We start from the raw sequence: 53,610 nt of genomic DNA, 5'->3' as shown, positions 1-53,610 counted from the left end.
GGCGGCCGCCCGGCCCGCCCCGCGGGGGGGGGGCGGGGGGGCGGGCCGGGGGGGGGGGGGGGGGCCGCCCCCCCCCCCCCCCCCCCCCCGGGGCGGGGGGGGGGGGGGCGCCCCCCCCCCCCCCCCACGCCGCATCATGATCAGGCCGGGCTGCCGGTGATCGAGCTGCCGGACTTCGTCAGGCGGTACGTGATCTGCGTACCGCTCCAGAAGTGGAAGGTGAGCGTGACGGTGCCGTCGTTGACCTCGGCGAAGAACTCCGGCGTCAGGAGGATCGTGTTGGCGCTGTAGTCGGGCCGGAAGCTGCTCCAGAACTCCTTGTACGTGGTCCAGTTGGCCGGTCCGGCCGGGCTGCCGTCGGCGTACTCGGCTTCCATGGTGGCGAGCTGGTCACCGCGGAACTGGGTGGGAATGGTGAATCCGCTGGTCGTGCCGGTGGCTGCGGTCTGTGTGGGCGGGTCGTAACTGATGATGCTGATCCGCCACGGCACGCCCTGGGAGAAGCGGGCCTCGATGGTGGCGTTGACACCGGTGGCCCGGTTGCCGGCCAACCGGGTGACGGCCGTTCGGGTCAGCGTGAGTGTGCTGCCGGAGACGGTGTAGTCGGTGCCGTTGGTCAGTCGGGTGCTGCCGTGCCAGAGACTCTGGAACGAGGCGCCGTTCAGGTTGAGGGTCAGGGACCTGCTGGTGATGCCACCGGTGCGGGGTACGTAGATCTGATCGGTGGACGCGGTGGCGGAGCGGTTCGTCAGGCTCGCCATCATCAGCTCATGGATGCCCTGGTCCCGCCAGCGCAGCTCGGGCCGGTGCAGGAACGAACCCGCGTCCCACAGCATCGTGGTGAGCTTCCGGGTGCGGGCGTGGTGGCCGACGGCCTCGAAGAACTTCAGCAGTTCACCCCGTTGGATGATGCCGGGCCGGGTGTAGTCGTAGCTGAGCAGGGCCCACTCACCGATGATCACCGGGATGTCGCGGGACACGAACGTGTTGTACGCCCGGTCGAAGGTGCCGATGATGTCCTGCTCGACGTTGCTGTCGTAGCGGGTGCCGCCGGCGATATTCACGCTGAACGGCCACCAGCCGTAGAAGTGAATGGTGGCGACGAGGTGGGGGTCGTCAAGCTCGTCGAACGTGGCCAGCAACGCGTCCATCCGGGCCTGCTCCCCGCTGGTGTGCAGGGTGGGCAGCACCAGCAGGCGGGTGGCGTTGTTTCCACCGGACCGGCGTACCAGGCGGACGAAGGCCAGATTCAGTTCGTGCAGGACCTGGTCGCTCTCGGCGTCGCCAGCGGTGCCGGCGAACTGGGGCTCGTTGATGCTCTCGAACACCAGCTTCGACGAGTGGTTGCGGAACGTGTCGGCGAGCTGACTCCACAGTGCCTGGTAACGACTCATCACGTTCGTACGGTCGGTGGGGTAGGCGTTGATCCACTGCCACGAGTCGTGATGCAGGTTGATCATCACGTAGAGGTCCTCCGCCAGGGACCAGTCGACGATCTCGCGGACGCGGTTCAGCCAGGCCGGGTCGATGGTGTAGTCCGGTGCCGGACCGTGGTGGTTGCTCCACGTGATCGGAAGCCGGATGCTCTTGTAGCCCTGCGACCGGACGTGGCGCAGCATCTCCCGGGTCGTCAGCGGGTTACCCCATGCGGTCTCGTCGGGAATGGCGTCGAGGGTGTTGCCCAGGTTCCAGCCGGGCTGCATCGCCGCCACCATCGCCATCCGGCTTCCCGGCGGCGGGGTCACCGTCGGCGAGACCGTCGGTGACGTGGTGGGGGAGACGGTCGGCGTCGGTGAGGGACCGACGTTCCCGGTGCACGCGACCCCGTTCAACGTGAACGAGGCCGGTGCGGGGTTGCTCCCCGTCCAGGATCCGTTGAAGCCGAACGAGACCGTGGCGTTCGTGCCGACGGCAGCGTTGTAGCTCATGTTCGTCGCGGTGACCTGGTCACCCGACGCGGCGACCGTCGCGTTCCAGGCATGGGTGACCCGCTGGCCGGAGGGGAACGTCCACGCCAGGTCCCAGCCGTTGATCGGGTCACCGAGATTCGTCACGTTCACGTTGGCGGTGAAACCGCCCGGCCACTGGGACGAGACCTCGTACGCCACCCGGCAGCCGGCCGCCGCCTGGGCGCTGCCGGTCACCATCGTCCCTGCCATCATCAGCGCGGCCACCGCACCGGCGACCAGGCCGGCACGCCAGGGGGGCCTTCGTCTGTTCTGCGAACTCATCAGCAACTCCTCGCCATAGTGGCGCCCGTTTCGTGGACCGGCCGTTCCGCCGGTTCGTGCTTTTCGGCGGACGGGCTACCAGCACAGGGCATGGCGCACGAAGGCATGGCCTTCAGCCGTCACGGCCGGGAATGCGCGGCGATGACGTACCGACAGGTGCCCGGCCGCGCGAAACGAAGGGTGATGGGTATGCGGACGCTGCCCTGGCGTCCGCGACGAGCCCTGGAACTCCCGCACAGAAACTTTCGGCCTCATAGGCTAGAAAGTTTCCGGGCGAGACATTACAACTTTCTTCGATCGACGTCAATGAGTGCCTGGTGCGATGGCCTCGGGTCGTGGCTCGGCCGGCGGCCGGACGTCGGTGGCGTCCCCTCGGCACCACCCCTGGCACCGGATTGAACGGTTATCCTTGCGCCCTGAACGATGTAGCGGCCATCGGCCGCTCGGCGACTGCCGACGCGGGCCCTGCGGCCACTAGGGGATCGGTGAGAAGGTGGCCAGGTTGACGCGCGCCGATTCGAGCGAGCAGCAGCCCGTTGACCTGGAGTCGCAGCTCGGTGATCCGCTGCGACCAGTGACGATCGCCGCCATCGCGGAGTCCGCAGGCGTCTCGGTGCCGACCGTTTCCAAGGTCATAAATGGTCGGTCCGGCGTGGCGGCACAGACCCGGGCCCGCGTCGAGGCCGCCATCACCCAGCACGGCTACCGCAGGTCGTCGCCGTCCGCCCGGTCCAACATGATGGAACTCGTCTTCGACGAGATCGAGGACATGTGGGGCGTGCAGATCATCCGGGGGGTGGAGCGCGTAGCCCGGCAACACGGTGTGGGGGTCATCCTGACGGAGTTCGGCCCGCACCGCGGCGCGATCCGTTACTGGATCGACGACACTCTCTCCCGCCGCCCGGACTGCCTCGTGACGGTGGCTCAGCTGGATGAGGAGCAGCGTAGTCAGCTACGCGCCCGGGGCATCCCGTTCGTGGTCTTCGACCCCACCGTCGAGTTGCCGGACGATGTTCCCTTCGTGGGCGCGACGAACTGGGCCGGAGGTCGGTCCGCGGCCCGACACCTGATCGGACTGGGCCACGAACGAATCGCGATGATCGCCGCGCCCGAACGGATCCTGTGCTGCCGGGCCCGGCTGGACGGTTACCGCTCCGCGTGCGACGCCGCCGGCCTGAGCGGGGAGCCGGACCTGATCGTCCGTGCCGAACTGTCCCGGGAAGGTGGTGAGGCGGCCGCGCTCGACCTGCTGAACCGCCCCGATCGTCCGACGGCGATCTTCGCGGCCAACGACCTGCAGGCGTTCGGCGTCTACCAGGCGGCACGGCGGTTGGGGTTGCGAATCCCGAGCGACCTGAGCGTGGTGGGCTTCGACGATCTTCCCTTGGCGGACCTGGTCGATCCGCCGCTGACCACCATCCATCAGCCACTGACCGAGATGGCCGTCACCGCCACCGAGTTGGCACTCGCGCTCGGTCGCGGGGAGCGGGCCCCGCAGGTCGGCCTGGAGTTGGGCACCACCCTCAAGATTCGTCAGAGCACGGCACCGCCCGTCATTACGCTCAAGGCTTCCGGTTGAGAACCTGTTCTCCGCCAGGAGATGGACGGGATCTTTCGAGCCGGCGGGCCGACCGCTACCGGCTGCGTTCCACGACGTAGTCGGGCAGGCCGAGCAGGAACCGGCCGTCCTCGGTGTCGGCCGCCGGCCCCAGCACCCGCTGTCCTTCCCGCCGGGCGGCGGCGGCCAGGTCGCGGGCGCTGCGCCGAGCGGACTCGACGCAGTCGTAGGCGAGCAGCCGCCCGTGCAGCCAACGCACCTCGGCCCCCGTGCGCTGCGCCCGGCTCCGGCGCAGGAACGCGACCAGTCGCTCGCGTTCGTCCCCGGTGCACCGCCGCATGAAGTCGATGAGAATCAGTGTCCGCTTGCCCTCCCAGAGGTCACCCGCGATCTCCTTGCCGTAGCGGGCGAAGTCCCCGACGAGGTTGAGCGCGTCATCCTGGATCTGGAACGCGGCACCCAGATACCAGCCGTAGCGGTCGAGGACGTCGACCGCGCCATGCTGACCCGTGGCGACCAGGATGCCGGCACGGCACGGGTAGATGCAGGTGTACCAGGAGGTCTTCTTCAGACACATCCGGTAGTAGTCGTCCGCGTCGAGGTCGCACACGTTGTCCCGGATCCAGCCGACCTCGATCGCCTGCCCCTCCAACGAGTGACGCAGCATGAGCTGGGTCTCCTCGAACAGCCGCCACGCGATCCCCGAGCCGAGGGCCCTGCGGTTGGCGGCGAGCCGCTGCAAAGCGAGCAGGTTCGTCATGTTCCCCACGTTGAGGGCGACACCGACTCCGTACTCGCCGTGCAGGGTCTGTGCTCCGCGCCGCTGCTCGCTCTCGTCCTGGATGTCGTCATGGATCAGGAACGCGTTGTGGAACAGTTCCACGGTCACCGCGGCGTTGAGTCCCACCGACGGCGTGCCGCCGAAAGCTCGGCAGGCCGCGAGGCAGAGCGCGGCACGCAGCCCCTTGCCCCAACGCCGCGGATACTCGCTCACCAGGTCATAGAGGTACTGCGGTCCGCCCGATGGCACGCCAGCGAGGAGCGCGTCGATCGCGAGGGCGCGATAGCGCTCCAGCATGTGCGTGACATGGCCGCCGGTCACGCCGGTGGTCCGGCTACCTGTCCGAGGGCGCGGGCTTCTGCGTGGCCCCCGGCGTCAGCCGGTCGACCAGCCCGTTCGCCATGTCCGGCACCAGCCGCGCGAGGTTGAGCACGCCGTCGAGGACGTCGTGCGCGTCCGACGTGTATCGGCGGATGACCTCACCACGCTGGTCGTCGGAGGTCTTCAACTGCGCCACAACAGTGTCGATCAATGCGTGCCCGTCGGTGCGGACCCGCGTCACCAGTTCGTCGAACGCCTCCGGGTCCACCCTGCGGTCAGCGCTCAGCTTCTCCTCAAGCCGCCGCGCGCTGGCAATACCCGCCGCGAGTTCCTCCTCCAGCACGCTGGCCGCATGGGTCACGGTCTCAGAGGTCTCCGCGGCCACCTTCTCGAAACGCTCGTCGCTGCGCTCACGCCCACTGCTCTGCATGGGAGAAGTGTTGGCGTCCCGGTGGCCGGCCGGGTAGGGATGTGTCTAGATGGTGACTCACTGTGATCTGAATCGGCGTCCAAGCCCGCTGACCAGCACAACTGACTGCATCGATCACCTTCAGCGGCTAGGATGGCCGCATGGTGCGTCCCCCAGCGTCGACCTCGCGGCTCCGGGTGGAGCGCGGGGTGACCGCTGTCGAGGGCCGGTGCGATCGGCTCCTCGCCCTGCTGCGCGCCTGCGGGCTGCGGTTCCGTGACGGGTCGCGATGGCGGCCTCCGGTGATGGTCCAGCTTCACCTCTGATCGACGGCGACACTGTCGCCTCGTCGATGCGCCTTTGCGCGATCTTCATTCGCTCCGTCACGCCTCGTGAAAGGCACTCTTCATCATGACCGCCCTGCGGATGCTCACCGGTGACCGTCCCACCGGGAAACTGCACCTCGGCCACTACGTCGGCAGCATCGCCAACCGGGTGAAGCTGCACCGGCGGTACGAGAGCTACCTCATCATCGCCGACCTGCACATGCTGACCACCAGGAACACCCGCGACGACATCGCCCGGGCCACCCAGAACGCCCGAGACATGGTCCTCGACTGTCTTGCCGCCGGCATCGATCCGGCCACCGCCACCTTCTACCTCCAGTCGGCGATCCAGGAGGTCGGTGATCTCAACACCCTCTTCCAGAACCTGGTCACCGTGCCCCGGCTCGAACGAGTGCCCTCGCTCAAGGACATGGCCCGCGACGCCGGCAAGGACGAGATGCCGTACGGCCTGCTCGGCTACCCGGTCCTGCAAGCCGCCGACATCCTCTGCGTCAAGGCCCACGTGGTGCCGGTCGGCAAGGACAACGCCGCACACGTCGAGGTCACCCGGGAGATCGCCCGCCGCTTCAACCACCTGTACGGGCAGGTCTTCCCCGTTCCCGAACTGGTCAGCGCTGAGACCCCCACCCTGGTCGGCACCGACGGTCGGGCCAAGATGAGCAAGAGCCTCGGCAACGCCATCGCCCTGTCCGACAATTCGGCCGAGGTCCGCCGCAAGGTCATGGGCATGTACACCGACCCGAACCGGATCCGCGCGGACGTGCCCGGCACCGTCGAGGGGAACCCCGTGTTCCAGTACCACGAACTCTTCAACCCCGACCGGGCCGAGGTCGACGACCTCAAGAACCGCTACCGCGAGGGCAGGGTCGGCGACGTCGAGGTCAAGGAGAAACTCGCCACCGCGCTGAACAACTTCCTGGACCCCATGCGCGAGCGGCGGGCCCGCTACGCGGCCGACACGGGCCTGGTCGACGAACTCATCGTGACGGGCACGGAACGCACCCGCCGCGAGGTCCAGCAGACCGTGTTCGAGGCGCGCAAGGCGATGGGCCTGGCCGGCGTCTACAACCAACTCCGACGCAGGTCCGAACGGGCCGGCAGGGCGGCGAGCGAGACCTCAGCGATCAGTCGACCCAGTCACCGGGTAGGTGACCCTCGATGACGAGGGGGTTGCGGAACGGCGGTCAGCGGTTGAGGTAGGCGGCCAGGCCGCCGAGTTCCTCGCTGGCGATGAAGACCGCCCGTACGTTGAGGATGGCTTCCTCGACATGGCGCGGACAGCCCCACGCCGAGTCGCCCCACGAGTCGGCGATCTTGATTTCGGCCGGTGCGGTGCATTCCTGCGGCCCGCCGAGTTGGCAGGTCTCCGGATGCGGGGTGGCGGCCTGCGCGGCTGCGGCGGCACGCATCTTGGCATTGAGTTCCGCGGCGGCTGCGGCGCGCTGCTCGGCCTCGGCACGAAGTTCCCGCTCCGCGCGTACCGCCTTGGCGAGCTCGTCATGGGCTGCCTTGGCGCGTGCCTCGGCGGCGAGTTTCGCCTGCTCGATGTGGTGGCGCTCGATGGCCAGTGCCGCGGTGTCGGCGAAGACCCGGGCGAGGGCCAGGTCGGTGTCCTGCGGAACGCGCGGGGTGCGATGGTACATGGCGAAGGTGCCGAGCAGGCTGCCGTCGCGGGCCAGGATCGGCGTGGACCAGCAGGCGGCCAGTCCGGCCCGCCCGGCCAGGTCGCGGAAGTCGGCCCAGAACGGATCGGCGGCGATGTCGGTGACGATCACCGATTCCCGCCGGTGCGCGGCGGTGCCGCAGGATCCGACGCCCTCACCGGTGGCGATCCCGTCGATGGCCTGGTTGTAGAAGTCCGGCAGGCTGGGGGCGGCACCGTGGCGCAGGTGCCGACCATCGGGGTCGGCGAGCAGCACGGAGACGAGCATCTCCTGCGGGGCGAGGTTCTCGATACAGCGAGCCATCCCGTCGAGCACCTCGCCCAGCGGTGCCTGGCGGGCGATCTGCTCCAGCATGGCGCGGTGCTCGGCCATCAACCGTTGGGCCTGCTTGACCTGGGTAGTCTCCACGCCGATCACGCGGATGCCGAACACGGCGCCGTCGGCGTCCCGACGCGGCTCGTACGTGAAGTCGAAGTACGCCTCCCGCGCGTGCGGCATCCGGTTCGCCCAGGGCCGGCACACCGAGGCGCGACACCTGACCGGCACGCTCGTGCAGCCCGGCCGGGGACAACTCGGCCGGCAGGACTTGCAGACCAAGCCGGCACCGCCCGCGAACGCTCAGCTGATCGTGGCCAGCAGTTCGCGGCAGGCTCGCTCGCAGGCGCGGCACGCGTCGGCGCAGACCCGGCAATGCTCGTGCTTGTCGGCGTGAGCGGCGCATTCGTCCCCGCACGACTTGCAGGCCGTGGCGCACGCCTCCAGCAGGCTGCGGCTGATGTTTGCGTCGTAGCCGGTGTGCCGGGACAGCACCCGGGCGGTGGTCGCGCAGATGTCGGCGCAGTCCAGGTTCGTCCGGACGCACTTGGTCAGGTCCGCGACCATGTCCTCGCTGAGGCAGGCGTCCGCGCACGCGGTGCAGGCCTGCGCGCAGTCATCGAGGGCGTCGATGGTGGCCGCCAGCTTCGTCCGGTCCAGGTTGATCGACTTCGGGTACGTCTCCAGCATGGGCATCGTGGTGCTCGGCATCGGGCACTCCTCTCTGTCGGTTCCTGGTGGTGCTCGGATCAGCCGATCGCCTGGCAGCGGTCGGCGTGGTCGAGGAAGCGGTCGCGTTCGGGGCGGCGCTCTGCTGACTGACCAACTCGTATCCGCCCCGCAGCACCTGTCGCGGAGTCGCCTCTGTCGTCACCTTTCCCCGTGCGGCCAGCGCAAACCCTTTATTGGGAGCCCGGCTGGCTGAGCTTGGCCGCTCACGGGCCGGTCAGCTGGCGACGACGAGCGACTGGGGTGCGGCGGCCTTCATCCGGGTACGGAGCCGTTTCAGTTGCACCGCTGTCTCGCCCTCGCAGCGGTCGTGCCGGCAGGGGCACCGTTCACCGCGCCGTCCGTACATCGAGCCGGTTGACCACTGCCGCGTGCGGCACGGTGAGCCCGGCGAGCACCGCGAAGACCAGCTGGAGCGGGGAGTCTTGGAACGGACCGGCGGTCGCTGGCCCGACGGTCGGCGATGCGCTGACGTGTACCAGGACGAGCAGGCCGGCGAAGGCGGCGATGGTGGGCAAGGCCGCCTGCCGGGCGAATCGGCGGATCGCACTGCCCAGCCGACCGACCGCCAGGTGGTGGCGGTTGCCCGGGTCGGCGCGCAACAACCGGGCGACATGCCGGGCGGAGTGCCAGGCCGCGAAGTAGCCACCAAACGCCAGCGGCGGCGGCACCATCGCGAAGGCCGCTACGAGGATGCAGAGTGCCGCCGCATCCTCACCACGGCGGGCGGCCAGCGCGCGGAGTCCGGTCACCAGGGCCGCTAAAAATACGACGGACAACACGATCAGGCGTCCGGCCGGTGCGAACGCGGCTGAGGCCCCAGGGGCAACCGCGTCCAGCAGCGGGTCGACCGTCCCTGGCCACAGCGCGATTGGCAGCACCACCGGAGGTCCGCCGTAGGCCAGGACGGCGAGTACGGGACGGACCGGTGTCTGACCGTCCCGCTCGGCGTGGTACGCCACGTCACCGGTGCCGAAGTGCAGCACCGCGAGGATCAGGAATCCGGTGAGGGCGGGGACGGGCGTCCGGAGGAACAGCGCGACAGTGGCGGTGGCCGTCACGATGTACGCGAGCAGCAGCCCGACGGTGACCCGCAGCGACCGGGCCCTGACGGAGATCCAGGCCGGTAACAGGTGATCGACGGCGCCGTGCGGAAGGCCGATCAGCAGGCCCACGAGCAGCGGAAGGATTCCAGCCCAGGCCGTCACGCCCGGTACCAGCAGGGCCAGGCAGGTGAGCCCAGCCAGTGCGATCGGGCCCGAGCGGCCGACCCGGCGCAGTAGCCAGTCGCCGGGCGGAGGGTGAACCGGCCGGACGACCTGACGGGAGGCTGGCGTCACGCGACGGTGAGCAGGCCGCGGTCGGACAGACGCCGCAGCAGAGCCAGGTCGACTGCGCTCCACACCACTTTGGACAGGATCGGCAGGATCACGAACAGGGCTGTGTCGGTGGTGTCCCCGAACAGCCCGATCCCGGATGGCCCCAGGATCCAGATCAGCGGGTAGCCGACCCAGAGCACACTGAGCAGGAGCGCCACCTGCGTGAAGACCCGCGACATGGGAGTCGGCTGGCGGGCGGCGGTGGCCCGCAGCGGCCCCCAGATCAGCCCGAAGACCACCAGCAGAGCCACCACCCCGACAGCGTAGAGCCCGTACCGCCCGGCCCGGCTCTCCATCAGGTCAGCCAGGAACCCGCTTGTGATCATGATGATGTCGGCGGCGACGAGCGCGCGGACCAGTCCCCAGCGCTTGCGGGGCAACGCGTGCATCGCGGTGAGCGAGAGGGCCACCAGTAGCAGCGGGGTGGTGACCACCCAATCGGCGTACCGAGCCCAGAAAGTCGTCTGGTCGGCGACGTCGATCCGACCGCCGCCCACTGCCATCACGACGTACCAGAACCCCGACCAGAGCGGAATCGCCGTGGCGATCGAGTACTCAACCGGCGGGATGCCCTTGGGGTTGGCCCGCCAGTAGCGGAAGAGCGCGACGCCGGCCGCCATGGCGACCACGTAGAACCACAGCCAGAACTCCACGGCAACTCCCTAGCCAATCCCGGCTCTCTGAAATGAGTGTCCGCTCCCTTGGTGCCAGCTTAGGATGGGTTTAGACCCTTTTCGGGTGACAAGGAGGAATATCCCCGACGCAGGCGAGGCGGCACCACGCTCCGCAATCGGAGACGATCCCGGGCCGGAAGGGGCGGGTCAGCGGTATGAACTTCGAAAACGAGTTCGGCTACAACGTCATCCAGTACACGCTGGTGTCGCACGTACTGACTCTCGGTTACGCCGTCATGGCGGCGGGGCTCGTCTACTTCCTGCTGACCATGTCCGGTATCGCTCCGCGGTACCGGCTCGCCTCGGTGCTCTCCGCAGTTGTCATGATCTCCGCGTTCTTCGAACTCTGGGTGCTGTCACAGCGCTGGTCCCAGGCGTTCGCCTGGAACGGAAGCGCGTACGTGGGTACCGACACCCTGTTCTCCAACGGCTACCGGTACATGAACTGGTCCATCGACGTGCCTGTGCTGCTGATCCAGTTGCTGGTGGTGCTCGGTGTCACCGGCCGACGCTTCCACCGCACCTGGGCGCTGTTCGTCGCCGCCGGCCTGGCCATGATCTACACGGGCTATGCGGGCCAGTTCTACGAGGTGGACAGGTCCTGGCCGTTCTGGATCTGGGGTCTGGTCAGCACCGTCTTCTTCCTGTTCCTGCTCGCCCTGGTGGCCCGCCTGATCTTCGGCAACCTGCGCCGGCTGCCCCGTGCCGCCCGAGGGCCGGCCCGGTCCGTGTGGTGGCTGATCCTCGTCTCCTGGATGCTCTATCCCGGGGCGTATCTCATGCCGGCGATGTGGGACTCCGCCGACGGGGTGGTGGCCCGGCAGATCACCTACACACTGGCCGACATCACCTCGAAGGTGATCTACGGAGTGCTGATCGGGGTGATCGCCCGGAAGGTCAGCGCCGCCGAGGGCGGTCAGGCCGCGATCGAGGAGGATGTGGCCCAACCGCGCGGTGGCCTGACGTCCGCCACGTCCAGCTGAGACTCCGTCGGTCACGGCCAACGTGGGTGACGGGAAATCGCAAAGCCCCGGCCGACGGCCGTACCGGATATCTATGGTGGCGCCCATGGGACGTCAAGCCGCAGCTAGCCGCGACCGCTACCGGCGGCTACGCGGGTTCAACGTGCTCGTCGGCCTGCTACTGGCCGCCGAAGGTGCCTGAATGTGGGGGCTGGCCCGGAGTGTGCGTGATGAGGCCCTCGACCAAGGCGTGCTCGTAGGCGCCGGCGGTGACGTCGTCGGACTGGTACGTGGTGGCGTAGGCGTCGAAGACCGGCGGGATGGCGGTGGTGATCGAGACGCCGGCAGTGGTGTGACCGGCGATCCAGCCCACGTCGGCGGCGGCGCCGATGCGCCAGCCCTGCCCGTCCTTGCTGACCTGCACACCGCTATTCAAGCCGCTGCAGCGACGGTTGGCGTAGAAATCAGACCGGTCGCTGAAGGGGTTGCGACGACCCCGTCATGGGCAGTCACGCCGTACCCCTGCCTGCGCCCGATGGAGCGCTGATGCTTCCGGGTCCTCGCTGCGCCGCTTCGACTACTCGCTCGCCAGGGTCGCTCCGCATCGGGGGCTTGCACCGCTGCCTGGCGTGTACATCGATACTCCGCGTTTTCGCGCATCGTGTCCGGGCTGTCTGCCGGCGACGGCGGCAGGCTGGCGCTGCCGTGCCCGCGAGGCCGGGGAGTCCGGCCGCTACGGCTCACCAGAGGACAGCCGGCATCGGGATCTCGGTGCCGTAGGCAAACCAGTCGCTCCACCTGCGTACGTCGGTGGAGAACGACGATCCGGTCGTCGCCGGGGCGACGTAGACGTCCGCCGCGGAGCCCCGGGTGAAGGCGATCACGTCGTCGCGACCGTCGCCGGTGAAGTCACCGATGCCGGGCACCTGCACCCCGCTGGCGAAGTCGCGATGCCAGACGGTTGCCGTACCGAACTGGCGCAATGACCAGGAATGGACCATCGACAGTGCGACCACCACCGACCGGCGCTCTCCTCTGGCGAATCCGACCAGGTCGGCGCAGCCGTCGCCGTTGACGTCGCCCACCGCCGGCACGTCGGTGCCGAGGGCGAGCGGGTGACCCCAGTACGTCGCCGGCCCGAACCGGTCGCCCTGGGAGGCGGAGACCCGCAGCATGCCTGCACCGACCCGGTCGACCGCCACCAGGTCGTCGCGCCCGTCGCAGTCGAAGTCACCGACCAGCGGTATCGCGTCTGCGCCGGGGAAGCCGCTGGTCCAGCTGACTCCGGTGCCGACGAACTGGCTGCCGTTGGAGAGTGCGACGAAGACCGTACGGTTGGTCGACGGGTGGACCCGGATGCCCCGGGTGACGGTGGCGATGTCGTCGCGGCCGTCGCCGTTGAAGTCACCGACCACCGGGGTTTCGTTGCCCACCGCGAAGCGGCTGTGCCAGAGCTGCGACGGCCCGAACGACGTGCCGGTCGACAGCGCCACGTACACGTGGGCGGAGGCACCCCGGGTGAACGTGATCAGGTCGTCGCGGCCGTCGCCGTCGACGTCGCCGAGCAGCGGGATCTCCTCACCGGCGCTGAAATACTCGTGCCATTTGGTGCCGGCGGTGAACCCGGATCCGGTGGACAGCGCCACCCACACGTCGGCGGCGGCACCCCGGGTGAAGGTGACGATGTCGTCGCGACCGTCGCCGTCGACATCGGATCCGGTACGCCCGAAGCCGTCGTTGCCCGGGCCGTTGCGGTCCAGGTAGAGCACCCGGTTCGGCGAGCCCGCGATGTCGGTGATCCGGTCCCTGCTTGCCTCGTTGATCAGGGTGGTCGCCACCAACTCGGGCGAGGCGTCCGGGAAGCGGTCCAGGTAGCGGGCGACCGCGCCGGTGACGTGTGCGGCGGCGATCGACGTACCGTTGCCGAAGTTGGTCGTCGCGGTGTCACTGTCGTTGGTCGTGGTCGTCACCTGCTCGCCGGGCGCGAAAAGGTCGACACACGGGCCCCAGGAGGTGCCCCGGATCCGGTCCTTGAGCGCGTGTATCGAACCGACCGTGATCACCGCCGGCACCCGGCCGGGGGAGAATCGGCAGGCGTCATGGTCGCTGTTGCCGGCCGCCGCGACCACGGTGATCCCCCGGTCGACCACCCGGGTCACCGCGGCGTCAAGTGGCGGGTTTATCCCCGGCACCCGCCAGCTCAGGTTGACCACCGCCGGGCGGACCGCATTGACGTGCAGCCAGTCCATGACGGCGATCATGTCGGCGGCGGTCGCCGTGGTGCAGCCCAGCCGGATCGAGTGCAGCCGGACGTTCTTGGCCACCCCGTGCAGCTGGCCCCCGATGGTCCCGGCCATCGGCGTGCCATGCCCGAAGCAGTCGTGCGAGCCGCCCGGCCCCACGTCGGTCTGGCCGAAGGTGACCGTGCTGACCACGCGTCCGCCGAAGTCTTCGTGGGTCGTCCGGATCCCGCTGTCGACGACGTACGCGTTGACGCCGGTGCCGTCGGAGTCCCACCGGTAGATGCCGTCGAAGTCCCGGCGCTGGTCGATGACGTCCAGCCCCCACGACGGGGGGCGCTGCTCGCCGCCGAGCCATTCGATCTCCATCTGCGGCGCGACGTATGCCACCAGGGGGTTCTTGGCCAGCGCTTCGGCGATTTGCTTCGACATGTGCACGGCGAAGCCGGGCAGCGCGTGGTAGTAGGTGTGGGTCAGCTTTCCGGGATACTCGGCGAGCAGGCTAGCGACAGCTTTGTCGATCTTTTCCTTGGTCGCTTCTTTGTCCTTGTCGTCGAGTTCTTTGTCGTCAAAGGCCAGGACCACCACGTGGGAGTCCGCGATGTCTTCCTTGCCAGCTGGCGCGGCGGAGGCCGGCGATGTGTCCGGGGTGAGCCCGGTCGAGACGAGCAGGGTCGCGGTGAGCAGCGTTGCGGCGGTGAGACGAGGCCAGCGAAGGCGGGGCCAGCGATACCGGACGGTAGACATGACGGTCGCTCCGATCGGGTGGTTGGTCTCAGAGCCGGTCGACAGCGGTACGCAGTAGTCGCGTCACGTTGTCGGCCCGCTGCGCCGGCTTGGCGTTCGCGCTGAGCAGGATCTGGTAGTTCAGGAAGACGACCTGCTCACCGTCGCGGGTGCCGGCGGTGACCCCGAGCGGGCTGCTGCGGATCAGGAACGCCTCGTCGCCGAGCCCGGTCAGCGGTTCACCGGTGCCTCCCCAGCGCGCCGGCGAATAGAACGACCGTCCGGTGTAGACCTGCAGGTGAAGCTGGTGCATCGCGCCGTCGCGGCCCACCCAGACACACTCGCGGGTCGACTCCTCGCCGCTGTCGACCGTGGCGGCGGTGCCGAACAGGTCACTGGCCTCTGCGATGGTCAGCAGCTCGCAGACGGCAACTGCGGTGGCCTCCTCGTCTCGGGCGGACTCCGCCGGCCGGGCCGACTGGGAACCACTGGACACCGCCGTCGCTTCCCCGGCCGGCGCTCGGGTGTCGTCCGGTCCGCCGCAGCCGACGGCTGTGAGTGCGCACGCGACCATGAGGAGTTGTACGCCGTACCGTCGGGTGATCGCCATGGTGTTCACGAGATCACTGCCGTCCGGCGGTGCTGAAGCTGACCCGGCGACGCCTGGTCACGACGAACAGCGCCACTCCGGTGCCGAGCAGGACCAGTCCAGCGATGGAAATCAATGCGGTCTGGGCGCCGGTGATCGGCAGCTGGCCGCTCGCGCCCGGCGTGGTGACGCTCGGGCTCGGCGTGGTGACGCTCGGGCTCGGATCGGCGCTCGGGTCAGTGCTGGGGCCCGGGTCGCCGCTGGGGCTCGGGCTTGGCTCGACGGCACAGTCGGTCGGCCGGACATGGGTGCCGGTCAACCAGGTAGACCAACCACCGCCGGCCCGCGGGCCGCGGACGTAGAACGGGTCGCCGTCCACCAGCGGCAGCTCAAGCTCGGTGCGACCGGGAGCGAGCGGCGCCACCTCCCACGGTGGGTAGCCGTCGGCGAGGACCTGGATTCCTGGAACGGGCCGGGTTCCCTCGTTGCTGAAGGACAACACCAGCCCATCGCAGCCGCTGGTCGGGGTGACGGTCAGCAGCGGCGCGTCGGTGCAGCCCTCCGGCGTTCGGTGCAGGTAGCTCGATGTCGGCAGGCCCTCGCGCCGGATCTCGAACAGGTCACCGTCGCTGGCGCCGTACTCCGCGCTTCCCCGGGAACGCATCGAGAACTCGTCGATCACGGCGTCGTTGCGCACCACCGTGGTCTGCCAGCTGTCGTCACCTCCGATCGTCCCGGTGTCCCAGGAGAAACCGACCGCCCCGCAGAGGTCCGCGAAGTTGACCATCGGCGGGTCGGCGACGGCCGGCGTGGCGGTGCCGAGTAGCAGACCGCCAATCGTCATGAGTGTTGCGGCGGCGAGAACGGACAATCTGCGACGCATGAGGGAAAGGCCCTTCGAAGGGAGGCACGCGGTGGCGAGTGACCGGCACGGTGGTCAGGTCGTCCGAGCCCATCACTGGAGCTGGTGATCCAGCATGAGTGCCCGGGTACTCAATCGCGCCGAGCTGAGCCTCCATGCGGGTCAAGGGCTGCCCGGAGCTCCGCACGGCCAGAGACACCGAGCTTGGCGTACGCCCGATGCAGGTGGTTCTCCACGGTCCGTTCCGACAGATGCAGCCGGCTGGCGATGCCCCGAGCGGACTCACCACGGGCAGCCGCCAACGCCACCTCCCACTCGCGTGTGGTCAACTGGCTGACCGGGCCGCGGCGCCGCAGCGCCGGAGTGCTGGCCGGCTCGCCGGTCGACACCAACTGCGCCTCGGCGAGCAGGTGTGCGCCGGCTGCCACCGCCGGATCGCCGCCGGCCGACCCGGGAGCCCCGTCGCGGGTGACGACGCCGGTTCGGGCGGCGGCCTCAGCCAGAGCGGCGGCCTCGGCGGCGTGCAACGGCATCCCGTACCCGGCGAACTGCCGGGCCACGTTCAGCAGTCCGGCCGGATCGGCGGCCTGCGCGGCGGCGGCGTACCGGACCACGGTGTGACCGAGCAGCCAGCCAGGAGGCGGCGGATACGCGGCGAGTAGCGTCACCGCTCGCGCGCCGGCACCGAGCCGCACCAGATCGAGTGCGCCCAGCGCCCCCGCACCTACCGCGCCGAGCCGGCCGTGTTCGGCGACCGACGCCGCCAGCACGCCGATACCGACGCCACCGTCCCCGACGACCGCACCCCGCCAGGCGTACGCGCGGGCGACGTCGATGTCGAACAGCCGCATCGAGCGTGGCCCGCCCGCGTAGCGGTGCAGATCGGCGGTGAGACCCTCGATGTCGGCGTCGGTGCCGAGTTGCGCGGCGGCCTGCAGTCCAACGGCGACGGACCAGCGGCACACCGGACGTAGGCTGATCTCTTCGGCGACCAACTGGGCTTCCCGCGCCCAGCGCAACGCGGTCCGTGGCCGGCCGCGGACCAGAGCGATCTGGCCGAGCACCAGTGCGTGCAGCGCCTGGCTGACCGGGTTGGTCGGATGCAGACTGGCCTGGTAGCCGTGTTCGGCGAACTCCAGGGCAGCGGCCGGGTCGGGCCGGTAACAGCGCAACGCGGCAGCGGCGGGTGACGCGCCGGCGGCCTGCAGCTGGCTACCGCCGATGTTCCCGCCGGTCAGTGGCATGGTATGCGCTATCAGTGCCTCCGCCTCGGCGTACCGGCCGGCGACCAGCAGAGCGCCGCCAGCCGCGCCGCTGGCCGCTAAACGGGCCGGCATCGGTGCATCGCTGCCGATCACCGCCAAGGACGGTTCGATCACCGTGCAGTCCAGTTGCACCGAGCGAAGGTACAGGTCGAACGCGGCCAGTGGGCAGGCCGCCGGGTCGCCGGCGGCGGTCGGGTCCGCGCCGGTCACCCCTGCTCGGTCCCGGCGGGCACGCTCGACGACGCTTCGGGCAGCGGGTACGTCGTCCATCGCGTGTACCAGGATCTCGGCGTGTTCGACGGCGACCAGCAGCCGGTCCAGATCGGTCTCGGCCAACCGGACCAGCTTCGTCAGCTCGGCGCAGCGGGCGAGTGCCTCGTCGATGCGGCCGAGTTGCACCAGCGCCCGTACCGAGACCAGCCCGGCGGCGACGTCACGGTGTGCCCGGAAGGCCCGGTCGGCCAGCCGGTACGCCAGGGCGTACTCCCGGTTGGCCGTTGCCTGTTCGGCGGCGGCCAACATCACCTGCGGGTTGATCGGGCCGCCGCCGTCGAGCCGCCAGCGGGCGATCCGCAGCCGATCCTCCCCGCACCCGGCCGAGGCCGACTCGGTCGTGTCCGACTCGGACGCGTCGGCGAGTCGCCGCAGGTGCCGCAGCCGGCCGATCGCCGGGGTGCCGGCGCGCAGTAGTTCGCCGTAGAGCGGATGGCTGAGCCGGACCACCGGCGGGTCGGCGAGGCCGACGGAGAGCAGACCACGGCGTTCCAGTGCCTCTAGGGTGTCCTCGGCGACGAGAGTGACCGCCAGCCGCAGCGGCACCGGCTCGCCGGCCGCGAGCATTTCCAGCGCGTCGCGTTCGGCCGGGCAGGTGGCGGCGAGCCGGTTGGCCAGCAACTCGGTCAGCCGGGGTACGGCGGTCATCGGGCCGGTGAGCCGCCACAACCCGCCGGCCTGGTCAAGCAACCCGGCCTCACGGGCAGAGGTGACGAGTTCGCGCAGGAACAGCGGGTTGCCGGCGGCGGTGTCCCGCAACTGGCGCAGAGTCCGCCCCTCCACCGCGCCGCCGAGCAGTGCGGTCAGTAGCGCCTCAGACGCCGACGGGTCCAGCGGCGCGAGGTCGATCCGGACGACTCCGGCGTCTTTCCACAGGGCCGTCACCGCATCCGGGACCGGCTGATCGGTGCGTACGGTCGCCAGCAGGGTGACAGTCCGGTCGACAGCGGCGTGGTGCAGGACCGCGAGAGAGACCGGATCCAGCAGGTGGGCGTCGTCGACTGAGAGGATCACCCGGCCCTGCTCCTGCGCGGCGATCCGGCGCAGCCCGAGCAGGCCGACCTGCACCGGGCTGAGGCTGATCTGGTCAGGCCCTGGCGGGCCGAGCAGACCGGCCAACGCGCCGAGCACCAGCTCGGCGGAGTCGGCGGTGCCATGGACAGCGAGGGTCCGCGCGCCGCGTACCCGTGTGATGGCATCGTGTCCGACCGCCTCGCGGGCGAGCCGGCTCTTGCCGACGCCGGCTGATCCGGCGATCAGCGCGCCCGGTCCGTCCGAGGCACGCAGCGACTCGACCGCCGTGGCCAGCTCCAGCTCACGGCCGATCAGCGGCGACTCCTGCACCGGCCGGTCCATGGTCGGCACACTAGTCGCCCGCGGCCAACCGGCAACGATCTGATGCAGGGGAGCGATGTGGAGTCGCACGGCTGATCCACAGCACCTGGCTGGGTGGACTCCGTTTCACGGCCGGCGAGGTGGTCGTCGACCGCACGCTCAGACGTGGGCCACTCCCTGCCACCCCAGCTGAACCCCAGGTCGCGAGACTGTGCCCTCGCGCCCTCATAGCTCAGGGGATAGAGCATCGGTTTCCTAACCCGACGCTCCGCCGGTGTCCACGAGCCGACGGTCTGCGGCTTTCCTACTGTCCCCCGTTGCATGCCGGTCGCTTCGCGGGCTCGCTGCGATCGCTTGCCGAAGATCAGCTGGAACGTTATGAGTCCTGCGTGCACATGCTTGACGCTGCCGCGAGTCGGGAGCCGCGAGTCACCCTTACTCGCCGTCGAGCAGTTCGCGGCGCCATTCGGCGAATCGGTTACGGAGATTGTCCAGCGCTGAGCCTGTGACCCCGTACTGGGCGAAGTCGTCGGGATCGAGCTGGGCGGCTTGTCCGAGGGCGTCGGCGAAGATACGCGGGTCGAAGCCACGGTCGGCGCTGCGCGAGGGTGAGGAGGTCGTCGCGGGTGTAGCGGCCGGATTGGACCGTGGCGTCGATGTCGATGAAGTCCCGGGCGAACGCTCGCCCGTAGAGGGCGCTCATCTTGTTCGCGACCGCGTCGTCGGGGTGGAGGACCGGTCCGATCGCCATGAGGATCGGTTCGTTGGCACGCCAGTCCACGCCGAGTTCGACCTTGGAAACCCGAACCCCGTCGCTGACCGCCAACCGGGTAAAGGTGTCGTACTGCCGCTCGGTCTCGACGGTCAGGCCGTCGTCCCGGTAGGCGTCCACGACGGCGGTGACCGCGGCGGTGAACTCGTCGCGGCGGTCCCAGGCGGTGAACAGGTCGACGTCCTCACTGGGTCGCTCCAGAAGCCCGGCGGCCTGTACCGCGTAGCCGCCGGCCAGCGCGAAGCCGTATCGATCAGCGGCCCTGAGCCCAATGCGGGCGAGGCGTTCGTGGAAGGGGTCCACTGCTACGCCGCGTTGCTGCGGGTCGCGGCGAGTTCGGGGAAGGCGTCCTCCCAGCGCCGGCGGAGCTGGGGTGGCAGCCAGAGAGTGGGCCAGAGCCGCTGGAGGAGGTCGGCGTCGAGCCAGGTGTGCAGATCCTCGACCGTGGCGGCTTCGGTGAGCACCACCTTGTACATGCTGGCCAGGCGTGCGGTCCGGTTCAGGTCGTACTCGGCGTGCCCCGACCAGTCGAGATGACGCGGAAGCGTTACCGTGCCCTCGGTCGGGCCGTGCAGCGCGGCGAGGGTTTCGGCCACGACGTAGGGCTTCCGGTCACCGTAGGGCCGGTAGTCCGCCGGCAGCTGAGGGGATGTCCTGCGCCGGCTGAGATTGGTCGCCCGCCGGACCTCCGGTCGTAGCGCCTGGCGGATCGTTTCCCGGCTGTACCCGGTGACCCGCTGCAGATCCACTGGCCGCCAGCCGGCCGCGTGAAACGCCCGTAGCTGCTCGTCCCGCTCGGTCAACGCGGCCGCCCGCGTCGCCTCGTACCGGGAGACAACCGCGTGCAGCTCATCCTCGGAAAACCGGCTCATGCCCGTAGCCTACTACGCTAGGCCAAGCGCGCTTGGCACCTTGGTCATATCCCCGTGACCGGCGGGACCAGTCATGGTGACGCGATGGGATGCACTCATGTTCTGGTGAAGCTGAGTGCCCGGTATCCGGGCATGCGGCGTGGGAGTGAGGCGGCGAGGATGGGTGTGGCCGGGTCGTGGTAGTCGTGGACCTCGACGAGGTCCTTGCCGGGCGCGGCGCGGATGACGCGGCCGGCGCATTGGACGAGTAGGCCGTCGTAGGAGATGGGGCCGGCGAGGAAGAGGGTGTCGAGGGCGGGGGCGCCGAAGCCTTCGCCGATGAACGGTGTGGTGCCGATGACAAGGAGGCCGTCGCCGGTCTTGGCGCCGCCGAGCCAGAACTGCGCGGCAAGGCACAGCGGTTTTGCTCGGCACCGTGCTGTACGAGACCGCTCGGGCACGTTGACCGTCGATGGATCATCTTTGTCTCATTCGGGGGACCGGAAACGCCGTCAGCCGAGGATGAGTAGGCCTTACCGGACAGGCTCCTGTCGTCAGAAGCACGGTGTCTCCTTGATGAAAGGGATGATGCCTGACGACGGGTAGCGGGCGAACTTGCCATGGATTCCTCCGCTGTAGGTGATGTCCCCGACGCCCCAGACCTGCACCCGGTACTTGCGTTGCGGGTTCTTCTTGTAGTGGAAAGTCAGGCTGCCGCTGGTCGGGCCGCCCGTGGGATATGCCAACGTCCGGTGCATGACGGTGTAGTTCTCGGTGCAGTCGATGACGAGGTACCAGAAGATGCCGGACAGCAACCGCTTGTCGTTGTTCATGCGCCAGTAGCCGTCGACCTGGATGTAGTCGCCGGTGCGGGTGCCGCGGACACCGGCGGTGACGTCGAACCGCTGGATGGGGTCGAACTTCCCCAGGCTGGCGAAGATCCAGCTGCTGGTGATCGTGGCGGGGTCGGTGGTGGTGCCGTCGGCCCACTGAGGCAACGCGGTGACGATGTTCGTCGACGCGCTCTCCCCAGCGGCGTTGATCGCCGTGACCTTGAAGTTGTAGTAGTGGCCGTTGCCGAGGTATCCGACGGTCATCGACCTCTTGCTCAGCGGGTACGGCAGCTTCTCCCACCAGCCGTTGAGCGTGGCGTCGCGCACGTAGACGTGGTAGTACACGTCCGGGGTCGGGCTGGCCGACCAGCTCAGCTTGACCGAACTGTCCCCGGCGACCGCGCGCAGGTTGGACGGCGGTTTCGGGAACGGCGGCATCGGCCGGGCGGTGTCGGTGTTCGACGGCGAACTGGTCCCGGCCAGGTTCGTCGACCGCACCCGGAACTCGTACGTGGTGCCGTTGTTCAGGTACTTCACGGTGAACGAGCAGCAGGTGCTCACCGGATACGGCAGGCGGATCCACGAGCCGCCGACCTTGCGGTACTCGATCCAGTAGTAGACGTTGGCCGTGGAACTCCGCGTCCAGGTCAACTTCACCGCGCCGCTGCCCGCGTTGCTCGCGCTGAGGTTCGACGGCGGTTGCGGGAACGGCGGCAGCGGTCGGGCCGAGTCGGTGTTGGACGGGCTGCTGTCGCCGGCCACATTGGTCGCCCGCACCCGGAACTCGTACGTGGTGCCGTTGTTCAGCAGGTTCACGGTGAACGAGCAGCAGGTATCCACCGGATACGGCAGGCGTTTCCACGAGCCGCCGGACTTGCGGTACTCGATCAGGTAATACACCCGGGGGGTGGGGCTGGCCGACCAGGCGAGGGAGACCTTGCCGTTTCCGGCGGTGGCCCGCAGGCTGGTCGGCGGCTTCGGGAACACCGGCATCGGCGTCGCACCGGCCACGTTGGAAGGATCACTCTCGCCTGCGGCACTGGTGGCGGCGACTCGGTACTCGTACCGCTCTGCGTTGGTCAGATACTCGGCGGTGAACGTGCAGCAGCCGTCGACCGGGTACGGCATCTTCCGCCAGGACTGGTTGCGAGAGGCGTTGCGGTGGTAGACGACGTACATGACGCCAGCGGTCGGACTGGCCGTCCAGTTGAGCCGGACGAAGCTGTCCCCGGCTGTCGCCTTGAGGTTGCTCGGCGGTTGGGGGGCGATGCCGATGGCGGTGGCCCGGGAGGTCGCCGAGGCAGGCCCTTCCCCCGCCACGTTGGTGGCGCTCACCTTGAACTCGTAGACATGGGTGTTGACCAGGTACTGCCAGGTCGCCTCGGTCAGCTCCGTCGGGTACGGCGACTTGCGGAAGGTGGTCTCGCCTGCGGTCACGTCCCGCCAGTACACCCAGTAGAGAACGTTCGGGCCGGGCGCGTCCCAGGTCAGCCGGATCTGCAGACTGCCGGACGGCACGGTCCGCAGGTTCGTCGGTGCCGTCGGCCGCGCCACCGTGCTCCGTGCCTGCACCGTGGCCGACGCCGCGCCCTCGCCGGACAGGTTCTCGGCGGTCACCTTGAACTCGTACGTGTGCAGGTGGGTGAGGTATTCCCAGGTCGCGGTGGTCTTGTCGGTGGGGACCTCGGATCGTTTGAAGGTGGTCTCCCCCGCGGTGACGTCCCGCCAGTAGATTCGGTAGTAGAGGTTCGGGCCGGGCGCGTCCCAGGTCAGGGTGATGTCGCCGGTGGACAGCGGCTGGAGAGCCAGGTTCGTCGGCTGGTCGGGCAGCGGTGGCATGGGTTTGGCCCGGGCCACGTTGCTGGGCAGGCTCTCGGAACCCCGCGTCGCGGTCACCTTGTACTCGTACTCGTGGCCGTTGGCGAGGTACTGCGCCGGCATGGTGCAGCATTCGGAGATCGGTATCGGGAGCTGCTCCCACTCCTCGTTCTCGGTAGCGTCGCGCTGGTAGACCCAGTACCAGACATCCTCGGTGGCCGACGGGTCCCAGGTGAGGGTGTTCATGCCGTCACCGGGTGTGACGCGCAGGTTCGTCGGGGCGGCCGGCGCGTCGAAGTACGCGGTCGCGGTGGCCGGTGCCGACGTCGGCCCCTCACCGCCACGGTTGGTCGCGCTGACCTTGAACTCGTACGTGTGGCCGTGGGTGAGGAAGCCCGCTTCCATCGAGCAGCACTCGGTGAGCGGCAGCGGCAGCTTGGTGAACTCCTGCTCGTCGACGGTGGTGTCGCGTTGGTAGACCCAGTACCAGACGTCCGACTGCGGCTCGGTCCAGGTCAGCTCGATGGTGCCGTTGCCCTGGGCGGTCGCGGTCAACCCGCCGGGCGCGGGCGGCGGCGCGATCGTCGACGTCGCGGTGGCCACCTCCGATGGCGGACTGACCGCCATCGTGTTCACCGCGACCACGGAAAACTCGTAGGTGTGCCCGGGCACGAGGTGGTCGGCGACCGCGCTGGTGCCGCTCCAGATCGTCGGTTGCCGCTCCACCGGATCGCGCTGCCCGGCGGTCACGTCCCGCTGGGAGATCCGGTAGCTGACTCCCTCGGTGTCGATCGGCTGCCAGGCCAGGTTGATGGTGCCGTCGTCGGCCGGGGTGGCGGTGAGGCCGGTGGGCGCATCGTCCAGCGGCGGCGCCACCCGCAACAACCGGTTGGGGGAACCGACGCCGGGATCGCGGATCACGCCCGGCTCGGCCAGGCCGAGAAGCGCGGCGGACACCTGCTCGGGCCGGTAGTTCTTGTGTGCCTGCAGCACCAGCGCCGCCGCACCGGCGACGTGCGGTGTCGCCATGGAGGTGCCAGCCGAGTCGCGGGATGAGGTGTCGTCCATGTTGCTGGCCGAGGTGATGCCGACGCCCGGCGCGAAGATGTCGACGCACGACCCGTGGTTACTGCGCGGGGCGCGCTTGTCGTCCTGGCCGGTGGCCGCCACGGTGATGACGTCTGTCAGGGCGGCTGGTACCTCCGTGCACGCGTCCACGTCGGCGTTGCCGGCGGCGGCGACCACGGTGATGCCCTTGTCGATCGCATCCTGCACTGCTTTGCCGAGCCGGTCCCGGTCCCGCGAGGGGGTCGCCACGCTGAGGCTGATGTTCATCACTGCGGGCAGGACGGCGTACTGGGTGATCCAGTTGACGCCCCCGGCCATCCTTGCGGCGGTCGTGGCCATCTGGCAACCGATCTGCACGTCGATGATGTGCGCCTTCTTCGCCACTCCGTAGCTCTTTCCACCGGCCGTGCCTGCCACATGGGTGCCGTGCGCGCCGCACAGTTCCACGTTGCGGGAGCGCTTTTCACCTCCCACGTCGGCCCGGCCACCGAAGTCGGTGTGGGTGGTCCGCACACTGTTGTCGAGGATGTACACGTCGACGCCTTCACCCATGGACGGAAAGACGAACCTGCCGTCCAGGGTGCCATCGATGCGGTCCAGGCCCCAGGAGGGTGGGTTTTCCTGGACGCCACCGCTGTTCGACGCCGAGACATCGCCGTTGTCGTCCAAGCTGACCGTGCGGTCCTCCTCGACCGCCTCGACGGCCGGGTCGGCGGCGAGTTCGCGCGCCCCCGCGTCGGTCAGGTCGGTGACCGAGAAGCCGCCGAGGGCCGCGCCGAAGACTCCGTCGAGGCTGCCGCCGTATCGGGCGACCAGGCGGGTTGCGATCTCCCGGATGCCGTACTCGCCGCTGGCCGCGCTGTCGCGCAGGTCGACGAGGTAGCTACCGGCCACGGCGATGCCGTCCGGGGCCGGCAGGAATTCCCCCTGCTGGGTGGGCCCGCCGCGCGCGGTGGCCGACACCACGGCCGTCGGGGCGCTCTCGCCGTTGCCGTTCACCGCCGAGACGGCGTACTCGTACAGGTGCCCGTCCACCAGGCCGGCGTCGGTGAAGGACGCCGCCGCGACCTGGCCGGGCAGCCGGACCGGGTGGCTCTGCCCGTACGACAGGTCCCGCCGGTGGATGCGGTAGCCGGTGGCACCCGGCGAGGCGGTCCAGGTGAGCTGGACGTTGCGCTGCTCGTCGGCGGAGGCGGACAGCTCGGTCGGCGTTGGGGGCAGGGTCGCCGGGTCCGGCGCCGGCCGTGGCCAGTCGACCTCCACGAACCGGGGCCGGTAGAGGCGGGCGTCCGCCTGGTTGTCGGCGTTCGCCAGGCTGTTGACGTTGTACGACACGAGCAGCTTGCCCGGGCGCGCCAACTCGGGATGCAGTCGGGCGTCGTACACGATGATCTCTTTGCCCGGCTGCGGTTCGGGCGCCCGGAAGAGGTGCACGGGTCCGCTGAAGGGACCGGTCGGCGCCGGCGCGGTGTAGGCGACGGTGTCCGGGTTGAACACGAGGTTGCCGTCGACGGTGACCAGGACGTACTGGTTTCCGACCTTCTGTACGCCGAAGGCGGTGGTGGTGCCGGCCATCAGCCGGGTGGCCTCCGACTCCTCGGCCGACCAGCCGTCGCCGGTCCAGAACTGCCACGGCCCGGCCAGGCCGCCGGCCGGCACCTTGGCGAGGTAGATCGGCTTCACCGGCCCCGAGTCGTTGACCAGCCGGGTGCCGTAGATGTAGGTGGTGTCGCCGTCCTCCAGGATGGCCGAGCCCCAGGCGATCCGGTCGGCCACCGGGAGCGGGGTGAGCGAGCGCAGGGTCAGCCCGGGCAGGTCGAACGATGCCAGGGCGGTGCCGGTCAACTTCAGGTCGAGGGGCTTCGGGCCGGAACGCAGGTAGTGGTTGTAGAGCACCTTGAGGGTGGAGTCCTCGACCGTGCCGTCACCGACCCAGTAGCCGGCGCTCGCGGGATCCCCGTCCCGCTCGGCGCCGACCAGGGACATCGGTTCGTCGGCGCTGCCGCCGGTCAGCGTCTCGGAGAGGGTGGCGTCGTCCTGCACGACGATCGAATTGTGGATCATCGGTTGGAAGTCGGGACGTGATCCGTCGGGGTTGACCGAGCCGACGAAGGTGTCCGAGAACAGCCACACCATCCGGCCGTCGGGCAGCTTCACCGAGGCGGTGCTGTCGCCTCCGTTCCACCTGCCGCTGGTGTCTCCGTACGCGCGGAAGGCGTCGTTGAGTTGGGCCGCGGACATCCCGTCCGCCGGGATCTCGGCCTTCGCCACAGCGCCCGGCGCCAGCAGAATCGCCACCGTCACGAGCATCGCGACGGCGGCTCGCCGAGCCTTCGCCGCAAACATCGCCTGGTTGTTGAGCGATACGCCCATCGGATACTCGCTGCGGTCGGTCGTCACGCTCGCCATCCACGAATAATGTGCCATCGATATGTGGCCTGGGGTGACGGATCTGGACATCGAACGCAAGAATGTGGACAGTCACTCAGCGTCACCGGGGGCCGCGCGGAGGGCGCGGTAGGGAGGTCTGCGATGCCGGTCGAGGAACCGAGCGTGGCGATGCTGGCTTACCCGGGCGCGGGTAGCTTCGACTACGTCACGGTCAACGAGATCTTCGGCGTGGACTATGCGTACCGGTTCGGATCGTGGTACCGGACCAGGACGTGCGCCATCGAACCGGGGCAGATCGAGCTGGACGGTGGGATCACCGTGTCCGCCCCGTACGGGCTGGCCGAGGCGGAGGCCGCTGACCTGCTCGTCGTACCGGGTTGGACGAGGGAACACGAGGTGCCACCCCGGCCGCTGCTGACCGCCCTGCTGCGGGCGCACCGGCGCGGGGCCCGCATCATGTCGATCTGCACGGGGGCGTTCATCCTCGGCCACGCCGGCCTCCTCGACCATCGGCACGTCACCACCCACTGGACGACCGCACCGCTGCTGGCCTCGCTCTTCCCCGCCGCGACCGTGGACCCACGGGCGCTGTTCATCGACGACAGCGGCGTCCTTACCGCCGCCGGTATGTCCGCCGGCATGGACCTCGCCCTGCATGTGGTACGCGGGGACTACGGCGCGGACGTGGCTGCCGCGCTCGCCCGCAGGCTGGTGCTCTCCGGCTACCGCAGCGGCGGACAGGCCCAGTTCGTCGACTCTCCGCTCAGCCCCGATCCCGACGACCCGCTGCCAGAGTTGCTGGACTGGATGCGCGGGCACCTGGACCAGCCATGGTCGCTGCGGTCGCTTGGCGAACGGGTGCACATGAGTCCGCGGACGCTGGCGCGGCACTTCCACCGCCTGACCGGAATGAGCCCACACCAGTGGCTCACCCGGGAGCGGGTGCTCGCCGCCCAGCGCATGCTGGAGGCCAGCGACGAGCCGATCGCACGGATCGCCACGCGGACCGGGATCGGATCTACCGCCAACCTGCGGCACACCTTCCGGCGGGAACTCGGCATCTCACCCCAGGCGTACCGTGCCACGTTCCGTGCGCGCCGGACACCGCGATGACGCGTGGATGATCTTCGTGGATGTGTGCGGGGTGTGCTCTTCAGCCGGTGCCAGGCCCGGCTACGTGGTTTGCTGCGCCTTCGTGACGACTTCAACGAAGGCGCGTACCAGGGCATTCTCTCCGCCTTTGCGCCACACCGGCGCGTAGTGCAGCACCGGCCCGTCGGTGATGGGTAGGAAGGTGATGTCGCCTCGTTGCCGGGTGGCTCCCACATCCGATCCGACCGGGGACACGACCCTGCCACCGGCGATCGCTTGGAAGGCCTCCTCGAGGGTGACGATGCCCAGCCCGCGCCGGACGGGCCGCCCGGCCGGGGTGGTGGACGGGGTGTGCGCCTCCCACACGTAGTCGGGAATGGGGCCCTCGGGGTAGACCACCGGATGATCGCCGAGGTCCTCCAGCTCGACGCTGCCCCGGCCGGCCAGCGGATGACCGGCGGCCACCGCCAGCACCAGTTCCTCGCGGTGCAGGACCGGCCCGACCGTGAGGTCGGGCTCGCGGATGGGCAGCCAGAGAATCCCGATGTCGACCGAACCGGCCCGCAGCGGCCCGAGCGGATCGGTCGGCAGGATTTCGCGCAGGCGCAGCTCGCACTGCGGGTGCCGCTGCCGGAACAGGTCGAGGACGGCCTCGACCGACTGGTAGTGGGTGCCCATGGTGCCGACGGTCAGCGTGCCGGCTTGGCCGCGTGCGGTGGCGGCGGCCTCCTCGATGCCGGAGATGATCTCGCTGTAGCCGGCGCGGAGGCGGTCGCGTAACCGTTCGCCGAGCGGGGTGAGTCGAACGGCGCGGCTCGTACGCTCGAACAGGCCCCCGCCGATCCGGCGTTCCTGCTGTTTGATCGACTGACTGACCCGCGATTGGGACACGTGCAAACGCTCGGCCGTGCGACCGAAGTGAAGCTCTTCGGTCAGCGTCAGGAAGATCTCGATGTCGCGCAGTTCCACCAGACGGCCCTACCTTCGATCATTGCGGCCTGGAATTGGGCAGTCTACGGCCGCGACGAGAACGGGCGGCACGAGCGTGGCTCGGACCACCGGCCGTCGCGGGGTCCGTCGTCGATCGATCACCGCTGGCTAATGCGGCGATGCGATCTTCTGCGTTGTTCGGCCGGGACGGCCGGGCGATGGTGGACGCATGAGCGAAAGCGTGATCGACATCGTGGCGGCACCGGATCATCTCGGGACCCCACGCTGGCACGCTGTGACGTCGCCCGGTTTGGTGGCCGGGGTCGCCGATCTACGTCCGGTCATCCCGTTCGAGTACGAACTGCCACCGCCGACCGCCCTGCAGCCGGGCACCCTTGCGCTGAACCTGTGTGTGCAGCCGCAGTGGCGTCGACGAGGGATCGGATCGCGGCTGCTGGCCGCCGTCGGTGCACACGCCGTGGGACGGCGGCTGATCGTGGAGACCGCCCCGGATTCCGCCGCGCAGTCGTTCTGCGAGCGGCACGGATTTCGGCGAACCGGATCCAGGATCCATGACCTGCTCGCGTACCGCGATATTCACCATGCCTGGCTGGGTGAGTTGGTCGACGTCGAGCACCCCGGATACCGGCTGCGTCACTGGACCGGTGACCCGACTGGCGCGAACAGCGTCGAGCAACTACTCCGGTATCCGAGCCGACCGGGTAATGCGGTGGTGAGCACCGCCGAGGCGGACGGCGGCGTGGCCGCCTATGTCTTGGCGATGACGGATGCACCGTCGCAGCGTCGCGCCCGCCAGTACGGCCCTGCCGTGCTCGTCGGTCATCGCGGACGGCGGCTGGGACTGTGGGTCAACGCCGCTCTGCTCACGCGACTGCGCGAGATCCACCCACACGTCGAGGAGATCGAGACTCGCACCGCCGGCGAGGACTCCGACCTGGTCGCCCTGCATCGACACCTGGGCTTCCGCCCTCTCGGGCGGCGTCTCCGCTACGAACTCACCCTGCCGTAACCGGCGGCCCTGATCCCGGCCCAGCAGCACCGGGCCGACGCGTCCACTGAAAAGAGATTTGTCATGAAAGATCCTGCCTGCCCCCGGACGCGCGCCGCCCCGGGCGGGAGCCGAGACCCGCCCGGTGATCCCGGGCCGCCACCCGGCGGTCGCCACCTGCCCACGTCAACGTCAAGGAGCTCAACACTGTGTCCGTCAACCTTTCCACCCAGGACAAACTCACGCTTCGCACGGCCGCGTACGGTGCGGTCACGCTGCTGTCGGCCGCTGGAGCCGCCGGCGGCTCACCCCACAAGATCGCCACCGGCGGGTCCATCGCCCTGGCCTCGGCAACCGGCCTGGTCGGGCACGTGCTCGCGGAGAAGTCCACGGGTATTGACCTGGGCGGCAGGTCGGTGGCCGAGATCGCCGACCGCGTTCTGCCCGCCCTGACCGAGGCGATGCGCCTGCTCGCCGAGCAGGCTCCGGCCGAGGCCGACAACTTCCGCCGCACCGTCGTCGTCGCCCTCGACGCGGCCGTCGGTACCCGGCAGGGCGCGCCCGGTCCCACCGTCGCCGACATGACCAGCAAGATCATCGCGGCGCTCGACGCCGCCGAGGCCACTCCGGAGGTGACTGCGTGACGACCCCGGCGATCTCGGTCTCCGGCCTGCGCAAGGCGTACAAGGACAAGACCGTCCTCGACGGCGTCGACTTCGACGTCCACGCTGGCACGGTGTTCTGTCTGCTCGGCCCCAACGGCGCGGGCAAGACGACGACGGTGAACGTGCTGACCACGCTGGTGCAGGCCGACGGCGGCGCGGTCCGGGTCGCCGGCCACGACCTTGCCACCGACGCCAGGGCGGTCCGCGCGGCCATCGGCGTCACCGGCCAGTTCGCGGCCGTCGACGAGCTGCTGACCGGACGCGAGAACCTCCAGCTGATGGTGGACCTCAACCGCGGGGTCGCCGGCGACGGCGAGCGGATCGTCGCGGACCTGCTGGATCGGTTCGAGCTGACCGCCTCGGCGGACAAGCCGACCTCCACCTACTCCGGGGGCATGCGCCGCAAGCTCGACCTGGCGATGACGCTGGTCGGCAATCCGCGGATCATCTTCCTCGACGAGCCGACGACGGGCCTGGACCCGCGCAGCCGCCGCACCATGTGGTCGATCGTGCGTGACCTGGTCGACGACGGCGCGACCATCTTCCTCACCACGCAGTACCTGGAGGAGGCCGACCAACTCGCCGACCGCCTCGCGCTGCTCGACCAGGGCCGCCTGGTCGCCCAGGGCACGCCGGAAGAGCTCAAGCGCCTCATCCCCGGAACACACGTACGGCTGCGGTTCTCCACCGCTGCCGAACTCGACGCCGCCGCGGGGATCTTCCCCGTGGCCACCCGAGACGACGACGCGCTGGCCCTGCGGGTGCCCGCCGACGGCGGCACGAAGTCACTGCGGGCCCTGCTGGACCGGCTCGACGAGCACTCCCTCAGCGCCGAGGAGTGCTCCGTGCGCACCCCGGACCTCGACGACGTTTTCCTCGCCCTGACCGGCCACGCCACGGAGGTCGACACGAAATGAGCGCCCAGTCCCATTCGCTGGTCATGCTGCGCCGCAACCTCAAACACCTCACCCGGAACCCGACCTCGGTGTTCAACGCCGTCCTGATGCCGATCATCATCATGCTGATGTTCGTGTACATGTTCGGCGACGCCTTCAGCGTCGGCGTGGACTACATCGACTACGCGACGCCGGGCATGATCCTGCTGGCCGTCTGCTACGGGCTGGGAGCCACCGCGACGGCGGTGAACTCCGACATGACCAAGGGCATCATCAACCGGTTCAAGGCCATGGACGTCTCCCGCGGCGCGGTGCTGACCGGCCACGTCATCACCAGCGTGCTGACCAACGTGATCGCCATCGCGGCGCTCGTCGGAGTGGCCTTCCTGCTGGGGTTCAGCCCGGAGGCGAGCCTGACCGACTGGCTCGCCGTGGGTGGCGTCGTCGTTCTGCTCGCGTTCGCGGCGGGCTGGTTCACGGTCGCGCTGGGACTGTCGGCGAAGTCGCCGGAGACAGCGGGCATGGCCGCCGTGCCGCTGGTCATGCTGCCGTTCTTCAGCAGCGCGATCGTACCGGCGGAGAAGATGGGGCCGGGCCTGCGACAGTTCGCCGAGTACCAGCCGTTCACGCCGATCATCGAGACCGTGCGCGGCCTGCTCGACAGCGCGCCCGACACCACCGACGCGGCCGTCGCCGTCGCCTGGTGCGTGGCGATCGCCCTCGTCGGCTACCTGTGGGCGCGTTCCGCCTTCACGAAGCGAGCCTGACCCGGGCCGGTGTTGGGCGTTGCGGCGCCGTCTCGGTGGACGTAATCCGACGAGGCGGCGCCGCAACGGGTCGAGAGCCCTTGCGCTCGGCACCTGGCCGTCGCGGCCGAACGACTGTCACCGACATGTCCTTGTCAAGCTGTCAGATCAGGGGCCGTCTTGCTCACGTCGCAACTTTCGCTGCGCCACATCATCCGCCGCTACGACGAGCGCACCGTGCTGGCCGGCGTGTCCTTCAGCGTCAAACCGGGCGAGAAGGTCGGCATCATCGGCGACAACGGCGCCGGGAAGTCGACCCTGTTACGCCTGATCGCCGGGGTGGACCGACCCGACAACGGGGAACTGACGGTGATTGCCCCCGGCGGTGTCGGCTACCTGGCCCAATCGCTGACGCTGCCGCCACATGCCTCGGTCCAGGACGCGATCGACCTCTCTCTGGCCGACCTCCGCGAGCTCGAGTCGCGGATCAGGCACACCGAGGCCGGACTGAACGGTCTGTCGAGGGCTGAACTCGTCGCCGGCCTGGAGCACTACGCCGGGCTGGTTTCCCGTTACGAAGCACGGGGCGGGTACGGGGCGGACACCCGGGTCGAGAAGGCGTTGCACCGGCTCGGCCGGCCTCGTGTGCCGGTTGCGGCGGGGACCTGCTGGGATCGCTTGCCGAGGATCAGCAGGCCACGCCCTTCGGCCCTCGGTGGCCCCTGACCGGATGAGGAGCGACCTGCGAGCGAGGTCAGCCTGCCGTCGGGGCGGAAACCTGCCACAGAGCACTGACCGGCATGGCGCGGAGTCTCTCGCCGAACGGCAGCGTGGAGGTTCCGGTGTAAAGGACGATGCCGGCGACGAAGTCGTCGCCGAGGCGGTCGGCGAGTCGGCGTAGCCCGCGGAAGTCGTCGGGTCCGACGGTGGTGGCTGCTTTGACCTCGACCCCGACCACCTGGCCAGTCCTGTTCTCCAGCACCGCGTCGACTTCGTACCTGCTCTGGTCGCGGTAGTGGGACAGGTCGACGGGCTGCTCGGACCAGGTGAGCTGCCGGGACAGCTCGGACAGGACAAATGATTCGAGCAGCGGGCCGAACGGTGCGCCCGGCCGGAGCAGTGCCCGGGCGTCGGTCACGATCTCGTTGGCGGCGATGCCCGAGTCGACGAAGATCAGTTTTGGCGCGGCGGTGGTGCGGGTGCCCAGGTTGCGGGACCAGCCGGGGATCCGTTTGACCAGGAAGATCTCTTCCAGGGCTTGGAGGTAGCGGGCGATCGTCGGCCGGCTCAGTTCGAGGGCGGATTCGAGGGAGTTCGCGGCGATGATGGTCGCGGATCTGGCCGCCAGGAGGCGTACCAGCCTGCGTAGCTCGCCCTTGTGCTGGATGTCGGACAACTGGCGGACGTCGCGGTCGATGAGCGCCTGGACGTAGGCGTCGAGGAATCGTTGGCGGCGACGCGGGTCGGTGCGGGTGGTGGCCTCGGGTAGGCCGCCGCGCACGATTCTGGCCGCGTAGTCGGCGCGGGTCACGTCCGACTCGTGTCGCAGGTCCGCGCCGAGCGCGAAGACGGCGTCGACGAATCCGTCCGGCGCTGCGTCGAGTTCGCCCTGGGAGAATGGCCAGAGTTCGACGGTCTCCATTCGGCCGGGCAGCGCGTCCGGGGCGGCCACCATGCCGAACAACCGTGATGATCCGGTGAGCAGGTACCGGCCAGGACGGGGATCCTCGTCGACCGCAGCCTTGATGGCCAGCAGAAGTTCCGGAGCGCGCTGAATCTCATCGATGACCAGGAGTTCGGAGGAGTCCACGAATCCGACCGGGTCGGCAATCGCCGCCGCCCGGTCCTGAGCCCGGTCAAGATCGCGGCGCTCGGCCAGACGATCGCCGGCAACAAGGCGGACCAGGGTGCTCTTGCCTGCCTGCCGTGCTCCGCTGATCAAGACGACGCGGGTGTCCGCCAGGGCAGCGTTGACCTGCGCGGCGGCGCGGCGAGGGATTAAGTGTGGCGTGGGCACGGCGTCATCATAACGGCCAAGCTTTCGATCTGCGGGGAGCCTGGCTTTCGATTTGCGGCGCCAGGTGCCTTCGTTATGCGGTCATCTGGTGTTCCATCTGCGGACCCGCCAGCGGGCGGCCGTGGAAGAGGTCACCCCTACGCCGTGTTGCTGCGGGTCGCGGCGAGTTCAGGGAAGGCGTCCTCCCAGCGCTGGCGGAGCTGGGGTGGCAGCCAGAGGGTGGGCCAGAGCCGCCGGAGAAGGTCGGCATCGAGCCAAGCCCCGGCGGCTCGACCGGCGCGGACAACTGCTCCGGCCCCGCAGACGTTTCCTGACCACGCAGCTCCACGATCGAGGAGCATCTGACGGTGCCGTTCACCACCACCGTCCTCGGCGTCGAGGTCACCGTGCGCAAGATCGAGCTGGCAGCGGACAGCATCGTCGCGGTCTGCGCCCGAGGCCGCCACCGGCAACGGGTCGACCTGCTTGACCTGCCGCTACCCACCCCGCCGCCGGACGGTGCCGCGTGGATCGACGCCTACCGGCGCTGGGCCGGAAGGTAGGCCACGGTGAGTGAGTACCAGTACTACGAATTCATCACCGTCGACCGGCCCCTCACCGGCCGGGAGCGGGCTGAGCTGCGGTCGCTGTCCACTCGGGCCGACATCACCGCCACCAGCTTCGTCAACACCTACGAGTGGGGCGACTTCAAGGGCGACCCGCGCACGCTGATGGAACGGTACTTCGACGCGCACCTGTACCTGGCGAACTGGGGCACCCGCCAGCTCATGCTGCGGCTACCGAAACATGTGCTCGCCCCCGCCACCGTGGCTCAGTACTGCCAGGGCGACAGCGCGTCCGCCTGGACCGCCGGAACGCACGTCATCATCGACCTTCACGACGAGGACGAGGACGGCGCCGACGAGTGGGACCTCGACGGCCACGGCCTGCTCGCCTCGATCATCCCGGTCCGGGCCGGCCTCGCCGCCGGCGACCTGCGCCTGCTCTACCTGGCCTGGCTGCGCTGCGTACAGTCCGAGGAGATCGCCGACGACGAGCCCGAGCCACCCGTCCCCGCCGGACTGGGCACCCTCGACGCGCCCCTCACCGCTGCAGCCGAGTTCCTGCGCATCGACCCCGACCTGATCGCGGCTGCGGCGGCCGGGTCGTCGCCGGCGGCCTCCGGCGAACCGTCCGCCGCGCAACTACGCGCCTGGGTCGTCGGGCTACCGGCCCGGGACAAGGACGCCATCCAGACCGACCTGGTCGCCGGCGGCGACAGCCACCTTCGCAGCCGACTGCTGCGCCGCTACCGCGACGCGCATCCCACCGACGCGTCCGCCCCGACGGCCGTCCGTACTGCCGGGCAACTGCTCGCCACCGCTGCGGACCTGCGGGCCGAGAGGGAACGACGGGACGCCGAGCAGCGTGAACGCGACCGGGTTCGACGGGAACGGTCCGCCGCAGCCGCCCGGCAACGGCACCTTGACACCGTCGCGGTCGACCAACCCGCCGCCTGGCAGCGGGTCGATGAACTCATCGCCACGAAGAAACCCCGCGAGTACGACACCGCCGTTCAACTCCTCGTCGACCTGCGCGATCTCGGCGAACGCGACGGAGACAGCGCATCGTTCCGAGACCGGCTGGCCGAGCTGCGGGCGGTGCACGCCCGCAAGCCCAGCCTGCTCGAACGGCTCAACCTCGCCGGCCTCGACACCTGACGCTTGGTTCGCCGCCCGGTGAGCTGGCCACCATCGGCTACACACGCTGCGGCTCTCGCGCCGGCGCCACGGCCTCAGACGTCGACCGTCGGCCTGCAACAGGGTCGGCGTGGGCGGCCATAGTGTGGTGTGAGGCATCAGGTACGGCCGTCGGACGAGAAACTGTGGTCTTCGATCACCGCCGGTGACGAGGCGGCGTTCGGTCGGCTCTTCGACCGGTACTCCCGTCCGGTCTACAACCACGCGTTCCGGCTGACCGGCTCGTGGTCCACGGCCGAGGACGTCACCCAGGCGACGTTCCTCGTCGCGTGGCGCCGCCGGCATGACGCCCGACTCGTGGACGGATCGGCGTTGCCGTGGTTGCTGGTCATCGCCACGAACGCGGTCCGCTCGGAGTGGCGGTCGGCGCGTCGGTGGCTTGCGCTGATCCGGCGTCTACCGGCGGAGCGGTTTGCCGATGGTGACCTCGCCGACGAGGTTTCCGCGCGGCTCGATGACGAGCGGCGGATGACCGAGGTCCTCGCGGTGGTCCGCCGGTTGTCACCGGCCGAGCGGGAAGCGGTGGCCTTGTGCCTGTGGTCCGGCGTGTCGTACCCGGACGCGGCAGCCGTGTTGGGCATCAGCGAGGTGGCGGTGCGGTCGAGGGTGAGTCGCGCCCGCAGCCGCCTGGCCCGTCTGATGCCGCAGGAGATCCAGGAGGGGAAGCGGTGAACGACATTCTCGACCTGCCCGCGGAGCGGGACCTGCCGCCGGAGGCGGCGCTCGCGATGCGGGCCCGGATCCTCGGCTTCGCGAGCCCGCCTCCGGCGCGTACTCCCCGACTGAGGATCGCCGTGGCCGTAGCGGTGCTGCTGGCCGTGGCATCTGGTGCCGCGGCGGTGGTGTGGGACCGGCCGGAGCGCTCGACCGTGCAGGTGCTGGCCATGGGGGCCGGGGAGCTGTCGCCGACGCTGCAGGATGCGGCCGAGCGGTGCCTGCGGTGGAACTCCCCGCAGCGGCAGACCCGCCAGGCTCCAGGGGAGCGACCCGTTCCGGTGTCCCTGACCGACCTGGCGGTGGCCATGGAGCGGGGTGACCGCGCGCTGGTGTTGTTCATGAACGACGTCGGCTACGCCACCTGCGACGTGGAAGGGGCGGGAACGCCCCGGGAGTCCGGCGGAGGTGCCACTGAGCCGTGGCCGCACGGTGCCTGGCTGCCCGGGCCGGTGCAGCGGCTGCTGCTGACCTCCACCGAGTCCGACGGCGGGGACGTCAGCGTCAGCGGCCGGGCCAGCAGCCGCGTCCACCGGCTCGTACTCGACCACGGCGACGGCCACACCACCACAGCACGACTTTCCAAAGGCGCGTTCGGCCTGATGACCAGCGACGCCCGACTCAAGGCCGGCAACGACCCCGAATTGGTCAGCTACGACGCGCGTGGGGCGGAGATCGGCAGGCGTCCGCTGTTCCAGGCCGAAGATCAACTCGAGCACTGCTATACAGGCCCGGACGGGAAGCGGATCTACGGCAAACCGACCAGCGGCTGCCGTCCTGCCGAGAAGTGGGGGCGTTAGCCCTGATCGGAGGGTGACCGCTGCTCCGAGGGCGGGGGTCGTCACTCGCGGGTCAGCCCCGGTGGCAGTGCGTCCTCGTCGGGTCGGACCTGGCGGGCATTGGCGACGGGGTCGCGTTCGAGGGCGTGGATCAGTGGTGCCGGGCCGCCGACGCAGGTCCAGGTGTCATCCCAGAGCGCGGAGACCAGCCACGACCGGTCTGAGGGGAAGAACAGGTCGGGTAGGGCGCCGTGCGGGTGGCGGATATGACCACCGGTACGCCAGGTGAGGGCCTGCTCGGGGCCGGCCTCGACCAGCACGTACGGCCAGTTCCAGTAGAGGAACACCCTCGGGGCGTGAGGGAAGACGACGTCGTGGGCGCCAGTGTCGAGGTAGGCCAGCCACCACGGCTGGTCGGCGGTGTGCGTGGTGAGGTCCTCGATCAGGGCGTGCTCGTAGGCGGCGGCGGTGACGTCGTCGGTCTGGTACGTGGTGGCGTAGGCGTCGAAGACCGGCGGGATGGCGGTGGTGATCGAGATGCCGGCAGTGGTGTGCCCGGCGATCCAGCTCACGTCGGCGGCGGCGCCGACGCGCCAGTCCCGCCCGCCTCTGTTGACCTGCACACCGCTATTCAAGCCGCTGCCGCGACAGTCAGCGTGGGAATCAGGCTGGTCGCGGAACGGCGGCCGAGGTGCCACCCACTTCTCGCTTCGCGGGCGGGCCAGGTTGAACGGGCGCGGCACCGACAGCCGTAGACCCTGATGCTCGGGAGCGGTGGGTATGGCTGCGTGTGTTTCGTGCTCCTGGGCTGCGACAACAGCGGTCCGGGGAACGTGGGTGAACGTGGGCCACTCCCTGCCACCCCAGGTGAACCCCAGGTCGCTAGACTGGGCCCTCGCGCCCTCGTAGCTCAGGGGATAGAGCATCGGTTTCCTAAACCGTGTGTCGCAGGTTCGAATCCTGCCGGGGGCACCAGGTAGCAGCCCTGATCACTGACTCGTCGGGCGGAGCTGTCGGTACCCTTCGGGGCGGATTGCGGCGTCCGGCTGGGCGGGGGCGATCGTGCGGCAGAAGTGACGGCGACCACATGGGTTTGAGACCCGATCGGTCGGGGTGCGTCGTCTTACCGGGTGTGAGAACAGGCATGGACGCAGCTGACGAGGGCGAACTCGTACGCCGAGTGGCCCATGGAGATCGGCGCGCGTTCGACGAGCTCTACCGGCGTACGGCGCCCTGGCTGGAGGTGCGCCTGCGCCGCCGGTGCGCCGATCCGGACATGGTCGCCGAAGTCTTGCAGGACACGTACCTGACGGTCTGGCGGGCTGCGGGCAGTTTCGCCGGTGTACCGGCGGCGCGCGGTGGCGGGACGCAGGGGAGCGCGGTGGGTTGGTTGTGGACCATCGCCGCCCACCGGCTGGTCGACGCGTTCCGTCGCCGGGCGCGCCGGGCCCGGGTGCCGCAGGTGCAGCTCATGCCGGAGACGGCCCCGGCGGCCGAAGACGAGGTGATGGCCGCCCGGGTCGGCCAGGAGTTGGAGCAGGCCCTGCTGGTCCTTCCGCCCGAGGTGCGGGCAGCGCTGCGGGCGACGGTCCTCGACGGGCTTTCCATGCGGGAGGCGTCGGTGTTGTTGGGCGTACCGGAGAACACCGTCAAGTCCCGGGTCCGCCGCGCCCGGATCGTCCTGCGGGAGGCCCTGTCATGACGACCACCCATCCGACGATGTCCCAGATAGAGCGGTACGCCGCCGGGGACCCCGGCCTCGACGAGCCCAGCGTCTGGGCGATCGAGGTGCACCTTGAGGACTGCGGTGACTGTCGTGCCCGGCTGGCCGGTGCCACCACTGTCGACACCCGGACCCTGATCGACCGGGTCGCGATGAACCTGGACCGGGAAATCGCCGCGACGCCCGTTCCCGCCGGTCGTAGCCGGCCCTGGTCCGTGCTGCGCCACCGCTGGTTCGTCGGCACGCTGCTGCCGTGGCTGGCGATGACCGCCACGGTGCTCGCCTGCGCCGCGTTGCTCGGTGAACTGTGGGCCGGGCGGCCCTCGCTGGTGCTGCTGATCGCACCGCTGGCCCCGTTGCCCGGCGTGGCGGTCGCCTGGCACCGACGTGCCGATCCGGCCTGGGAACTGATTGCCGCCACTCCCGCCGCCGGTCTGACGACGCTGTTGCGGCGTACCGCGGCGGTGTTGGCCTTCGTCATTCCCGCTCTCGCCGTGGCAGGTGCTCGCACCGGGGTGTCACTCGCTCTGATGCTGCTGCCGTGCCTGGCCTTCACCGCCGCCACGCTGCTGCTGGGGACCCTTGTCGGCGTTCGCCGGGCGGCGATCGGACTGATCGCGATCTGGACGCTCGTCGTGATCGCCCCGAGTCTGGCCGCAGCTCGGCTCCCGGTGGTCCTGACCTCCGACAGTGCCGGCATCTGGGCGCTGGCCACGGTGCTGCTGACCGTCACGGCCCTCATCCGGGTCAACGGACTTCGGCGACTTACCCACCACGACTAGTCGAACCCCACCACGACCAGGTAAAGCCCACCACGACCAGGTAAAGCCCACCACGACCAGGTAAAGCCCACCGCGACCAGGTAAAGCCCACCGCGACCAGGCCGCTCCTGCCTCGCCTGGTCAGCTCCGACCTGCGAATGAGACGGCGCCGCTGCCGCGCTGACGATCAACGAAGGAGACGATGATGATGCGTGCCGTGAGTGCGGCCGAAACGGCCGTCACCACCCATCCCTGGGCGGTTCACGCCGAGGGTTTACGGGTCCGGGCGGGGCGCCACCTGGCCGTCGACGGTCTTGACCTGGCCCTGCTCTCCGGGGTGCATGGGCTGCTCGGCCCGAACGGTGCCGGGAAGACCACTCTGATCCGGGCTCTGGCGACTGTCCTGAACCCCGCCGGGGGGCGGCTGACGTTGCTCGGCCGTCCGGTCGACGGCCGATCCGATCTGCGATCGGTCCGCCGTACCCTCGGTTACCTGCCGCAGCACTTCGGCTTCTACCCGCGGTTCACGGTCCGCGAGTTCGTCGGGTACATGGCCTGGCTCAAGGAGATGCCGAAGGCTGGTGTCGCGGCGGCCGTGCAACGATCCATCGACCGGGTCGGGCTGACCAGCAAGGCTGACGCCCGACTCAAGACCCTTTCCGGTGGGATGCTGCGCCGGGCCGGGATCGCGCAGGCCATCGTCAACGATCCGCAGCTCCTGCTGCTCGACGAGCCGACCGTCGGCCTTGATCCGGAACAGCGGCTCGACTTCCGCGACCTGCTGCGTGACCTCGGCACCGACAGTTGCGTGCTGGTCTCCACCCATCTGGTGGAGGACGTGGTGGCGGCCTGCACCGACGTGCTCGTGCTCAACGAGGGCCGTCTGGTGTGGCAGGGCACCCCCGAGGGTCTGACCACGCAGGGCGACCAGGGCGACGCCGGCGACAGCCCGGCCGAGCGCGGCTACTCCGCCGTCCTCCGTCGGCACCGCGCGGAGGCCGCCCAATGAACATTCTTGGGATCGAACTGCGCCGTTCCGCCGCGCTCGGTGCCGGACTGATCACGGTGGTGGTCGGGGCCGGCGCGCTCTATGTCGCAACCGGCCGCTGGTCGAGTGGCTGGATGGCGCTGGCCATGACCATCCGGGAGTACCTGCTCCTGCTGTGGCCGCTGGCACTGGCCGCCGGGGCCTGGCAGGGCCGCCGGGAGCACCGGGCGAAGGTGGGTGAGTTGTTCACCACCACCGCCCGGCCGCGCGCACAGCGGATGCTGCCGGTCCTCGGTGCGATGGCCCTCACCCTCGCGGTCGCCTACCTGCTGGTGACCGTGGCGGGCATCGGCTGGATCGCTTCCACCGCCCGGCACCTGCCCCTGCTGAACTTCGCCGTCGTCACCGGTGTCGGTGCGTTGTCGCTGATCGGTGCGGCGTGGCTCGGACTGGGCATCGGGCGCATGCTCCCCGCCCTGGTGACCGCCCCGGCGCTGGCGGTGGCCGGCGTCCTGCTGATCTTCCTCAGCGTCATCCGGCTCCCGGACTGGTTGGCTGCGGCGATCTCCCCGGTCCACGGCACGGTTCCGTTTCACGCCTATCAGACGATCGACAACCGGGTCAGCGGTGCTCTCGCGATCTCCATGGCCGCGCTCGCCGCCGCGGGCCTGCTGCTGTTCGTGGCCGATGGCTGGCGCACTCGTACGGCTGCGCTGGTGCCGGTGGTGCTCGGGCTCGTCGTGGCGACCGCGGTCGTACCGCGGGACGAAGGCGTGCTCAACTGGCCGGTCGACCCGGTCGCGCGCGAGCTGGTGTGTACCGACGACGCGCCGACGGTGTGCGTCAGCCGGGTCAACGCCAACGTGCTCGACGCGCTGACCCCGCTGGCCCGGGAGGGGCTGACGGCGTTGGCGAAACTGCCGGACGCGCCGACCGCCGTGCACGAGGACACTCGCACGCTCATGAGTGACGACGTCAGCTCGCCCGAGGACGGCATCGTCAGGATCCCGGTACGAATCGACAAGAGTGGCGGGCTCGCCCACCCGGCCGCCGTGGTTACCGAGGTTGTCCGAGGGCTGGGTGTCGGATACGACGGGCAGTGCCAGAACCGCGACGACGTGGTCGAACGGGCGGCGGCCTACTGGCTCCTGGCCCGCGAGCCGCAGTCGGACGTCGGCGTGATTCCCGGCATGATCGAGGAAAGCCCCGAGATCAACGTTGAGGCGGTCGCGCTGTGGCGGGGCCTGCGTGAGTTGCCCGAAGACGAGGCGCTGGACCGCGTCACGGCGGTCCGTGATGCCCTCCGACTCTGCACCGACGTCACAGGCATCCTGTCCGGGACTGCCCGGTGACCTGGATGCTGCTGTACCTGCGTTCACGGCGCGTACCACTGGCTCTGGCCGCGGCCGTCGGCGGCGCGGCGGTGGTGTGGGGGCTGTGCCTGGCCTTCGCCAAGGAGCGGGACGTCACTGCGATGGTGGTCGTGATGACCGTCGTGCTGATGGTTGCAGTGCTGTCGCCCACCCTCGCCGGTCCCGACGAGAACCTGGACCGTACCGCGTCGATGCGTTGGCCCTGGCGGCGTGCGCTGCACCTGCTCGCCGGCCTGATGGTCGTCCTCGTGGTCCTGCTCGCCACGCTGTACACCGGGGCCCGGTTCGGGCCAGCCGCGTTGGTGGCCCGTGACACCGCCGGCCTACTGGGATTGACCGCCCTGTGCGCGACCGTGGTCGGTGCCGCCAGATCGTGGTTCCTGCCGTTGGGCTGGACCACTGTCGCGGTCATGTACCCCCAGGAGGGTGTCTGGGGTGCAACGGCGACATGGCAGGGACAGCCACCCGAGAGCGATGCCGCCATGCTGATGGCCGCGGTATTCGCCCTCGGCGGGTTGATCGCCTACTCGGTCGCCGGTCCGGCTCGGCGCGCGGCGTCCGAGTAGCTCCGGTGACCGCGGTGTCGCCCGCCGCCCCCTCGAAGTCCGGGACGGCGGGCTGTCGCGGCTAGGTGCCCGCCTTCCCGGGTGACCGGCGCATCAGCTCGTGGACAGCTGGGTGGCGGCGTTCACCACCTGGTCGATCAGGCCGTAGTCACGGGCTTCCTCGGCGGTGAACCAGCGGTCCCGGTCCCAGTCCCGCTGGATCTCGGCCAGGGTTCGGCCGCTGTGCTGGGCGATCAACTCCTGCATCGTCCGCTTGACGTGCAGCATGTTCTCCGCCTGGATGGTGATGTCGGAGGCGGTGCCGCCCATACCGCCGGAGGGTTGGTGCATCAGGATCCGGGTGTGCGGCAGCGCGTACCGCTTGCCGGCCGTGCCGGCGCAGAGGAGGAACTGGCCCATCGAGCCGGCGAGCCCCATGGCCAGGGTCGCCACGTCGTTGCGTACGAAGCGCATCGTGTCGTAGACCGCCATTCCGGCGCTCACCGAGCCGCCCGGCGAGTTGATGTAGAGGGTGATGTCCCGCTCCGGGTCCTCGGCGGCGAGCAGCAGGATCTGGGCGCAGATCCGGTTGGCGATCTCGTCGTTCACCTCGCTGCCGAGAAAGACGATCCGCTCTCGCAGCAACCGTTCGAACACCTGGTCGCCGAAGGTCCGCTGGCCGTCGTCGAGCATCGTGATCATGATCAACCTCCACCCGCCGGCGGCGACGTCGAGCGCCCGGGGACCGGCCCCTTGAGCCTGCGGGATGCCACCGGTCCTCAACCAGCCGTTCTGCCCCGGGCAGATCCGCCCACGGCAGAACGACGGACCGGCTCAGGAGACAACAACGCCTGGTGGCCTCACCCTCGGTGACTGCCGACGGCCGCCCGCACTGTGGCCGTCCGCCGGGCGGCTCGCCTACGTGCCCCGGACCGGTGCAGCGGGCCGCCGGACGAACGGCTGGGCGACCCGCGACGGAGCAGCGGCCCCCGGGCGACGAGGTGGACCGGACCGACCGGGTCGACGAAGGCAACGACCCTGATTCCGCCGGTCAGCCCACCGTCGGTCAGCCCATCGCCGGTCGGTCCACCGCCGGTCAGGCCGGCGGTGCCGATCCGACCGACCGAGCGGGCCCCGCCCGCAACGGGGTCGTTGCTGCCCAGCCCTGCGGTCAGGTCCGCACCGAAGCCAAAACCGACGCCGTTGAGTCGGGCGACCGGCTGGGCGGATCCGTCCGTACCGCGGCTGGCGGTTGCCGGGTCGCCGGGTCGGGTGGCCGGGACGCGACCAGCCGGGCCGGTGGCGGGCAGTCGGCGTTCGACCCGCCGAAGCTCGTCGCGAACCTCCTCCAGCAGATCCGAGAGGTGCAGGCCGAGCGCCCGGCAGATCGCCGCGAGAACCTCGGAGGACGCCTCCTTGCGCCCTCGCTCTACCTCGGACAGGTACGGCACGGAGACCCCGGCGGCCTGGGCGACTTCCCGCAGCGTGCGGCCCTGGTGCTGACGCTTGCGGCGCAGCACCGCGCCGATCACCCGTCTCAGCAACGACATGGGGGCCTCACTCTCGCCGCTCCTGCGCTGACCGTCCCATCATGCCCGTCCGCCGCCCCGTTCGCCGTACCGAGTCCATTGAACGCCACCCCGCCGTGCGGTTCCCGGATCAACGGCTATGTTGTGGACGTGCAGGCGACCGACGCGGGGCAGGTCCCCCGGTGATTCACTTCCCCGCGCAGCGGCGAGGCCCGCTCAGTGCGTTGAGCCTTCGGCTGGCTGCCGCCATCGGGTTGGTGCTCGCCGTGGTGGCGGTGGTCTACCTCGAACGGGAGCAGTACCGCGACAACAACGGGGACGGCCTGACGCTGCTGGACTGCTTCTACTACGCGGTGGTCTCGCTGTCGACCACCGGTTACGGCGACATCGTGCCGATGACCCAGCAGGCCCGACTGGTCAACATCGTGTTCATCACCCCGGCCCGGGTGCTGTTCCTGATCATCCTGGTCGGTACCACCCTCGAGGTGCTGACCGAGCAGTACCGGACCGGCCGTCGCCTGCACCGGTGGGAGAGAAAAGTGAAGGACCACGTCATCATCTGCGGCTACGGCACCAAGGGGCGTAGCGCGATCTCGGCCCTGATGGAGAACGGGCTGGACAAGTCCCGGATCGTGGTGGTGGAACGCGCCGGTCCGGCCTTACGTCAGGCCACGTCGAACGGGTTGGTCGCCATCGAGGGTTCGGCGACCCGATCCTCCGTGCTCAACCAGGCCCACGTCCGGACCGCCAAGGCGGTGATCATCGCAACCGACAGCGACGACGCGTCGGTGCTTGTGGCGTTGACCGTACGCCAGCTCACCGCCGGTCAGGTCCGGATCATCGCCGCGGCCCGGGAGGCGGAGAACGCCCCGCTGCTCAAGCAGAGCGGCGCGCACCACGTGATCGTGTCCTCGGCTACCGCCGGCCGGCTGCTGGGCCTGTCGACGTCGGCCCCGCCACTGATCGACGTGGTGGAGGATCTGCTCACCCCGGGCCAGGGCATGGCGCTGGCCATGCGCTCCGCGGAACGCAGCGAGGTCGGCAGGTCGCCTCGGGAACTGGACACGCTTGTCATCGCGCTGGTCCGGCGGGGCAAGGTGGTCACCCTGGCGGACCGGGCCGGTGCGGTCATCGAGACCGGGGACATGCTGGTGCACGTACGCGACGACCGCCCCACCGCGAACACCCTGCCCTGAGCGACGGTCAGCTACCACCGGGCCCGAAAACGTCGACCGGGCCGTCCCGAGGGAACGGCCCGGTCGTGCTGGTCACGGCACGGGTCAGCCGACGATGGTCCAGGTGTCGCCGCTACCCAACAGCCCGGCCAACTGCTGCTCCGGGGTTTCGGTGACGGTGGCCCGGGCGTCGGCCAACTGCCCCTGCACCACGCTGTCGTACGACGGCCGGCGCACCGAGCGGAATACGCCGATCGGGGTGTTCCGCAGGTCGAAGCCGGGCAGCCGGGACAGCGCGAACGCGTACGCCGGGTCGTCGACCGTGGCGTCGTGCACGACGATCTCGTCCGCCGGGGTCGACGCCGTGTCGCGTACCTCCAGGCCGAACCCGCCGGGCGGGTGTACGACGCAGAACTGCCCGTCCTTGCCGAACGTGATCGGCTGGCCGTGCTCCAGCCGGATCAGGTAGTCGTCACGGGTGCCCGGCTCCTTGAGCTGCTCGAACGCCCCGTCGTTGAAGATGTTGCAGTTCTGGTAGATCTCCACGAAGGCGGAGCCCTCGTGTTCGGCGGCGGCGCGCAGCACCGATTGCAGGTGCTTGCGGTCGGAGTCGATGGTGCGGCCGACGAAGGTCGCCTCGGCGCCGAGCGCCAACGACAGCGGGTTGAACGGCGCGTCAGCCGAACCGACAGGTGTCGACTTCGTGATCTTGCCGACCTCGGAGGTGGGAGAATACTGCCCCTTGGTCAGCCCGTAGATCCGGTTGTTGAACAGCAGGATCTTGAGGTTGACGTTCCGGCGCAGCGCGTGGATCAGGTGGTTGCCGCCGATGGAGAGGGCGTCGCCGTCACCGGTCACCACCCACACCGACAGGTCCGGCCGGGAGACCGACAGGCCGGTGGCGATCGCCGGAGCCCGACCGTGGATCGAGTGCATCCCGTAGGTGTTCATGTAGTACGGGAAGCGCGACGAGCAGCCGATCCCGGAGACGAAGACGATGTTCTCCCGGGGGATGTTCAGCTCCGGCATGAACTGCTGGACGGCGGCGAGGATCGCGTAGTCGCCGCAGCCGGGGCACCAGCGCACCTCCTGGTCGGACTTGAAGTCCTTGGCGGTGAGCTTGAGGGCGACGGGCTCAGACATTCTTCAGGACCTCTTCCAGCATCGTCTCCAGCTCGGCGGCGGTGAACGGCAGGCCGCGGACCTGGTTGTAGCCGATGGCGTCGACCAGGTAGCGGCCCCGGATCACGTGCGCGAGCTGGCCGAGGTTCATCTCGGGGATGACCACCCGGTCGTATGAGCGCAGCACCGCGCCGAGGTTGGCCGGCATCGGGGCCAGGTGCCGCAGGTGTGCCTGCGCGACCGGCAGGCCACGCTGGCGCAGGGCGCGGCAGGCGGCGCCGATCGGGCCGTACGTCGAGCCCCAGCCGAGCACCAGCACCCGGGCGTCGCCGTCCGGGTCCTCCACCTCCACGTCCGGCACCGGGATCGTTTCGATCCGGGCCGCCCGGGTCCGCACCATGTAGTCGTGGTTCGCCGGGTCGTACGAGATGTCGCCGGTCTTGTCGGCCTTCTCCAGCCCGCCGATGCGGTGTTCGAGACCCGGGGTGCCCGGCACGGCCCACGGCCGGGCCAGGGTCTGCGGATCGCGTAGATACGGCAGGAAGGTCGCGCCGTCCTCGCCGTTGGGCGCGGTGGCGAACTCGACCCGCAGGTCCGGCAGGGAGTCGACCTCGGGCAGCAGCCACGGCTCGGAACCGTTGGCGACGTAGTTGTCCGACAGCAGGATGACCGGGGTGCGGTAGGTAAGCGCGATCCGCGCCGCCTCCAGTGCCGCGTGGAAGCAGTCGGAGGGGGACTTGGGCGCGATCACCGCCACCGGTGCCTCGCCGTGCCGGCCGAACAGCGCCATGTTCAGGTCGGCCTGTTCGGTCTTGGTAGGCATGCCGGTCGACGGCCCGGCCCGCTGCACATCCACGATCACCAGCGGCAGCTCCAACGCCACCGCGAGGGAGATGGTCTCGCCCTTGAGCGCCACACCCGGGCCACTGGTGGTGGTCACGCCGAGCGCACCGCCGTACGAGGCACCCAGCGCCGCGCCGATCGCGGCGATCTCGTCCTCGGCCTGCATGGTGGTGACGCCGAACCGCTTGTGTTTGCTCAGCTCGTGCAGGATGTCCGAGGCTGGCGTGATCGGGTACGCGCCGAGGAAGACCGGCAGGCCGGAGCGGACACCCGCGGCGACGAGGCCGAGTGACAGCGCGGCGTTGCCGGTGATGTTGCGGTAGGTCCCCGGCGGCATCTTGGCCGGCTTGACCTCGTAGCGGACGGCGAAGTCCTCGGTGGTCTCGCCGAAGTTCCAGCCGGCCTTGAACGCGGCCACGTTCGCCGCGACCAGCTCGGGTCGCTTGGCGAACTTGCGCTCCAGGAACCGCAGGGTCGACTCGTACGGCCGGGAGTACATCCAGCTGAGCAGGCCGAGGGCGAACATGTTCTTGGCCCGTTCGGCGTCCTTCTTGGACACGTCCAGCTCGGCCAGCGCGCCGATCGTCATCGAGGTCAGCGCGACCGGGTGCACCGCGTACCCGGCGAGGGTGTCGTCGTCGAGCGGGCTGGTCGCGTAGCCGACCTTGGCGAGGTTGCGTCGGGTGAACTCATCGGTGTTGACGATGATGTCGGCGCCCCGGGGCAGGTCGGCGAGGTTCGCCTTGAGGGCCGCCGGGTTCATCGCGACAAGCACGTTCGGCGCGTCGCCCGGGGTGAGGATGTCGTAGTCGGCGAAGTGCACCTGGAAGCTCGACACGCCCGGCAGGGTGCCGGCGGGAGCCCGGATCTCGGCGGGGAAGTTGGGCAGCGTGGAGATGTCGTTGCCCAGTTGCGCGGTCTCTGAGGTGAACCGGTCCCCGGTCAACTGCATGCCGTCGCCGGAGTCGCCGGCGAACCGGATGACCACCCGTTCGAGCTGGCGGATCTGCTTGCTCACGGCCGCACCTCGCTTCGTCGCGCGCTGCGGCGCGGCCGGCTGAACTGGATGGTGACCTCGCCTTGCCCGGCCACGAGACCTCCTTGACGCGCCGCTGCACCGGCCGTCCGTGAACGTCCGGCCCGCCTGTCCTTCCCTCACCGAGAGCCTACGTCGGATCGGGGGCGCGCCCTGCCCGGAGGTCCGCCGACTGAGAACGAAACGTGAGGGTTTATGTGGTCACTTGCGGTGTTTCGCCCGGGCCGCCGTAATCCATATCACCGCACGTCCCAGCCGGGTCGGTCCTGGGTCCGGGCCGGCCGTCGGGCGCGGAACCAGATTCCGGCGTCCGATTCCGGCGCACCGCCGGCCGGATCCTCCGCCGCGGTCCGGAGCGCCACGCCGCTCATCTCCTCGCCACCGGTCACCGACGCGGTGGCCCGGCGCCGCAACCACACCACGACCAGCCCGACAGCGAGGAGCACCAGCAGCACCGACACCATGATCAGCAGTGCCGCCGTGCGCTGTCTCCACGTTGACCCCTCGGTGTCACCGGGCGCCCCCGCCGGGCGCAGACTCGACGACGCCACCGGCGCGGGCGGCGGTACCACCGCGGGCTGCTCGGACGACGCCGCGGTGATCCGGAAGCTGAGCTGCATCCGCCGGTCGGCGCCGTGGCGCGGGTCGAGCCGGCCGATCACCGCTCCGGACAGCGGGGCGCTGCGCAGCGCCTGCGGCGTCGCGGTGACCGGCAACCTGACTTCCTCGGTACGCCCCGACCGGATCGTGTCGAGCCGGCAGCGGGTACGCGTCGCCGTCACGGCGACGCAGCCGGGTGGCGGCGTCGCCACCGTGACCCCGGCGGGCAGCAGCACGTCGACCCGGCCGCTGGCGTCGGCCCGACCGGTGTTGCCGAGCCGGACGAGGAGTTCCTCGCCGGCCCCGTCGGAGTCGAAGGTGACCTCACCCGCCGACATGGTGATCCCGGGTGCCGGTGGGCCCGGTGGGAACAGGACGGCGAAGCCCTCGTCGTCACTCGCGGTGCCGGCCGCGCCGGTGGCCGTCACCCGTACCGAGCCGGCCAGCGGCATGTTGCGCCAGGCGTCGCCGTCGACCCGGATCCGCAGCCGGGTGCTGAACTGCGCGCCGGGTGCCGTGGTCCACCGCCCGCAGCGGTACTCACCCTTTCCTGCGGTGGCGCAGCCGTCTGTGCCGGCGTCGGTGAGCCCGGCCGGCAGGGTGTAGGCGAGGCGGACACCGGCGCTCGCGCTACCGGCGTTGGTGACTGTCACGTTCAGGGTGGCCACCGTGCTCGCCGCGGTCCAGTAACCGGCCGGCAGGGTGACGTCGTCGGTGGTGACCTTCACGCCGGCCGATACGGGCGGTGCGAGCGTGGGGGCGGGCGGCCCGGACGACGGGGAGTACGTGGGCCGGGGCGGTGCCACCGTCGCGGCCGGCGGACCACTGCTCGGGACCGGTCCGCCGGTGGTGGTGCCCGGTGTGGGCGTCGTCGGCGGTGCGGCGGGCGTACTCGTCTCGACCGGCGGCTCGACCGTGGGTGGCGGCGACGTGGGCTCGGGCTCACCGGTCGGCTCGGCCGGTGGACTGTATGGCCCCGGCTCGGTGGCCCGACCCGCCACCGCCACGGTCGCTGCGGCACCTGGTGCCGTGCCGGCTCCGGCACCCACCAGCAGGCCGAGGGCACAGAGGGACGCGAAGGTACGACGCCAGCCGCATCGTCCGGGCAGCCGTCCCATTGATCCTCCGGTGCTGGTGGTGATCCCATGGTGGTCAGAAGTTGCTCTGGGACACTAGTCCCAGATGAAAAGAAGTTCGCGACGCGGCCGTGGTCTCCCGGCGGACGGTAGGCTGACCGACCGTGACCGGTTACCTGGGCTCGTACGCGACGCTCGGGCTGCTGCTGCTCGCTGGCGTGCTCTTCCTCGTCGTCGCGTTCACCGCCAACCGGGTGCTGCGCCCCGCCCGCCCGGCCGATCCGCCCGGTAAGCGCGCCAGCTACGAGTGCGGCCTCGACCCGGTGGGCGGCGACTGGGCGCAGATGCAGATCCGCTACTACGTCTACGCGTACCTCTACGTGCTGTTCGCCGTCGAGGCGGTGTTCCTCTTCCCCTGGGCGGTGGTCTTCGACCGGCCCGGGTTCGGAATGGTCACCGTGGTGGAGATGGCGATCTTCGTGGGTGTCCTCGCACTCGGCCTGCTCTACGCCTGGCGGCGCAACATCCTCCGCTGGACCTGACCCGGCGGGACCGATCACCGTTCAGGCGAGGCCGCGGCGGCTGAGGGTTGGTGGACGATCGCCCCGGACGGCCGCGACCATGTCCAGCACCCGGCGGGTGGGGCGGACCTGATGGGCGCGGAAGACCCGGGCGCCCAACCACGCGGAGACCGCCGTCGCGGCGAGCGTTCCCTCCAGCCGCTCCGTGACCGGCAGGTCCAGCGTCTCGCCGATGAAGTCCTTGTTCGACAGGGCCACCAGCACCGGCCAACCGGTCGCGGCCAGCTCGCCCAACCGTCGGGTGATCTCCAGGGAGTGGCGGGTGTTCTTGCCGAAGTCGTGCGCCGGGTCGATGAGGATCCCGTCGGGGCGTACGCCCAGGGAGACCGCGCGCTCGGCGAGCCCGGTCACCGTCGCGACCACATCCGCCACCACGTCGTCGAAGGCCGCGCGGTGCGGCCTGGTGCGCGGGCTGAGTCCGCCGGCGTGCGAGCAGACCAGACCGACCCCGGTCCGCCCCGCCACCCGGGCCAGCGCCGGATCCGCCCCCGACCAGGTGTCGTTGAGCAGGTCCGCGCCGGCCGCCACGGCCTCCACCGCGACCTCGGCCCGCCAGGTGTCGATCGAGATGACGACCTCCGGAAAGGCGGCCCGTACGGCGGCGATGGTGCCCACCGTCCGACGGATCTCCTCGGCGACGTCCACCTCGGTACCCGGCCCGGCCTTCACCCCGCCGATGTCGACGATGTCCGCACCCTCGTCCACCGCCCTTTCCACCGCCCGCAGCGCACTGTCGGCCTGGAAGGTCGCACCCCGGTCGAAGAACGAGTCCGGGGTGCGGTTGACGATCGCCATCACCACCAGGTCTTCGGGACCGAACCGCCGAGCCCCGAGCCGCAGCACCCCGGCCACGCCACCTCCCACATCGCCACCCGCCACCGGCCGATCACGCGGCCACCACACTGACGCTATCCGGTTGCCGGTTCGCGGTACGCCGCGCCGGGTGGGGTCGCCCCGTTCCTCTCGGCGTGCCACGATCAGTGCATGGGTCAGCTTCTGCTCCTGCTGGTCGTGGCGGTCACCGTCGCGGCGGTCGTGTTCGGCGTGACGGTGCTGGTCACCGGTCGGGATCCCGGCCTCGCCCCGGTCGAGGCGGATGGGCGGGCGGTGCCGCTGCCCGGCGACCGTCCGCTGCGCGAGTCGGACGTCGGCGAGGTGCGCTTCGACACCGCGCTGCGTGGGTACCGGATGACCCAGGTCGATCAGGCGATGCGCCGGGCGGCGTACGACATCGGCTACAAGGCCGAGCTGATCGGAGTGCTGGAGGCGGAGGTGACGGCGTTGCGGGACGGACGGACCGCCGACGCCGACGCGCTTCGACGGGCCCGCGAGCAGGCGGCCAACCCGACCGAGGCGGGGGCCTCGCCCTGGGACGCCCCGGTGGTCGAAGGATCGACGATCGAGCTCTCGGTGGCTCCCGCAGCGGTCGAGACCGGTGACCGGCCCGGCCCGGGTCCGAAGACCACCGCCGAGTCAGCGGCGGAGCCGGAGGCTGTGGCGGTGACGCCGACCGCGACGACGGAGCCGGCCGACGGCGATCTCCGGCCGGCCGGTGAGCAGCCGGCACCGGGCGGACAGCCGGCCGAAGGTGCCGCGACCCCCGTCGCCGCTGACCCCGGCGACAAGCCGGCGGGCAGCGAGGCGCCGGGGTCCGGGCCGCGTGGTTCGGTGGTCCGGTCGGAGTCGGCGTGAGCGGCTCGGACGGCGCTGACGATCTTCGCGAGGCGGCTCAACCCGGTGCCGGTGAGGTCACTGCCACGGTGATCGTGAACGCGCCGGCCGAGAAGGTCTTCGCCGCCCTGCTGGCCTGGGAGCGGCAGTCCGAGTGGATCCCGTTCACCACCGTCCGGGTGGTGGAGGGCGACGGCGGTGAGGGGAGCCTGGTCGAGGCGGTCACCTCGCTCGGCCCGGCGGTGCTGCGGGACAAGATGCGGGTGGTCCGGGTGGACGCGCCGTACGAGATCGGCGTGGTGCACTGTGGCACGCTGCTGCGCGGCCCCGGGGTGCTGCGGTGCACCCCGCTGGAGAGCGGGCGCAGTCAGGTGGTCTGGCACGAGTGGTTCCACCTGCCGGGCGGGCCGGCCGGCCGGGTGGCCTGGCCGGTGCTCTGGCCCGGTTCCAAGTTCAGCCTCACCCAGGCGCTGCGACGCTTCGCCCGCCAGGTCGAGCAGGGCCGCCTGCCCTGACCGGTGCGTGCGGGCCGGGCTGTCGGACACTGGGCCTAGCCTTGACGCCGTGACTGAACTGGTGATCGGTGCCGACGGGCTGGCCCGGTGCGGGTGGGGCGCCAGCACCCCCGACTATGCGGTCTACCACGACACCGAGTGGGGCCGCCCGCTGCACGGTGACGACGCCCTCTACGAACGGATGACGCTTGAGGCGTTCCAGTCGGGGCTGTCCTGGCTGACCATCCTGCGCAAGCGGCCGGCCTTCCGGGCGGCCTTCGCCGGGTTCCGGATCGACACGGTGGCCAGCTACGGCGAGGCCGACGTGGCCAGGCTGCTCGCCGACGCCGGCATCGTCCGTAACCGGGCCAAGATCGAAGCTGCGATCGCGAACGCCCGCGCCGCACAGGATCTTCCGGAGGGGCTGTCCGCGCTGCTCTGGTCCTTCGCCCCGCCACCCGGTGGGGCCCGGCCGGGCTCCGCCGCCGCCGTGCCCGCGCTGACCGACGCCTCCACGGCCATGGCCAAGGCACTCAAGAAGCGTGGCTTCCGGTTCGTCGGCCCGACCACGGCGTACGCGCTGATGCAGGCCACCGGGATGGTCGACGACCATCTCGCGGGCTGCCACGTCGTGACGTCCGCGACGGGCGTGATGGGATGAGGGCATGACGACCGACACCGCACACCGGGTGAACGGGGCGAGCCAGGCGGACGGCACGGGCACCTGGGCCGTGCTCCTGCCCGCCGGACGGTACGACGCCGAGCGGCTCGTCCACCACGACACGCTTGAGCTGACCGGGTTGGACGGCACCAGCCTGCCCCGCTTCGGTGACCAGGTCGCGGTGCTGGCTGACGAGCCGCCGCGGCTGGTGGCGGTGGGCCGGGTCGCCGGCTCGGCCGCCCGACGCCCGGAGGACCCGGACGACCCGCAGTCCGACCGGGCGCCCGACACGCTTGTGGTCGCGTACACCCGGCGGGCCTTCGACGAGCCGGTGCCGGCCGACGCGCTGGTCCTCGGCGGGCCGGTCACCGCGCTCGACGCGGCGACGTTCCGTGAACTGGTCGACCGGCTCGGCCCGGCACCGCAGCGACGCACCTGGCTGGTCAGCCTGG

Annotated in this window: 48 protein-coding genes, 1 tRNA gene and 2 pseudogenes (1 of these 51 running past the window's edge); 26 read left to right on the top strand and 25 right to left on the bottom strand. The window is 70.1% G+C overall.

The window, feature by feature from the left end; genetic code table 11:
• Window positions 1-140: 140 nt before the first annotated feature.
• Window positions 141-2,231 carry a cellulase family glycosylhydrolase gene (locus AB0J93_RS20965; protein ID WP_363923984.1) on the bottom strand — a complete coding sequence of 697 codons (2,091 nt, stop codon included), beginning with the start codon at window positions 2,229-2,231 and terminating at the stop codon, window positions 141-143.
• Window positions 2,232-2,733: 502 nt separating this feature from the next.
• On the opposite strand from AB0J93_RS20965, the gene AB0J93_RS20960 reads away from it, so the two are divergent.
• The gene (locus AB0J93_RS20960; RefSeq protein WP_363923983.1) at window positions 2,734-3,810 is read left to right on the top strand and encodes a LacI family DNA-binding transcriptional regulator; all 1,077 of its coding nucleotides are present in this window, start codon (window positions 2,734-2,736) and stop codon (window positions 3,808-3,810) included.
• 55 nt (window positions 3,811-3,865) lie between these two features.
• Here AB0J93_RS20960 and AB0J93_RS20955 read toward each other — a convergent pair whose 3' ends face one another.
• Both AB0J93_RS20955 and AB0J93_RS20950 read right to left on the bottom strand, forming a co-directional pair.
• Window positions 3,866-4,891, bottom strand: coding sequence for a polyprenyl synthetase family protein (locus AB0J93_RS20955; protein WP_363923982.1), 1,026 nt, complete (start codon window positions 4,889-4,891; stop codon window positions 3,866-3,868).
• 13 nt (window positions 4,892-4,904) lie between these two features.
• Window positions 4,905-5,321: a hypothetical protein gene (locus tag AB0J93_RS20950; RefSeq protein WP_363923981.1), complete on the bottom strand. Its 417-nt coding sequence runs from the start codon at window positions 5,319-5,321 to the stop codon at window positions 4,905-4,907.
• A 140-nt stretch (window positions 5,322-5,461) separates the two neighbouring features.
• Here AB0J93_RS20950 and AB0J93_RS20945 point away from each other — a divergent pair, with 140 nt between their 5' ends.
• On the top strand, window positions 5,462-5,626 hold the full coding sequence (locus AB0J93_RS20945; protein WP_363923980.1) for a hypothetical protein: 165 nt from the start codon (window positions 5,462-5,464) through the stop codon (window positions 5,624-5,626).
• Window positions 5,627-5,711: 85 nt separating this feature from the next.
• Window positions 5,712-6,809 carry a tryptophan--tRNA ligase gene (trpS, locus tag AB0J93_RS20940; RefSeq protein ID WP_363923979.1) on the top strand — a complete coding sequence of 366 codons (1,098 nt, stop codon included), beginning with the start codon at window positions 5,712-5,714 and terminating at the stop codon, window positions 6,807-6,809.
• Window positions 6,810-6,831: 22 nt separating this feature from the next.
• Here the strand turns inward: trpS and AB0J93_RS20935 are convergent, their stop codons facing one another.
• The 4 genes from AB0J93_RS20935 to AB0J93_RS20920 form a co-directional block, all read right to left on the bottom strand.
• Window positions 6,832-7,809, bottom strand: a complete 978-nt coding sequence (locus tag AB0J93_RS20935; RefSeq protein WP_363923978.1) for a GAF domain-containing protein — start codon at window positions 7,807-7,809, stop codon at window positions 6,832-6,834.
• A 120-nt stretch (window positions 7,810-7,929) separates the two neighbouring features.
• The gene (locus AB0J93_RS20930) at window positions 7,930-8,337 is read right to left on the bottom strand and encodes a four-helix bundle copper-binding protein (RefSeq protein WP_363923977.1); all 408 of its coding nucleotides are present in this window, start codon (window positions 8,335-8,337) and stop codon (window positions 7,930-7,932) included.
• 347 nt (window positions 8,338-8,684) lie between these two features.
• Entirely contained in the window at window positions 8,685-9,695 is a 1,011-nt protein-coding gene (locus AB0J93_RS20925) for a Brp/Blh family beta-carotene 15,15'-dioxygenase (protein WP_363923976.1), read from the bottom strand.
• Window positions 9,692-10,387, bottom strand: a complete 696-nt coding sequence (locus AB0J93_RS20920) for a bacteriorhodopsin (protein WP_363923975.1) — start codon at window positions 10,385-10,387, stop codon at window positions 9,692-9,694. Before AB0J93_RS20920 ends, AB0J93_RS20925 begins: the two co-directional genes overlap by 4 nt.
• A 176-nt stretch (window positions 10,388-10,563) precedes the next feature.
• Between AB0J93_RS20920 and AB0J93_RS20915 the strand changes: the two genes are divergently transcribed.
• Entirely contained in the window at window positions 10,564-11,391 is an 828-nt protein-coding gene (locus AB0J93_RS20915; RefSeq protein ID WP_363923974.1) for a bacteriorhodopsin, read from the top strand.
• 157 nt (window positions 11,392-11,548) lie between these two features.
• Here the strand turns inward: AB0J93_RS20915 and AB0J93_RS20910 are convergent, their stop codons facing one another.
• The 9 genes and pseudogenes from AB0J93_RS20910 to AB0J93_RS20870 form a co-directional block, all read right to left on the bottom strand.
• Entirely contained in the window at window positions 11,549-11,794 is a 246-nt protein-coding gene (locus tag AB0J93_RS20910) for a hypothetical protein (RefSeq protein ID WP_363923973.1), read from the bottom strand.
• Between the two features lie 316 nt (window positions 11,795-12,110).
• Complete coding sequence (locus AB0J93_RS20905) at window positions 12,111-14,357, bottom strand: S8 family serine peptidase (RefSeq protein ID WP_363923972.1); 2,247 nt, start codon at window positions 14,355-14,357, stop codon at window positions 12,111-12,113.
• A 28-nt stretch (window positions 14,358-14,385) separates the two neighbouring features.
• On the bottom strand, window positions 14,386-14,946 hold the full coding sequence (locus AB0J93_RS20900) for a DUF3558 family protein (RefSeq protein WP_363923971.1): 561 nt from the start codon (window positions 14,944-14,946) through the stop codon (window positions 14,386-14,388).
• A gap of 13 nt (window positions 14,947-14,959) precedes the next feature.
• Complete coding sequence (locus AB0J93_RS20895) at window positions 14,960-15,769, bottom strand: LPXTG cell wall anchor domain-containing protein (RefSeq protein ID WP_363923970.1); 810 nt, start codon at window positions 15,767-15,769, stop codon at window positions 14,960-14,962.
• Between the two features lie 149 nt (window positions 15,770-15,918).
• Window positions 15,919-18,681: a LuxR C-terminal-related transcriptional regulator gene (locus AB0J93_RS20890; RefSeq protein WP_363923969.1), complete on the bottom strand. Its 2,763-nt coding sequence runs from the start codon at window positions 18,679-18,681 to the stop codon at window positions 15,919-15,921.
• 414 nt (window positions 18,682-19,095) lie between these two features.
• Window positions 19,096-19,735: pseudogene (locus AB0J93_RS20885) on the bottom strand (nucleotidyl transferase AbiEii/AbiGii toxin family protein).
• A 2-nt stretch (window positions 19,736-19,737) separates the two neighbouring features.
• Entirely contained in the window at window positions 19,738-20,304 is a 567-nt protein-coding gene (locus AB0J93_RS20880) for a hypothetical protein (protein WP_363923968.1), read from the bottom strand.
• Between the two features lie 95 nt (window positions 20,305-20,399).
• Complete coding sequence (locus tag AB0J93_RS20875) at window positions 20,400-20,744, bottom strand: hypothetical protein (protein ID WP_363923967.1); 345 nt, start codon at window positions 20,742-20,744, stop codon at window positions 20,400-20,402.
• 93 nt (window positions 20,745-20,837) lie between these two features.
• Window positions 20,838-26,411: a fibronectin type III domain-containing protein gene (locus tag AB0J93_RS20870; RefSeq protein WP_363923966.1), complete on the bottom strand. Its 5,574-nt coding sequence runs from the start codon at window positions 26,409-26,411 to the stop codon at window positions 20,838-20,840.
• A gap of 123 nt (window positions 26,412-26,534) precedes the next feature.
• On the opposite strand from AB0J93_RS20870, the gene AB0J93_RS20865 reads away from it, so the two are divergent.
• Window positions 26,535-27,506 (top strand): helix-turn-helix domain-containing protein, encoded by a 972-nt coding sequence (locus AB0J93_RS20865; RefSeq protein WP_363923965.1) that lies wholly within the window; start codon window positions 26,535-26,537, stop codon window positions 27,504-27,506.
• Window positions 27,507-27,566: 60 nt separating this feature from the next.
• Here AB0J93_RS20865 and AB0J93_RS20860 read toward each other — a convergent pair whose 3' ends face one another.
• Window positions 27,567-28,454: a LysR family transcriptional regulator gene (locus AB0J93_RS20860; RefSeq protein ID WP_363923964.1), complete on the bottom strand. Its 888-nt coding sequence runs from the start codon at window positions 28,452-28,454 to the stop codon at window positions 27,567-27,569.
• A gap of 190 nt (window positions 28,455-28,644) precedes the next feature.
• Between AB0J93_RS20860 and AB0J93_RS20855 the strand changes: the two genes are divergently transcribed.
• The 5 genes from AB0J93_RS20855 to AB0J93_RS20835 all read left to right on the top strand — a co-directional run bounded on the left by AB0J93_RS20855 (window position 28,645) and on the right by AB0J93_RS20835 (window position 32,457).
• Window positions 28,645-29,445 (top strand): GNAT family N-acetyltransferase, encoded by an 801-nt coding sequence (locus tag AB0J93_RS20855; RefSeq protein ID WP_363923963.1) that lies wholly within the window; start codon window positions 28,645-28,647, stop codon window positions 29,443-29,445.
• Window positions 29,446-29,633: 188 nt separating this feature from the next.
• Window positions 29,634-30,068 carry a hypothetical protein gene (locus AB0J93_RS20850; RefSeq protein ID WP_363923962.1) on the top strand — a complete coding sequence of 145 codons (435 nt, stop codon included), beginning with the start codon at window positions 29,634-29,636 and terminating at the stop codon, window positions 30,066-30,068.
• Window positions 30,065-31,006: an ATP-binding cassette domain-containing protein gene (locus AB0J93_RS20845; RefSeq protein ID WP_363923961.1), complete on the top strand. Its 942-nt coding sequence runs from the start codon at window positions 30,065-30,067 to the stop codon at window positions 31,004-31,006. The genes AB0J93_RS20850 and AB0J93_RS20845 overlap by 4 nt, the downstream gene beginning before the upstream one ends.
• Window positions 31,003-31,752 (top strand): ABC transporter permease, encoded by a 750-nt coding sequence (locus AB0J93_RS20840; protein ID WP_363923960.1) that lies wholly within the window; start codon window positions 31,003-31,005, stop codon window positions 31,750-31,752. Before AB0J93_RS20845 ends, AB0J93_RS20840 begins: the two co-directional genes overlap by 4 nt.
• Before the next feature lie 159 nt (window positions 31,753-31,911).
• A complete protein-coding gene (locus AB0J93_RS20835) occupies window positions 31,912-32,457 on the top strand; it encodes an ATP-binding cassette domain-containing protein (protein ID WP_363923959.1) in 546 nt (181 codons plus the stop codon).
• Between the two features lie 28 nt (window positions 32,458-32,485).
• Here the strand turns inward: AB0J93_RS20835 and AB0J93_RS20830 are convergent, their stop codons facing one another.
• Window positions 32,486-33,748: an ATP-binding protein gene (locus AB0J93_RS20830; RefSeq protein WP_363923957.1), complete on the bottom strand. Its 1,263-nt coding sequence runs from the start codon at window positions 33,746-33,748 to the stop codon at window positions 32,486-32,488.
• A gap of 329 nt (window positions 33,749-34,077) precedes the next feature.
• On the opposite strand from AB0J93_RS20830, the pseudogene AB0J93_RS20825 reads away from it, so the two are divergent.
• From AB0J93_RS20825 to AB0J93_RS20810, 4 genes and pseudogenes are all read left to right on the top strand, one after another.
• Window positions 34,078-34,290 (top strand): annotated as a pseudogene (locus AB0J93_RS20825) (hypothetical protein); the annotation flags it as partial.
• A gap of 6 nt (window positions 34,291-34,296) precedes the next feature.
• Complete coding sequence (locus AB0J93_RS20820) at window positions 34,297-35,448, top strand: hypothetical protein (RefSeq protein WP_363923956.1); 1,152 nt, start codon at window positions 34,297-34,299, stop codon at window positions 35,446-35,448.
• A gap of 129 nt (window positions 35,449-35,577) precedes the next feature.
• Window positions 35,578-36,159: an RNA polymerase sigma factor gene (locus AB0J93_RS20815; protein WP_363923955.1), complete on the top strand. Its 582-nt coding sequence runs from the start codon at window positions 35,578-35,580 to the stop codon at window positions 36,157-36,159.
• Entirely contained in the window at window positions 36,156-37,001 is an 846-nt protein-coding gene (locus tag AB0J93_RS20810) for a hypothetical protein (RefSeq protein WP_363923954.1), read from the top strand. The genes AB0J93_RS20815 and AB0J93_RS20810 overlap by 4 nt, the downstream gene beginning before the upstream one ends.
• A gap of 41 nt (window positions 37,002-37,042) precedes the next feature.
• Here the strand turns inward: AB0J93_RS20810 and AB0J93_RS20805 are convergent, their stop codons facing one another.
• Window positions 37,043-37,603, bottom strand: coding sequence for a hypothetical protein (locus AB0J93_RS20805; protein WP_363923952.1), 561 nt, complete (start codon window positions 37,601-37,603; stop codon window positions 37,043-37,045).
• A gap of 276 nt (window positions 37,604-37,879) precedes the next feature.
• Here AB0J93_RS20805 and AB0J93_RS20800 point away from each other — a divergent pair.
• The 6 genes from AB0J93_RS20800 (at window position 37,880) to AB0J93_RS20775 (ending at window position 42,391) form a co-directional block, all read left to right on the top strand.
• A tRNA-Arg gene (locus tag AB0J93_RS20800) sits at window positions 37,880-37,955 on the top strand.
• A gap of 169 nt (window positions 37,956-38,124) precedes the next feature.
• Window positions 38,125-38,682 (top strand): sigma-70 family RNA polymerase sigma factor, encoded by a 558-nt coding sequence (locus tag AB0J93_RS20795; protein ID WP_363923951.1) that lies wholly within the window; start codon window positions 38,125-38,127, stop codon window positions 38,680-38,682.
• Entirely contained in the window at window positions 38,679-39,485 is an 807-nt protein-coding gene (locus tag AB0J93_RS20790; RefSeq protein WP_363923950.1) for a hypothetical protein, read from the top strand. Before AB0J93_RS20795 ends, AB0J93_RS20790 begins: the two co-directional genes overlap by 4 nt.
• A gap of 187 nt (window positions 39,486-39,672) precedes the next feature.
• The gene (locus AB0J93_RS20785; protein WP_363923992.1) at window positions 39,673-40,473 is read left to right on the top strand and encodes an ATP-binding cassette domain-containing protein; all 801 of its coding nucleotides are present in this window, start codon (window positions 39,673-39,675) and stop codon (window positions 40,471-40,473) included.
• On the top strand, window positions 40,470-41,804 hold the full coding sequence (locus AB0J93_RS20780; RefSeq protein WP_363923949.1) for a hypothetical protein: 1,335 nt from the start codon (window positions 40,470-40,472) through the stop codon (window positions 41,802-41,804). The genes AB0J93_RS20785 and AB0J93_RS20780 overlap by 4 nt, the downstream gene beginning before the upstream one ends.
• Window positions 41,805-41,809: 5 nt before the next feature.
• Window positions 41,810-42,391, top strand: a complete 582-nt coding sequence (locus AB0J93_RS20775; protein ID WP_363923991.1) for a hypothetical protein — start codon at window positions 41,810-41,812, stop codon at window positions 42,389-42,391.
• Between the two features lie 93 nt (window positions 42,392-42,484).
• On the opposite strand, the gene AB0J93_RS20770 is transcribed toward AB0J93_RS20775, so the two are convergent.
• Both AB0J93_RS20770 and AB0J93_RS20765 read right to left on the bottom strand, forming a co-directional pair.
• Window positions 42,485-43,072, bottom strand: a complete 588-nt coding sequence (locus tag AB0J93_RS20770) for an ATP-dependent Clp protease proteolytic subunit (protein ID WP_363923948.1) — start codon at window positions 43,070-43,072, stop codon at window positions 42,485-42,487.
• Window positions 43,073-43,230: 158 nt separating this feature from the next.
• Window positions 43,231-43,920, bottom strand: a complete 690-nt coding sequence (locus AB0J93_RS20765) for a helix-turn-helix transcriptional regulator (RefSeq protein ID WP_363923947.1) — start codon at window positions 43,918-43,920, stop codon at window positions 43,231-43,233.
• A gap of 161 nt (window positions 43,921-44,081) precedes the next feature.
• On the opposite strand from AB0J93_RS20765, the gene AB0J93_RS20760 reads away from it, so the two are divergent.
• Window positions 44,082-45,095 carry a potassium channel family protein gene (locus AB0J93_RS20760; RefSeq protein WP_363923945.1) on the top strand — a complete coding sequence of 338 codons (1,014 nt, stop codon included), beginning with the start codon at window positions 44,082-44,084 and terminating at the stop codon, window positions 45,093-45,095.
• 84 nt (window positions 45,096-45,179) lie between these two features.
• Here AB0J93_RS20760 and AB0J93_RS20755 read toward each other — a convergent pair whose 3' ends face one another.
• The 3 genes from AB0J93_RS20755 to AB0J93_RS20745 form a co-directional block, all read right to left on the bottom strand.
• The gene (locus AB0J93_RS20755) at window positions 45,180-46,217 is read right to left on the bottom strand and encodes a 2-oxoacid:ferredoxin oxidoreductase subunit beta (RefSeq protein ID WP_363923944.1); all 1,038 of its coding nucleotides are present in this window, start codon (window positions 46,215-46,217) and stop codon (window positions 45,180-45,182) included.
• On the bottom strand, window positions 46,210-48,057 hold the full coding sequence (locus AB0J93_RS20750; protein ID WP_363923943.1) for a 2-oxoacid:acceptor oxidoreductase subunit alpha: 1,848 nt from the start codon (window positions 48,055-48,057) through the stop codon (window positions 46,210-46,212). The genes AB0J93_RS20755 and AB0J93_RS20750 overlap by 8 nt, the downstream gene beginning before the upstream one ends.
• 257 nt (window positions 48,058-48,314) lie before the next feature.
• Window positions 48,315-49,793 (bottom strand): hypothetical protein, encoded by a 1,479-nt coding sequence (locus tag AB0J93_RS20745; protein ID WP_363923942.1) that lies wholly within the window; start codon window positions 49,791-49,793, stop codon window positions 48,315-48,317.
• Between the two features lie 122 nt (window positions 49,794-49,915).
• On the opposite strand from AB0J93_RS20745, the gene AB0J93_RS20740 reads away from it, so the two are divergent.
• Window positions 49,916-50,293: an NADH-quinone oxidoreductase subunit A gene (locus tag AB0J93_RS20740; protein WP_093408387.1), complete on the top strand. Its 378-nt coding sequence runs from the start codon at window positions 49,916-49,918 to the stop codon at window positions 50,291-50,293.
• A 21-nt stretch (window positions 50,294-50,314) separates the two neighbouring features.
• On the opposite strand, the gene folP is transcribed toward AB0J93_RS20740, so the two are convergent.
• Entirely contained in the window at window positions 50,315-51,184 is an 870-nt protein-coding gene (gene folP / locus AB0J93_RS20735) for a dihydropteroate synthase (protein WP_363923941.1), read from the bottom strand.
• A gap of 132 nt (window positions 51,185-51,316) precedes the next feature.
• On the opposite strand from folP, the gene AB0J93_RS20730 reads away from it, so the two are divergent.
• The 4 genes in view from AB0J93_RS20730 to AB0J93_RS20715 are tightly spaced (at most 49 nt apart) and all read left to right on the top strand, a layout consistent with a single transcriptional unit that may run on beyond the window.
• Window positions 51,317-52,024: a DivIVA domain-containing protein gene (locus AB0J93_RS20730; RefSeq protein ID WP_363923940.1), complete on the top strand. Its 708-nt coding sequence runs from the start codon at window positions 51,317-51,319 to the stop codon at window positions 52,022-52,024.
• Complete coding sequence (locus tag AB0J93_RS20725) at window positions 52,021-52,518, top strand: SRPBCC family protein (protein ID WP_357581319.1); 498 nt, start codon at window positions 52,021-52,023, stop codon at window positions 52,516-52,518. Before AB0J93_RS20730 ends, AB0J93_RS20725 begins: the two co-directional genes overlap by 4 nt.
• Before the next feature lie 49 nt (window positions 52,519-52,567).
• Complete coding sequence (locus AB0J93_RS20720) at window positions 52,568-53,158, top strand: DNA-3-methyladenine glycosylase I (RefSeq protein ID WP_363923939.1); 591 nt, start codon at window positions 52,568-52,570, stop codon at window positions 53,156-53,158.
• Window positions 53,159-53,162: 4 nt separating this feature from the next.
• Window positions 53,163-53,610 carry the 5' portion of a hypothetical protein gene (locus AB0J93_RS20715; RefSeq protein ID WP_363923938.1) on the top strand. 176 nt of this gene lie beyond the right edge of the window, so the window shows 448 of its 624 coding nt (coding positions 1-448); it begins with the start codon at window positions 53,163-53,165; the stop codon falls past the right edge of the window.

The sequence above is a fragment of the Micromonospora sp. NPDC049374 genome, from assembly GCF_040677165.1.
Lineage (GTDB): Bacteria > Actinomycetota > Actinomycetes > Mycobacteriales > Micromonosporaceae > Micromonospora.
This window is presented reverse-complemented; position numbering and strand designations above follow the sequence as displayed.

What these genes read in the sequence shown, in the direction of transcription:
- AB0J93_RS20915 (WP_363923974.1), top strand. Translation starts at nt 10,564, where the DNA reads ATGAACTTCGAAAACGAGTTCGGCTACAACGTCATCCAGTACACGCTG.
- AB0J93_RS20945 (WP_363923980.1), top strand. Translation starts at nt 5,462, where the DNA reads ATGGTGCGTCCCCCAGCGTCGACCTCGCGGCTCCGGGTGGAGCGCGGG.
- AB0J93_RS20745 (WP_363923942.1), bottom strand. Translation starts at nt 49,793, where the DNA reads ATGGGACGGCTGCCCGGACGATGCGGCTGGCGTCGTACCTTCGCGTCC.
- AB0J93_RS20900 (WP_363923971.1), bottom strand. Translation starts at nt 14,946, where the DNA reads ATGGCGATCACCCGACGGTACGGCGTACAACTCCTCATGGTCGCGTGC.
- AB0J93_RS20730 (WP_363923940.1), top strand. Translation starts at nt 51,317, where the DNA reads ATGGGTCAGCTTCTGCTCCTGCTGGTCGTGGCGGTCACCGTCGCGGCG.
- AB0J93_RS20785 (WP_363923992.1), top strand. Translation starts at nt 39,673, where the DNA reads ATGCGTGCCGTGAGTGCGGCCGAAACGGCCGTCACCACCCATCCCTGG.
- AB0J93_RS20930 (WP_363923977.1), bottom strand. Translation starts at nt 8,337, where the DNA reads ATGCCGAGCACCACGATGCCCATGCTGGAGACGTACCCGAAGTCGATC.
- AB0J93_RS20770 (WP_363923948.1), bottom strand. Translation starts at nt 43,072, where the DNA reads ATGATCACGATGCTCGACGACGGCCAGCGGACCTTCGGCGACCAGGTG.
- AB0J93_RS20755 (WP_363923944.1), bottom strand. Translation starts at nt 46,217, where the DNA reads ATGTCTGAGCCCGTCGCCCTCAAGCTCACCGCCAAGGACTTCAAGTCC.
- AB0J93_RS20905 (WP_363923972.1), bottom strand. Translation starts at nt 14,357, where the DNA reads ATGTCTACCGTCCGGTATCGCTGGCCCCGCCTTCGCTGGCCTCGTCTC.
- AB0J93_RS20855 (WP_363923963.1), top strand. Translation starts at nt 28,645, where the DNA reads ATGAGCGAAAGCGTGATCGACATCGTGGCGGCACCGGATCATCTCGGG.
- trpS (WP_363923979.1), top strand. Translation starts at nt 5,712, where the DNA reads ATGACCGCCCTGCGGATGCTCACCGGTGACCGTCCCACCGGGAAACTG.
- AB0J93_RS20795 (WP_363923951.1), top strand. Translation starts at nt 38,125, where the DNA reads ATGGACGCAGCTGACGAGGGCGAACTCGTACGCCGAGTGGCCCATGGA.
- AB0J93_RS20950 (WP_363923981.1), bottom strand. Translation starts at nt 5,321, where the DNA reads ATGCAGAGCAGTGGGCGTGAGCGCAGCGACGAGCGTTTCGAGAAGGTG.
- AB0J93_RS20765 (WP_363923947.1), bottom strand. Translation starts at nt 43,920, where the DNA reads ATGTCGTTGCTGAGACGGGTGATCGGCGCGGTGCTGCGCCGCAAGCGT.
- AB0J93_RS20965 (WP_363923984.1), bottom strand. Translation starts at nt 2,231, where the DNA reads ATGAGTTCGCAGAACAGACGAAGGCCCCCCTGGCGTGCCGGCCTGGTC.
- AB0J93_RS20870 (WP_363923966.1), bottom strand. Translation starts at nt 26,411, where the DNA reads ATGGCGAGCGTGACGACCGACCGCAGCGAGTATCCGATGGGCGTATCG.
- AB0J93_RS20780 (WP_363923949.1), top strand. Translation starts at nt 40,470, where the DNA reads ATGAACATTCTTGGGATCGAACTGCGCCGTTCCGCCGCGCTCGGTGCC.
- AB0J93_RS20865 (WP_363923965.1), top strand. Translation starts at nt 26,535, where the DNA reads ATGCCGGTCGAGGAACCGAGCGTGGCGATGCTGGCTTACCCGGGCGCG.
- AB0J93_RS20890 (WP_363923969.1), bottom strand. Translation starts at nt 18,681, where the DNA reads ATGGACCGGCCGGTGCAGGAGTCGCCGCTGATCGGCCGTGAGCTGGAG.
- AB0J93_RS20880 (WP_363923968.1), bottom strand. Translation starts at nt 20,304, where the DNA reads ATGAGCCGGTTTTCCGAGGATGAGCTGCACGCGGTTGTCTCCCGGTAC.
- AB0J93_RS20775 (WP_363923991.1), top strand. Translation starts at nt 41,810, where the DNA reads ATGCTGCTGTACCTGCGTTCACGGCGCGTACCACTGGCTCTGGCCGCG.
- AB0J93_RS20840 (WP_363923960.1), top strand. Translation starts at nt 31,003, where the DNA reads ATGAGCGCCCAGTCCCATTCGCTGGTCATGCTGCGCCGCAACCTCAAA.
- AB0J93_RS20790 (WP_363923950.1), top strand. Translation starts at nt 38,679, where the DNA reads ATGACGACCACCCATCCGACGATGTCCCAGATAGAGCGGTACGCCGCC.
- AB0J93_RS20935 (WP_363923978.1), bottom strand. Translation starts at nt 7,809, where the DNA reads ATGCCGCACGCGCGGGAGGCGTACTTCGACTTCACGTACGAGCCGCGT.
- AB0J93_RS20895 (WP_363923970.1), bottom strand. Translation starts at nt 15,769, where the DNA reads ATGACGATTGGCGGTCTGCTACTCGGCACCGCCACGCCGGCCGTCGCC.